48 protein-coding genes and 2 riboswitches (2 of these 50 running past the window's edge) are annotated in these 57,671 nt (G+C 59.5%); of the genes, 10 read left to right on the top strand and 38 right to left on the bottom strand.

Annotated features, from left to right (window positions below):
* Positions 1 to 166: the 3' end of an SDR family oxidoreductase gene (locus CFA77_RS05700; RefSeq protein ID WP_206992621.1), read on the top strand. The gene continues 644 nt to the left of window position 1, outside the view; only the last 166 of its 810 coding nucleotides appear in the window; its start codon lies off the left edge, out of view; its stop codon occupies positions 164 to 166.
* Positions 167 to 172: 6 nt separating this feature from the next.
* Here CFA77_RS05700 and CFA77_RS05695 read toward each other — a convergent pair whose 3' ends face one another.
* From CFA77_RS05695 to CFA77_RS05655, 9 genes are all read right to left on the bottom strand, one after another.
* Positions 173 to 1,252, bottom strand: coding sequence for a cell wall hydrolase (locus tag CFA77_RS05695; RefSeq protein WP_242517500.1), 1,080 nt, complete (start codon positions 1,250 to 1,252; stop codon positions 173 to 175).
* A 424-nt stretch (positions 1,253 to 1,676) separates the two neighbouring features.
* Positions 1,677 to 4,364 carry a pyruvate, phosphate dikinase gene (gene ppdK, locus CFA77_RS05690; protein ID WP_206992619.1) on the bottom strand — a complete coding sequence of 896 codons (2,688 nt, stop codon included), beginning with the start codon at positions 4,362 to 4,364 and terminating at the stop codon, positions 1,677 to 1,679.
* Between the two features lie 204 nt (positions 4,365 to 4,568).
* A complete protein-coding gene (gene glyS, locus CFA77_RS05685) occupies positions 4,569 to 6,683 on the bottom strand; it encodes a glycine--tRNA ligase subunit beta (protein WP_206992618.1) in 2,115 nt (704 codons plus the stop codon).
* Between the two features lie 85 nt (positions 6,684 to 6,768).
* On the bottom strand, positions 6,769 to 8,634 hold the full coding sequence (locus CFA77_RS05680; protein WP_206992617.1) for a caspase family protein: 1,866 nt from the start codon (positions 8,632 to 8,634) through the stop codon (positions 6,769 to 6,771).
* A 70-nt stretch (positions 8,635 to 8,704) separates the two neighbouring features.
* Entirely contained in the window at positions 8,705 to 9,601 is an 897-nt protein-coding gene (locus CFA77_RS05675) for a glycine--tRNA ligase subunit alpha (protein ID WP_206992616.1), read from the bottom strand.
* Between the two features lie 72 nt (positions 9,602 to 9,673).
* Positions 9,674 to 9,811, bottom strand: a complete 138-nt coding sequence (locus CFA77_RS05670) for a hypothetical protein (protein WP_156947859.1) — start codon at positions 9,809 to 9,811, stop codon at positions 9,674 to 9,676.
* 77 nt (positions 9,812 to 9,888) lie between these two features.
* Complete coding sequence (locus CFA77_RS05665) at positions 9,889 to 10,527, bottom strand: tRNA1(Val) (adenine(37)-N6)-methyltransferase (RefSeq protein WP_206992615.1); 639 nt, start codon at positions 10,525 to 10,527, stop codon at positions 9,889 to 9,891.
* An 89-nt stretch (positions 10,528 to 10,616) separates the two neighbouring features.
* Positions 10,617 to 10,823 carry a DUF2007 domain-containing protein gene (locus CFA77_RS05660; RefSeq protein ID WP_206992614.1) on the bottom strand — a complete coding sequence of 69 codons (207 nt, stop codon included), beginning with the start codon at positions 10,821 to 10,823 and terminating at the stop codon, positions 10,617 to 10,619.
* A complete protein-coding gene (locus CFA77_RS05655; RefSeq protein ID WP_034814019.1) occupies positions 10,820 to 11,308 on the bottom strand; it encodes a hypothetical protein in 489 nt (162 codons plus the stop codon). Before CFA77_RS05655 ends, CFA77_RS05660 begins: the two co-directional genes overlap by 4 nt.
* Before the next feature lie 167 nt (positions 11,309 to 11,475).
* On the opposite strand from CFA77_RS05655, the gene CFA77_RS05650 reads away from it, so the two are divergent.
* Complete coding sequence (locus tag CFA77_RS05650; RefSeq protein ID WP_034814020.1) at positions 11,476 to 12,507, top strand: polyprenyl synthetase family protein; 1,032 nt, start codon at positions 11,476 to 11,478, stop codon at positions 12,505 to 12,507.
* Here the strand turns inward: CFA77_RS05650 and CFA77_RS05645 are convergent.
* The 4 genes from CFA77_RS05645 to CFA77_RS05630 all read right to left on the bottom strand — a co-directional run bounded on the left by CFA77_RS05645 (position 12,501) and on the right by CFA77_RS05630 (position 17,464).
* Positions 12,501 to 13,562: a glycosyltransferase family 4 protein gene (locus tag CFA77_RS05645; protein WP_206992613.1), complete on the bottom strand. Its 1,062-nt coding sequence runs from the start codon at positions 13,560 to 13,562 to the stop codon at positions 12,501 to 12,503. The two genes, CFA77_RS05650 and CFA77_RS05645, sit on opposite strands and share 7 nt — an antisense overlap.
* Entirely contained in the window at positions 13,559 to 14,431 is an 873-nt protein-coding gene (locus tag CFA77_RS05640; RefSeq protein WP_206992612.1) for a 4-(cytidine 5'-diphospho)-2-C-methyl-D-erythritol kinase, read from the bottom strand. Before CFA77_RS05640 ends, CFA77_RS05645 begins: the two co-directional genes overlap by 4 nt.
* 18 nt (positions 14,432 to 14,449) lie before the next feature.
* Positions 14,450 to 16,138 carry a tetratricopeptide repeat protein gene (locus tag CFA77_RS05635; RefSeq protein WP_206992611.1) on the bottom strand — a complete coding sequence of 563 codons (1,689 nt, stop codon included), beginning with the start codon at positions 16,136 to 16,138 and terminating at the stop codon, positions 14,450 to 14,452.
* Between the two features lie 120 nt (positions 16,139 to 16,258).
* Entirely contained in the window at positions 16,259 to 17,464 is a 1,206-nt protein-coding gene (locus tag CFA77_RS05630; RefSeq protein WP_206992610.1) for an N-acetylmuramoyl-L-alanine amidase, read from the bottom strand.
* A gap of 412 nt (positions 17,465 to 17,876) precedes the next feature.
* Here CFA77_RS05630 and CFA77_RS05625 point away from each other — a divergent pair, with 412 nt between their 5' ends.
* Positions 17,877 to 20,438 carry an Rne/Rng family ribonuclease gene (locus CFA77_RS05625; RefSeq protein ID WP_206992609.1) on the top strand — a complete coding sequence of 854 codons (2,562 nt, stop codon included), beginning with the start codon at positions 17,877 to 17,879 and terminating at the stop codon, positions 20,436 to 20,438.
* Positions 20,439 to 20,530: 92 nt separating this feature from the next.
* Here CFA77_RS05625 and CFA77_RS05620 read toward each other — a convergent pair whose 3' ends face one another.
* The 8 genes from CFA77_RS05620 to CFA77_RS05585 all read right to left on the bottom strand — a co-directional run bounded on the left by CFA77_RS05620 (position 20,531) and on the right by CFA77_RS05585 (position 29,220).
* The gene (locus CFA77_RS05620) at positions 20,531 to 21,082 is read right to left on the bottom strand and encodes a hypothetical protein (RefSeq protein WP_206992608.1); all 552 of its coding nucleotides are present in this window, start codon (positions 21,080 to 21,082) and stop codon (positions 20,531 to 20,533) included.
* A gap of 158 nt (positions 21,083 to 21,240) precedes the next feature.
* Positions 21,241 to 23,475, bottom strand: a complete 2,235-nt coding sequence (locus tag CFA77_RS05615; RefSeq protein WP_206992607.1) for a 3-hydroxyacyl-CoA dehydrogenase NAD-binding domain-containing protein — start codon at positions 23,473 to 23,475, stop codon at positions 21,241 to 21,243.
* 29 nt (positions 23,476 to 23,504) lie between these two features.
* Complete coding sequence (locus CFA77_RS05610) at positions 23,505 to 24,710, bottom strand: acetyl-CoA C-acetyltransferase (RefSeq protein ID WP_206992606.1); 1,206 nt, start codon at positions 24,708 to 24,710, stop codon at positions 23,505 to 23,507.
* Positions 24,711 to 24,736: 26 nt separating this feature from the next.
* Complete coding sequence (locus CFA77_RS05605) at positions 24,737 to 25,165, bottom strand: PaaI family thioesterase (protein WP_034814381.1); 429 nt, start codon at positions 25,163 to 25,165, stop codon at positions 24,737 to 24,739.
* 33 nt (positions 25,166 to 25,198) lie between these two features.
* Complete coding sequence (locus CFA77_RS05600) at positions 25,199 to 25,483, bottom strand: hypothetical protein (protein ID WP_206992605.1); 285 nt, start codon at positions 25,481 to 25,483, stop codon at positions 25,199 to 25,201.
* Between the two features lies 1 nt (position 25,484).
* Positions 25,485 to 26,651 carry an acyl-CoA dehydrogenase family protein gene (locus CFA77_RS05595; RefSeq protein WP_206992604.1) on the bottom strand — a complete coding sequence of 389 codons (1,167 nt, stop codon included), beginning with the start codon at positions 26,649 to 26,651 and terminating at the stop codon, positions 25,485 to 25,487.
* Between the two features lie 186 nt (positions 26,652 to 26,837).
* On the bottom strand, positions 26,838 to 28,622 hold the full coding sequence (locus tag CFA77_RS05590) for an acyl-CoA dehydrogenase C-terminal domain-containing protein (RefSeq protein ID WP_206992603.1): 1,785 nt from the start codon (positions 28,620 to 28,622) through the stop codon (positions 26,838 to 26,840).
* A 115-nt stretch (positions 28,623 to 28,737) separates the two neighbouring features.
* Entirely contained in the window at positions 28,738 to 29,220 is a 483-nt protein-coding gene (locus CFA77_RS05585; RefSeq protein ID WP_233347663.1) for a MerR family DNA-binding transcriptional regulator, read from the bottom strand.
* 220 nt (positions 29,221 to 29,440) lie between these two features.
* Here CFA77_RS05585 and CFA77_RS05580 point away from each other — a divergent pair, with 220 nt between their 5' ends.
* A complete protein-coding gene (locus tag CFA77_RS05580) occupies positions 29,441 to 32,818 on the top strand; it encodes a peptidoglycan-binding protein (protein ID WP_206992602.1) in 3,378 nt (1,125 codons plus the stop codon).
* Positions 32,819 to 32,820: 2 nt separating this feature from the next.
* On the opposite strand, the gene CFA77_RS05575 is transcribed toward CFA77_RS05580, so the two are convergent.
* The 3 genes from CFA77_RS05575 to CFA77_RS05565 form a co-directional block, all read right to left on the bottom strand.
* The gene (locus CFA77_RS05575; protein WP_206992601.1) at positions 32,821 to 34,092 is read right to left on the bottom strand and encodes an amidohydrolase family protein; all 1,272 of its coding nucleotides are present in this window, start codon (positions 34,090 to 34,092) and stop codon (positions 32,821 to 32,823) included.
* Entirely contained in the window at positions 34,089 to 35,501 is a 1,413-nt protein-coding gene (locus tag CFA77_RS05570) for an amidohydrolase (protein ID WP_206992600.1), read from the bottom strand. The genes CFA77_RS05575 and CFA77_RS05570 overlap by 4 nt, the downstream gene beginning before the upstream one ends.
* A gap of 127 nt (positions 35,502 to 35,628) precedes the next feature.
* On the bottom strand, positions 35,629 to 35,979 hold the full coding sequence (locus tag CFA77_RS05565; protein WP_206992599.1) for a hypothetical protein: 351 nt from the start codon (positions 35,977 to 35,979) through the stop codon (positions 35,629 to 35,631).
* Positions 35,980 to 36,124: 145 nt separating this feature from the next.
* Here CFA77_RS05565 and CFA77_RS05560 point away from each other — a divergent pair, with 145 nt between their 5' ends.
* Positions 36,125 to 37,474, top strand: a complete 1,350-nt coding sequence (locus CFA77_RS05560) for an acyltransferase (RefSeq protein WP_206992598.1) — start codon at positions 36,125 to 36,127, stop codon at positions 37,472 to 37,474.
* A 3-nt stretch (positions 37,475 to 37,477) separates the two neighbouring features.
* Here CFA77_RS05560 and gcvPB read toward each other — a convergent pair whose 3' ends face one another.
* The 8 genes from gcvPB to CFA77_RS05520 all read right to left on the bottom strand — a co-directional run bounded on the left by gcvPB (position 37,478) and on the right by CFA77_RS05520 (position 46,280).
* The gene (gene gcvPB, locus CFA77_RS05555) at positions 37,478 to 39,049 is read right to left on the bottom strand and encodes an aminomethyl-transferring glycine dehydrogenase subunit GcvPB (RefSeq protein ID WP_242517499.1); all 1,572 of its coding nucleotides are present in this window, start codon (positions 39,047 to 39,049) and stop codon (positions 37,478 to 37,480) included.
* The gene (locus CFA77_RS05550; RefSeq protein WP_206992597.1) at positions 39,046 to 39,495 is read right to left on the bottom strand and encodes a hypothetical protein; all 450 of its coding nucleotides are present in this window, start codon (positions 39,493 to 39,495) and stop codon (positions 39,046 to 39,048) included. The genes gcvPB and CFA77_RS05550 overlap by 4 nt, the downstream gene beginning before the upstream one ends.
* A complete protein-coding gene (gcvPA, locus tag CFA77_RS05545; protein ID WP_206992596.1) occupies positions 39,495 to 40,838 on the bottom strand; it encodes an aminomethyl-transferring glycine dehydrogenase subunit GcvPA in 1,344 nt (447 codons plus the stop codon). Before gcvPA ends, CFA77_RS05550 begins: the two co-directional genes overlap by 1 nt.
* A gap of 20 nt (positions 40,839 to 40,858) precedes the next feature.
* Positions 40,859 to 41,230 carry a glycine cleavage system protein GcvH gene (gene gcvH / locus CFA77_RS05540; RefSeq protein ID WP_206992595.1) on the bottom strand — a complete coding sequence of 124 codons (372 nt, stop codon included), beginning with the start codon at positions 41,228 to 41,230 and terminating at the stop codon, positions 40,859 to 40,861.
* A 13-nt stretch (positions 41,231 to 41,243) separates the two neighbouring features.
* Positions 41,244 to 42,401 (bottom strand): glycine cleavage system aminomethyltransferase GcvT, encoded by a 1,158-nt coding sequence (gcvT, locus tag CFA77_RS05535; RefSeq protein WP_206992594.1) that lies wholly within the window; start codon positions 42,399 to 42,401, stop codon positions 41,244 to 41,246.
* 144 nt (positions 42,402 to 42,545) lie between these two features.
* Positions 42,546 to 42,637, bottom strand: a riboswitch (glycine riboswitch).
* A gap of 108 nt (positions 42,638 to 42,745) precedes the next feature.
* The gene (locus tag CFA77_RS05530) at positions 42,746 to 43,876 is read right to left on the bottom strand and encodes a DUF697 domain-containing protein (protein ID WP_206992593.1); all 1,131 of its coding nucleotides are present in this window, start codon (positions 43,874 to 43,876) and stop codon (positions 42,746 to 42,748) included.
* A 70-nt stretch (positions 43,877 to 43,946) separates the two neighbouring features.
* Positions 43,947 to 45,719, bottom strand: coding sequence for an arginine--tRNA ligase (gene argS, locus CFA77_RS05525; protein WP_206992592.1), 1,773 nt, complete (start codon positions 45,717 to 45,719; stop codon positions 43,947 to 43,949).
* Positions 45,720 to 45,722: 3 nt separating this feature from the next.
* Positions 45,723 to 46,280, bottom strand: coding sequence for a hypothetical protein (locus CFA77_RS05520; protein WP_242517498.1), 558 nt, complete (start codon positions 46,278 to 46,280; stop codon positions 45,723 to 45,725).
* 112 nt (positions 46,281 to 46,392) lie between these two features.
* On the opposite strand from CFA77_RS05520, the gene ispH reads away from it, so the two are divergent.
* The 3 genes from ispH to CFA77_RS05505 are packed head-to-tail and all read left to right on the top strand — an operon-like array spanning position 46,393 to position 49,001.
* Positions 46,393 to 47,346, top strand: a complete 954-nt coding sequence (ispH, locus tag CFA77_RS05515; protein ID WP_206992591.1) for a 4-hydroxy-3-methylbut-2-enyl diphosphate reductase — start codon at positions 46,393 to 46,395, stop codon at positions 47,344 to 47,346.
* Between the two features lie 57 nt (positions 47,347 to 47,403).
* Positions 47,404 to 48,345: a rhodanese-related sulfurtransferase gene (locus CFA77_RS05510; RefSeq protein WP_206992590.1), complete on the top strand. Its 942-nt coding sequence runs from the start codon at positions 47,404 to 47,406 to the stop codon at positions 48,343 to 48,345.
* On the top strand, positions 48,342 to 49,001 hold the full coding sequence (locus CFA77_RS05505) for a glutathione S-transferase (RefSeq protein ID WP_206992589.1): 660 nt from the start codon (positions 48,342 to 48,344) through the stop codon (positions 48,999 to 49,001). Before CFA77_RS05510 ends, CFA77_RS05505 begins: the two co-directional genes overlap by 4 nt.
* Positions 49,002 to 49,036: 35 nt before the next feature.
* On the opposite strand, the gene metA is transcribed toward CFA77_RS05505, so the two are convergent.
* From metA to recA, 3 genes are all read right to left on the bottom strand, one after another.
* Positions 49,037 to 49,981 (bottom strand): homoserine O-succinyltransferase, encoded by a 945-nt coding sequence (gene metA / locus CFA77_RS05500; protein WP_206992588.1) that lies wholly within the window; start codon positions 49,979 to 49,981, stop codon positions 49,037 to 49,039.
* A gap of 54 nt (positions 49,982 to 50,035) precedes the next feature.
* Positions 50,036 to 50,113: riboswitch (SAM riboswitch) on the bottom strand.
* A gap of 44 nt (positions 50,114 to 50,157) precedes the next feature.
* Positions 50,158 to 52,797, bottom strand: coding sequence for an alanine--tRNA ligase (gene alaS, locus CFA77_RS05495; protein WP_206992587.1), 2,640 nt, complete (start codon positions 52,795 to 52,797; stop codon positions 50,158 to 50,160).
* A 185-nt stretch (positions 52,798 to 52,982) separates the two neighbouring features.
* Positions 52,983 to 54,077, bottom strand: coding sequence for a recombinase RecA (gene recA, locus CFA77_RS05490; protein ID WP_206992586.1), 1,095 nt, complete (start codon positions 54,075 to 54,077; stop codon positions 52,983 to 52,985).
* A gap of 157 nt (positions 54,078 to 54,234) precedes the next feature.
* Between recA and CFA77_RS05485 the strand changes: the two genes are divergently transcribed.
* Positions 54,235 to 54,447, top strand: a complete 213-nt coding sequence (locus tag CFA77_RS05485) for a DUF2093 domain-containing protein (protein WP_206992585.1) — start codon at positions 54,235 to 54,237, stop codon at positions 54,445 to 54,447.
* Positions 54,447 to 55,412 carry a M23 family metallopeptidase gene (locus CFA77_RS05480; RefSeq protein ID WP_206992584.1) on the top strand — a complete coding sequence of 322 codons (966 nt, stop codon included), beginning with the start codon at positions 54,447 to 54,449 and terminating at the stop codon, positions 55,410 to 55,412. Before CFA77_RS05485 ends, CFA77_RS05480 begins: the two co-directional genes overlap by 1 nt.
* Before the next feature lie 317 nt (positions 55,413 to 55,729).
* On the opposite strand, the gene CFA77_RS05475 is transcribed toward CFA77_RS05480, so the two are convergent.
* The 3 genes from CFA77_RS05475 to CFA77_RS05465 form a co-directional block, all read right to left on the bottom strand.
* Positions 55,730 to 56,491 carry a hypothetical protein gene (locus CFA77_RS05475; RefSeq protein ID WP_206992583.1) on the bottom strand — a complete coding sequence of 254 codons (762 nt, stop codon included), beginning with the start codon at positions 56,489 to 56,491 and terminating at the stop codon, positions 55,730 to 55,732.
* A 201-nt stretch (positions 56,492 to 56,692) separates the two neighbouring features.
* A complete protein-coding gene (locus CFA77_RS05470; protein WP_206992582.1) occupies positions 56,693 to 57,178 on the bottom strand; it encodes a transposase in 486 nt (161 codons plus the stop codon).
* 44 nt (positions 57,179 to 57,222) lie between these two features.
* Positions 57,223 to 57,671 carry the 3' end of a quinone oxidoreductase gene (locus tag CFA77_RS05465; RefSeq protein ID WP_206992581.1) on the bottom strand. It continues 523 nt past the right edge of the window, so the window shows 449 of its 972 coding nt (coding positions 524-972); its start codon lies off the right edge, out of view; its stop codon occupies positions 57,223 to 57,225.

Below are 57,671 nucleotides of genomic sequence, written 5' to 3'. Positions count from 1 at the left end.
TGTGTATCCGGTTTCCATGGCTGCGGAACGCGCCTGGGACGCCGCTCATGGCAAAGATACACATTTCATGGTTGGCAAAGATGCTGAACGGGCACGTTTCATGGCGCGCTGGTTGCCAGGCGCTATCCAGAAGCGCGTGAAGGCGGGTGTGCCCCCACGCGACTGATGTTTCCTAGTTCATGGCGCCGGCGGCTGAAGCGGAGCTTCTTACCGCCGCCTGCGTCACCTGGGCTGCCGTATAGTCGGAGACCTCGGACGATTTACGCATCGTGTTGAACTTCGGGGCACCATTGGTGATCGTGCGCGTAGAGGTGGTCACAGAGGCCGGCGACAGAGTTGGTGCCGGGGCATTCATGGCCACTTTCTCAACCTTGGCGTCGTCGGTGGTCTTGATCACAGACGTCGCCGCAGCATTCACATCAGCCTCAGCCGCAGCCGTGATGACGCGCTCACGCTTGCGATTGTAGTTCTGGCGCACTTGGGCCCATTCGGCGCCGCGCGGGAACCGATAGAAGATGTGCAAACCAATCTTGTCGGTCTTGATGAGGCCAGCGCTCCAGATCGGGTCAACATAAGTGGCGTGATAATGCGTCGCGCCGCCTGTGCGTTCCTCGTTGAGGTTCATCAGCACGTGAGCTGCGACCTTCTGGGCAGTATCCCAATTACGACCGCGTGGCTCGCGGGTCATGGCACCGTCACAGGTGAAGGTGAACTGGCAACCGGTTGTGCGAGTCGCACCCTGGAATACGACGTCACAGACACTGTCAGGATAGCGATGGTCGCGAACCCGATTCGCGATGACTTCGGCAACGGCCATCTTGCCGCCCAGCGATTCTGTTCCGGCCTCATAATAGATAGCCTGGGACAGACACTGTGCCTCGTCGTTAATCTTTTCGGCGCGTTTGATGTGCTCCGGACGGAACGAAACCAGCGATGAAAGTGCAGCACCATCGCGGTCGCGCATCGCATAACGGCTCATTGAAGCGCCGGTATCGCGCTTGAGAGTGTACTCGACGGTACGGATCCAAGGCGTATCCAGCAGGCTTGGCGTCATCGGATCAGCGCGCACGGTGACGCCGCCGTCTTCAATAGAAGCCAAGCGTACCGCTTCCGCATGGAAATCAGCTTCGGCGCGCTTCTCCATCTGGAGTTCGCCAATCAGGGGAAGAGTTACAGTCGCAGCCACAGCGCAGACCGCAACGGTCGCCCCGCGAATGACAATATCTCTCTGCTCTTCGTTCGTCATAGCCATCCACCAACGCTTGAGCTGCTCTTGGAGCCCACGCATTGGCGATAGAGTCGCCCTTCGTGGTTGAAGAACCCTTAACATCACCGCTCCCCAATCCCCCGGCAGACGGTATATTCCGTCCTACGAACCCCGGGTGTTGTTGGTTTGACTAAAAATTATGAGACCGTTTCTGGCCCCGCTTCGAGTTGGATATCCATCTCTCCCGGTACCTAGCAAGAAGCTGGCCAGATACGTGAGTGACTTTTCTGTCAGGATAGATACGCCCCGGATTTTCGATTTAAACCGTTACATTAGGAGAAAGCGGCCAAGCCTCTGTAATACAGTGGAATATTTCTGCAAATTTCGTGAAATATTTCGCACTGCACAAAAATGGGTGTTGCCCGGAAGCAACACCCAAATCCTGCCGGTTTCTAGCGGACAATCGTCTTTATTTGGCTTTCAACGCCGCATGTGCCGCAGCGAGACGCGCGATTGGCACACGATACGGAGAGCACGACACGTAATCGAGTCCCGCCAACTGACAAAAGTTAATCGAAGCCGGGTCGCCGCCATGCTCACCGCAGATTCCAAGCTTGATTCCAGGACGTGATTTACGACCCCGCTCAGTAGCGATTTTGACCAATTCTCCTACGCCGACCTGGTCGAGCGTCACGAATGGGTCTTTTTCGTATATGCCTTTGTCCTCATAAATCTTGAGGAAACGGCCTGCATCATCGCGCGAAATGCCGAGTGTCGTCTGGGTCAAGTCATTCGTGCCGAACGAGAAGAACGCGGCGGATTGTGCAATCTCAGCAGCCTGAAGCGCCGCGCGTGGCAGCTCGATCATCGTGCCGACCATATAGTCCAGCGTGACACCCGTCTCGGAAAACACCGATTGGGCAACCTCGTCCACAACCGCTTTCAGGATTGCGAGCTCCTTGTGCGTGGCGACCAGTGGGATCATCACTTCCGGAACTGGCTTGCGACCCGTCTCCTTTGAAACATTAACGGCGGCTTCGAAAATCGCGCGCGCCTGCATCTCATAGATTTCGGGATAGGTGATGCCGAGACGGCAGCCGCGATGGCCCAGCATGGGATTGCTCTCATGCAGTTCTGCAGCCCGGCGGCGCAACTCATCCGCGCTAACGCCAGAAGCCTTGGCCACTTCGTCCATGTCCGCATCTGTGTGCGGCAGGAATTCGTGGAGCGGTGGGTCGAGCAGTCGGATTGTGGCTGGCCGATCTTCCAGAATGCGGAAGATTTCCTCGAAATCGCTCCGTTGCATCGGCAGGAGTTTGTCGAGCGCAGCGCGACGGCCACTTTCGCCATCCGCGAGGATCATCGCCCGCACTTCGGGGATACGCTCTTCTTCAAAGAACATGTGCTCAGTGCGGCAGAGGCCAACGCCTTCGGCGCCAAATTCAACCGCCGTACGCGTATCCAGAGGCGTTTCAGCATTGGCGCGCACTTTCAGCGTGCGCACCTTGTCGGCCCAGCTCATCAGCAAACCGAAATCACCCGACAGATCAGGTTGGCGCATTTCGACGGCGCCCATCATCACCTGACCGGTCGCCCCGTCCACAGTGATCACGTCGCCTTTCTTGATTTCACGGCCCATCACGCGGAACACGCCCGCCTTGGTATCGATCTGCAGGCCACCGGCGCCGCAGACACACGGCCGGCCCATGCCACGGGCCACAACGGCGGCGTGGCTGGTCATGCCGCCGCGTGCCGTAACAATGGCGCGGGAAGCATGCATGCCCTTGATGTCTTCCGGGCTGGTCTCGATGCGCACGAGGATCACGTCCTCGCCCTTTTCAGCCATGGCCCAGGCATCTTCTGACTCAAACACGACCTTCCCCACGGCCGCGCCGGGACTGGCGGGAAGGCCCATCACGATTACGTCGCGCTTGGCATCTTCAGAAATGGTTGGGTGAAGCAACTGGTCCAGCTGAGACGGTTCAAGGCGCAGGATGGCCTCCTCTTCCGTCACCAGGCCTTCGCGTGCCATGTCGACAGCGATCTTGAGCGCTGCGGCAGCGGTACGTTTGCCGTTACGGGTCTGCAGCATGTAGAGGCGGCCATCTTCGACCGTGAACTCGAGATCCTGCATATCCTTGTAGTGTTGCTCCAGCGTGTTCGCGACGTCGCGCAGCTGGGTATAGACTTCCGGCATCGACTCTTCGAGCGGCGCATCGGTCGAGCCCAGCGTATCTGCGCGCTCACGGGAGATCGGCGCGGGCGTACGGATGCCCGCCACCACGTCTTCGCCCTGAGCATTGATCAGATATTCGCCATAGAAGACCGGGTCACCATTCGACGGGTCGCGTGTGAACGCAACGCCTGTGGCAGACGTCTCGCCGAGATTACCGAACACCATGGCCTGGACGTTGACCGCCGTGCCCCATTCTTCAGGAATATCGTTCAGCTTGCGATAGGTGATCGCGCGATCGTTCATCCAGGAGCCGAACACCGCCGTGATGGCGCCCCAGAGCTGTTCCTTCGGATCATCCGGGAAAGGGCGACCAAGATTGTACTGAACCGCGTCCTTGTAGAGCGAGATGATCTGCTTCCAGTCATCGGCCGTCATCTCGGTATCGAGATCATAGCCTTGACGGTCTTTGTAGTCGTCCAGAATGTGCTCAAACTCGTCATGGCTGATGTTCAACACGACATTGGAATACATCTGGATGAAGCGGCGATAGGAATCATAGGCGAAGCGTTCGCCGGCCTTTTTGGCCAGTCCTGCGGCAGCTGATTCGTTCAGGCCGAGGTTCAGGACCGTGTCCATCATGCCCGGCATCGAAGCGCGCGCGCCTGAGCGTACGGATACGAGCAGTGGATTTTCAGGGTCGCCGAAGCCCTTGCCGGTTTCCTGCTCGACGGCTGCGAGCGCGGCATCAACCTGCGCTTCCAGAGCTGCCGGATACTGGCGCTCCAATTCGTAATAAGCAGTACAGACTGCAGTCGTCAGCGTGAATCCCGGTGGTACGGGCAAACCCAACTTCGCCATTTCAGCGAGGTTCGCGCCCTTGCCTCCGAGCAAATTCTTCATTGAGGCGTCGCCGTCTGCGCTCCCGCCTCCAAAAGCATACACCCAGGTTTCGTCTGCTGGCTTCAGTGCTGCTTCACCCATGAATTCTGCCTTCCGATACATATGTCGTGTCCCCCAAGTTAACGGGGGGCGAATTGCAATTCCTATGCTGCATTGCAGCGCCATTGGCCAGTGTCCGAAAGGGCACGCGGGGGGTGACAACGTTGTTCGTGACACATTGGCGCGTTCCCGTGCAGGCAGGCCGTTTCAGTCTGACACAAGGGCACGCGAGCGCCCTGACCTGCATCAGCCATCGATGCGGGAGAAATCCGCTACGCGGTGAAGTGTTCCACGGATTTTGGCGAGCAGTGCCAGACGATTCGCGCGCACGGCAGAATCCTCGTCATTGACCATGACCGCTTCGAAGAAGGCGTCCACCGGACCACGCAGTTTGGCAAGTTCGGCCATGGCCGCGGTGAAGTCCTCGGATTTGAGCGGTCCTTCAATGGCGGCCTCAACATCCGACAGGGCTTTCGCGAGGGCTTTTTCCTCGGCCGGCCCCTTGGTGATGAGGACGTCATCGACGGAGAGGTCAGCAGGCAGATCGCCCTTCTTCTCCTCGGCCTTCAGGATGTTCGCCGCGCGCTTGTAACCCGCCAGCAGGTTTGCCCCGTCTTCGGTATCAAGGAACGCGCCCAGAGCTTCGACGCGGCGCGTGATGAGCACGAGGTCATCTTCGCCGAGCGCGAAGACGGCGTCGATCAGGTCGTGGCGTTGGCCTTCATCCCGCAAATGCTGCTTCAAACGGTCCGCAAAGAACGAAAGCAGATCGAGCGAATCCAAAGAAAGCTTGGTTAGGCCGACAAACGGTCCATCCGAAATCTGCAGACCTTTCTGATTTTGGAATTCAAAATCTGACATACCAAGGATTCCTTGGAACCCAAGACGTAAATCATTGGCCAGAGTGATCCGAACGACACCTAGAGCTGCGCGGCGTAGCGCGAATGGGTCCTTTGATCCCGAAGGCTTCTCATCAATCGCCCAGAATCCAACCAGCGTATCCAGCTTGTCGGCGAGCGCAACGGCGATGCCCACCGGATCGGTTGGCACGGAGTCGCTCGGGCCTTGCGGCTTGTAATGATCGCGGATGGCATCGGCGACGGCCGCCGGTTCGCCAGCCTCCAGCGCATAATACCGCCCCATCACGCCCTGCAATTCCGGGAATTCGCCAACCATTTCCGACACGAGGTCGGCCTTAGCGAGACGCGCGGCGCGTTCGGCAAGGCCCGGATCGGCGCCAACTTTGGGGGCGAGTTCGTGGGCGAGCGCGGCGACGCGCTCCACCTTGTCACCAAGGCTACCAAGCTCGGCCTTGAAGGCGATGGTCGAGAGCTTCTCGGCCATGTCTTCCAGGGGCGTCGCCTTGTCCTTCTCCCAGAAGAACCGGCCATCATCGAGCCGCGCCGACAGGACGCGGGAATTGCCCTCGGCGAGCTTCTTGCCGCCATCAGCGGCCTCGATGTTCGCTACCACGATGAAGTTCGGCGCCAGCTTCCCGGTCTTCCTGTCATTAACGGCGAAATATTTCTGGTGTGTCCGCATGGATAGCTGGATCACTTCCGGCGGCAGCGCCAGGAAGGCCGGGTCCATGTCGCCGAGTACGACGACCGGCCATTCGGCGAGGCCAACGACCTCTTCGAGCAGGCCCTTGTCTTCAATCCATTCGAGGCCAGCCTCGGCGCAAACCTTCTCGATGCCGGCGAGGATCACCTCCCGCCGCGCATCGCGCGTCAGCTTCACATGGCCTGCGCCGCTAAGCTGACTCTCATAGTCCTTGCGAGAGGTAATCTTGAACGGCCCACGGCCATGCACGCGGTGGCCTTCGGTCTCGTCGCCACTGGAAATGCCATCCACTTCAAATGGCACCACTTTTCCGTCCAGCACACAGACAATCCGCTGCAACGGGCGCACCCAGCGCAGGTCACCCGTGCCCCAGCGCATGCTCTTGGGCCAATGGAAACCGCGAATGATGGCAGGCACAGCTTCGGCAATGATATCGGTCGCATCGCGGCCCGGCGTTTCGATCACAGCAACGTAGAAGTCGCCCTTCTTCGGATCGGAGCGCACTTCGGCCTGACTGATGTCGCTCAGCCCCGCGCCACGCAGGAAGCCCTCGACCGCCTTGTCCGGCGCGCCGACCTTCGGGCCTTTGCGCTCTTCCTTCACATCCGCAGAGCGCTCTGTCAGGCCATCCATGAACACCGTCAGGCGTCGCGGGCCAGAGGCCGTTTCCAGCTTCGACCAGTTCAGCCCCGCCTCGCCCAGCGCCTTTTCCAGTGCAGTACCGAGATCACTCTCAGCCTTCGCCTGCATGCGCGCGGGGATTTCCTCTGAAAAGAGTTCGAGAATCAGGTCTGCCATGAAGGGGTCCAGCCAGTAGTTACAAGCCTGCACGGCATACTAGCGCGGGCGGCAGGGTCAAGCACCGGACGTGCAGATGGGGCGCTTAGTCAGCCCCAAAAGTGAGCTGCCAGAGTTGCAATGCGCCGCCCTTCATGGACACGACCAGCTTCTTGCCATCCGGCGCAAACTCAATCCAGTTGGCGCCGAACATGCTCAGATCCTGCACCCCGGCAAGCAAGGCTCCGGTCTCGGCATCCCAGATCTTGCCGGACAAATCCATCGCACTGGTCGCCACGAATTCTCCGTCTGCACTGAAAGCGGCATTCCACAGCGGAGCATCATGGCCGGTCAGTTCGAGAACTTCACCGTCCGCGCTCCAAATACGGGCCGCCTTGTCCGCTGAGGCGACAAGAATGCGGTTTCCATCCTGGCTGAACGTGGCGTAAGTAGCCGGAACTTCTCCGGATTCGACCATGCGGAGCTGCTCGCCCGTCTCCGCATCCCAGACGCGGACCGTACCATCATTCGACGCTGTGACGATCCGGCTTGCATCAAAATTGAACCGTGCGGAACGGACTGCGCCGGAGTGCCCTGTCAGGCGCAACACCTCCTCGCCCGTTCGGGCGTCCCAGATACGTGCGGTTTCGTCATATGAGGCCGTAACCACCCGGTCCCCGAAGGGGCTGTATTCAGCATAGGAAACAACGCCCAGATGTCCATCAAGCACCAGCCGCGCCTCTTCGCCAAGCGCGCTCCAGATGCGCGCCGTGCCGTCTTCGGACGCCGTGATGAGGCGCTCTTCATTTGGGCTGAACCGCACAGTCAGGACCGGCGCGGTATGGCCTTTCAGTTCGGTCGACTGGCCATAAAGGCTTGGCGTCATGCCGACGATCCAGAGACGCGCCGTGTGATCGGCTGATGCACTTGCCACGTAGCGTCCGCTCAGGCTGTAGTCTACGCCATAGACTTCGTCCGTGTGACCGTCCAGATCTCCGAACCAGGATACAGATTTCAGCTGCAACCGCGTTCGGGCACAGGGCGGATTAGCGAGGTTCCGGCGCGCCACCTCGGCGAACTTCCCGTCGGGATATTGCTCCAGATGGCGAGCGTATTTGGTGCAAGGATCGACGGTCGTATAGCCCACGCTGGAGATTTCGACCCAATCCATCGTCTCCTGGTCCAGCACCGTCTTCAGGCGGCACTCCCCGGAAAAACAATAGTCGAGCGAAACGTCGGAATAGATTGCGGGGCGCTGCTCATGATTTATGGAGGAGGCCAGCATCGCGACCTCGCTGCGAGTTTCGTCCACGCTGCGCAACAAGGGATTGGCCGGATCGCTGAGGCGCGGCAACAGGCTGCGCGTGAAGACCGAATACGGGGACTCATCCTCCGGCCCCAGCCGGTCGAGCGCCTTCTGGCGGGTGCCTGCCGCATAGACCACGAGTGTGCCCGGCACGATCTCCAGCCGCGACAGTCCGCGCGTCACGCTGCGGGTTCCTGTATCGAAGGGATTGTCCCGGCAAGCATCCACGATGGCAAACAACAGGCCCGGTTTGCGCGCCTTGATCTCTGCGAGCACGTCAGTCGATAGCGACACAGTCTGGCGGCGCAGCGCGAATTCAGACGATTCCAGCGGCGCATCGGTCATGGCCAGAAAATTGTCGGCGCCATCCGACCAGCCGTGTCCGGAAAAGATGAAAGCGACCTCGTCGCCGGGCTCAATGGATTGAAGAAAACCGTCCAGTGCCTCGAGAAAGTCGATCGTGCCAGGATCTATCAGGCGCGTGACTTCAAAGCCCAGCTCGCCCCCAAACGCTTCGGAATAGCCCGTGGCGTCTCCGGTCGTCTTTTGCAGGTCTGGCAATTGCTTATAGTCGCCGACACCGACGATCAGGGCACGTTTGGTCTTCGCGTCCGCGCCAAGCGCAAGACAGAGACCGACAAGGCAAACGAGCATCCAACGTAACATGACGCGTCCTCCCACACCGGAAGAGACTATCCCCATGAAGCCGAATGACCAAATCAGTCAGAGGTTAAATCTAGGCGGAAACGTCTTCCTGCTTGGCCCATTGCGCAGCGGCGCCGCGGGCGAGGTCTCGGACGCGGGCGATATAGGCCTGACGCTCGGTCGGGCTGATGGCGCCGCGTGCGTCGATCAGGTTAAACGTGTGCGAGGCTTTGAGGGCGTAATCATAAGCTGGCAACGGCTTGCCTGCATCGCGCAGGGCATTCGACTGGTTCTCGCAATCGGCAAACCAGCGCTTCAGCATCTCGACATCGGAATGCTCGAAATTGAACGCTGATTGTTGTTTCTCGTTTTCGAGGAACACGTCGCCATAGGAGAGCGGCACTGCGCTGTCCGGATCGTTAAAGGGCAGATCATAGACATTGTCGACGCCGAACACATACATGGCGAGGCGTTCGAGCCCGTAGGTCAATTCGCCAGAGACCGGGAACACATCCAGTCCGCCAACCTGCTGGAAGTAGGTGTACTGGCTGACTTCCATCCCGTCGCACCAGACTTCCCAGCCAAGGCCCCAGGCGCCGACAGTCGGGTTCTCCCAGTCGTCTTCGACGAAGCGAATATCGTGAACAGTCGGGTCGATGCCAATGGCGTAGAGACTTTCCAGATAGAGGTCCTGCAAATCGTCGGGATTAGGCTTCAGGATGACCTGGAACTGGTAATAATGGCCGAGCCGGTTGGGATTTTCCCCATAACGCGCATCCTTCGGCCGCCGCGAGGGCTGGACATAGGCAGCACGCCAGTTCTTTGGCCCCAATGCCCGCAGCACAGTCGCCGGGTGCAAGGTGCCGGCGCCGACTTCCATGTCATAGGGCTGCAGGATCGCGCAGCCCTTATCGGCCCAATAGGCCTGAAGTGTCAGGATGAGGTCCTGAAAGGATTTCGGTTTGGCGTGCGCTTTGGGTGCGGTCATGGGGCAGATCCGAATATCGATTGGGTGTCGGGTTACAGCCGTGCGCAGGGCGAAGCAAGCACGGGAATGCGATCAGAATGACCCACGAGATTCATCATGATCATTTGACCCTGCCCCGCGCCCGGTGACCATGCGGTAAAACCCGCCATGCCCCAGCAAGGCCAGGACCAGACCAATGAACAGAAAGCCGAAGAACAACAGGCCGAACATGGCCAACTCCTTTTTCTATGCCCGTACCTCAATTCAGACCCTAGCCTGCAAATGTGGCAATTCCCAGAAAATCTGGATTACCAGTCGATCGCCCTGCCATGACGGATCGCATCCAGCGCTTCACTGGCCTCACCGTCGGCGGTGTGAGTGACGAGGGGCGCGAGCAAACGCACCTCTCCCCGTCTCAATCCCTTGCGTCCCCGCACCAAAACCCGGCGCGCATCTTCGCCATGTTTCGGCGCGATGGGCAGAACGGTAATCTCTCCCGTCAGGCGATCCAGCACAGCGAGAATTCGGGCGAGTTCGGCAGCGCGATGAATTATCACAATGGGCGCACGCGGCTTGGCCGCAAACGCCATCGCCTTGATCCAACCATCGAGGCTGAGGGATTCGAGATATGCTCCAGCTTTCTCCGCTCCCGGCGCGGAGATCCTTCCTGGCTCGAAATATGGCGGGTTTGCAAAAACCAGATCGAACCGATTTTCCTTGTCGCGTACCCATTCGGCGGCATTGCCAGTCTCGACACTCACTCGGTCTTTGAAATTGTTTGACGAGACAGATTGCCGTGCGAGGTCAGTCATGACCGCATCAATATCCACGCCTGTCACCTGCATCTGCGACAATCGAAATGCGGCCGTCATCAGCGCCCCACCGCATCCACAGCCTATTTCAAGGGCCGCGCCGCCGGACTTTTCGGGAAGGGCCGCGGCCAGCATCAGCGAGTCTGTGCTGGCTCTGAAGCCCTTTTCAGGTTGGAATAGGGTGACCCGCCCCTGGTAAAGGGTATCTTCTGTGATCTGCCCCACTAGCCGCGTTCGACTTCGACCAAGGCTGCCTCGGCAGCAGGCAACAATTCCTCCGGCACCATGACGCGCCTCGGAAACGCGCCGATATTGCCCTCGACAGCGGAGATATGCTGATCAGCGATGAAATATTCGATGCTCGCCTCCTGCAGCAGGTGCTCAACATAGCTCAGCTTGACGACATCATTGGTGCGAAAGACTTCCTTCATTCGGTCGCCGAACCGCGCAGATTGATATCCACTGAGCGGGCATCATAGACACTCGGCCGATCAGGTTTGTCGCCTTTGCCGGTGACGATTTCGAGGACTTCGGTAACCGACCCGCTATTGCCACCCCCTAGCGGAATGCCGATCCCTACGCCGACCCCGACGCTGCTGTGGCCGCGAGAGCCCGACGAACCGCCAATGGAGACGCTGGAACCACCGCTACGGCTGTCTTCACTACGTTCGGCAAAGCTGCTGGTTATCTCAAACCAGTCAGAGCCCTCCAGAAGCGTCAGTTCAGCTGCACGCAGCAAGGCCCGGTCACGCGCCTTCGACGGACTGGAGTCGGTGTAGGAGACCTGGTATCGGCCCGTTTCGATCTGCTGGCTGGAATAGCCCATCGCTCCGGACTTGGATGCGGGCCCGTAGGCCGCGTTCGACGTACATGCAGCGAGCAGGCCAGCGGCGAGCAGAATTGCATATGGCTTCATGTGGGAACCCTTCCTTGTTGGAATATTCTCAACGGCCCAATTGCCTGAATGTTTCGCACACACGGCGAGGATTCGCCACAACACTTCGCTGTGAGATGCGTCGGGGTGCCACGTCGCGCTTGATGCGAACCCATCCTACGACTATTTCCCATTTCGTCAGAGAAATGATGGGAGCCAGTGAAAACGTGACCCTTGCGCCAAAACCAAGAGGCAAAGAGGCAGTCGGTTCCATTGTGGATCGGATGCAAACGCTCGTGGCCAAGGACCTCGGTGAGGTCGAGACCTTGCTGGCGACCCGCGCAGCAAGCCCGATATCGGTCATTCCGGATCTGTCCGGTTACATTGTGTCGGCGGGCGGCAAGCGCCTGCGACCATTGATAACCCTCATTTCTGCACATGCCGTGGGCACGCCGAACAAGGCAACACATGCTCTTGCAGCGGCCGTGGAGTTCATCCACACCGCCACGCTGTTGCACGATGACGTGGTGGACGAAAGCGATCTGCGACGCGGGAAACCTGCTGCCAAGGCAATTTGGGGCAACAAGGCCTCCATCCTGGTGGGGGACTTCCTGTTTGCGCGCGCGTTCAACCTGCTGGTTGAAACCAACAGTCTCGAAATCCTGAACCGGCTCGCCACAGCATCCACGGTGATTGCCGAAGGCGAAGTTCGCCAGTTGGCCGCGATGCAGGCCCGGGATCTGCCAACCGAAGATTATCTGGCAATTATTGAGGCGAAGACCGGCGCGCTGTTCGAGGCCGCTGCCGAGACCGGCGCCATGTCGGTCGGTAGTGATGATCACGCTCATGCGCTTGCCACATACGGCAAGAATCTGGGTCTCGCCTTCCAGATCATCGATGACGTGCTGGACTATGGTGGCACCACGTCGGTAATTGGCAAATCAGTTGGCGATGACTTCCGCGAATGCAAAATTACACTGCCCGTCATCGTCGCGAAGCGACGCGGCTCAGATGAAGACCGTCTGTTCTGGGACCGAGCCATGAATTCCGAAACGCAGCAGGACGCCGATCTGGCTCACGCTGTTCATCTGATCCGGGCCACTGGGGCTGCAGACGCCACCGTTCAGGAGGCCGAGGCCTATGCTGCGCTGGCCAAGGGCGCGCTGAGAACGCTCGAAGAGTCCCCCTATCGCAGCGCACTCGAAGATCTGGCCGATTTCTGCGTAAGCCGGGCCTACTGAGTCCGCGAGCGTTCGAGCCACCAAAAGACTGATCCGATAGCGGCAAGGGCAACCAGTGCCGTCAATTGCAGAACCGGGAAATCATCGGCCTGGTCAGTGGACTCTGCTGCGCCAAACATGGTGACCACACCCATCACCGCGCAAATCAGTGTCATACTCCACCAGAAGGTCGCGACACTGAGGTGGCCCCAACCGCGGGCAATCAGCCGCTGATAGGCGTGATCGGTGTGCGCCTGAAGAAGATTGCGCCCCTTGAATGTGCGCCACGCTAGCGTCAGCAAGACGTCAATCAGAAACGGCAGGGCAAGCGTGAGCGCCAGAAGCGCGGCGCGAACGCCGTCCATGCCGTCGCCAAGGTGGTAGACGGCCATCAAGCCAAACAGTCCGCCGGCGCCTAGAGATCCGCAGTCTCCGGCATAGAGGCCGCCTCGCAAGTTCCACACAAGAAAGCCTAGCACAGCTCCGAACATGGCGAACTGGGCGATCATGGCAAATTCCCCGATCGGGTCGGGTACACAGCTACCAAAGCACAGCATCAGCACGGCAAAGAGCGGGAACAAAGCCACATGCATGATCGCAATCGATCCCAGCGCGAGGCCGTTGGCACCGTCCATGAAATTGACCGCATTCGTAATCACGATCAGCCAGACAATGACCGCAATACCAAGGAGCCATCCACCTGTCCCGCCCGACATGAAGAATGGTATGGCCGCAATGACAGCCCAACCGCACAGCAGCGCGAGCTTCAACAAGGCTGACAGGCCGAGCCAGTCATCGAGGAAGCCGATTGCCCAAGGCGTGACGGCTAGCGCAACTGCAAACAAAATCCTGCCCGCGGGCATCTGAGCCAATGACGAGGGTTCTGCCATGACCGCGAACGCACCCAGCGTAATCAGGATCGCGCCGAAGATACCGATCCCGCCCGTGCGAGGCACAGGCGCTGCCTGCTGTTTACGGCCACCATCCGGAGCATCGAGCAGCGGCAAATGACGCGCCAGGGTGCACAGGACGAAAGAAATCAACGCCGCTCCGGCAACGAGGTAGAAAATCGTCATCGCGCGTCCCCCAAGCTTGTTGCACGAATCCACCACTTGGGATGGGCGCACTCAAGATCCCTTGCCGCAGACTGCGCGTCTTCATCGGTTGCAAACAGCGCGAAACAGGTTCCGCCCGATCCACTCATTCTTACGAGACGACTTCCCGGCACCACATTGAGGACGTCAAGCACCTCCCCGATAGCTGGTACAAGGCGCACCGCTGGGGATTGAAGATCGTTACGTTGGTGCGCCATCCATGCGATCAACTCTTCCGGCGAACGCATTTCAGGCACGGCTTCGAGGGCGCTGAAAGCACTTATGCCCCCTTCTGCGTCAAAGGCCCGGAAAACCGGCCCGGTCGGGCAGTCGACCGCTGGATTCACCAGAACAGCTGGCAATCGAGGGAGGTTCTTTTGCGGGCGAACTTGTTCGCCTTCGCCCTGCATCAACGCCGTCCGCCCTTCCAGCGCAACAGGCACATCGCCGCCCAGCGGCACCGCGACCTGTCGGACAAGATCGCGCTCCAATGACCACAATTTCTGAAGAACGCGCAACGTCGCGCCGGCATCCGCCGAACCGCCGCCAATTCCCGCTGCCACGGGAAGATGCTTGTCAAGCGTCAGCGCAGCACCGTGCGATCTGCCCTCGGCCACGCACAGAGCTTGCGCTGCGCGCAGGACGAGATTGTCACCACCGACTTCCAAGCCGCTGGATCGTGGCCCCGTGACACTGAGGGTCAGAGTATCTGCGGACTCAGCAGATACCCGGTCGGCCGCTTCCGGCCCTGCGAACATGACGAGCGAATCGAGCGGATGACGGCCGTTTTTTTGTACGGTTCCGACATGCAGGAACAGGTTTACCTTGGCGGGCGCGAGAGATGTCGGCATGTCAGACTGCCACAGCGACTAGGGACGAACAGGCTTGGGAAGTTGCGCGCCTGCACCAGATTCAGCCTGTTTGACCAACGGCACGTTCGGACCGGCGACCAGCTTGGCCTCAATTCGGTCGCGTTCGCCATCCGCAGGATCGAGCGTCAACGAACGCCGCCACTGGAATCGCGCCTCAAGCTTGCGGCCGGTCTGCCAATAGGCGTCACCCAAATGATCGTTCAGAACAGGATCGCCAGGCTCAAGCTCGACTGCGCGTTCCAGATGCTGCGTAGCAGTCTCGTAATCCCCCAGCCGGTAGTGCGCCCAGCCAAGGCTGTCGATGATATAGCCTTCATTTGGCTCCATCTCCGCAGCCCGTCGGATCATATCCATGGCGAAGTCGAGGTGCTCACCCCGATCAACATAGGAATAGCCGACATAATTCAGCAGTGATGCGTCGTCCGGCTGCAGAGCCAAAGCCTTCAGCAAGTCGCGCTCACCTTCGGGCCAGTCGCCGAGCTCTCCACGTGATACACCGCGCGCATAGAACAATCGCCAGTCCTCACGCTTGTGGCTTGCATCATCGCGGATGATCTCTGTCAGCAAGGCCTCTGCCTGTTCCTGTCTCCCAACAGCGCGATAGAGGTCTGCAATCTGGATCTGCAAGCCCCTGTCCGGAGAATGGTCCAGGGCCTCGGCGGCAACGGCGAGGGCAGACTGACTGCGTCCACTGCGCTGCAGGGCCCAGGCGATCTGCCCCCGCGAAGTAGCATAGAAAGCCGACGTTTCAGGCACACGCGCCAGCACGCCAATGGCTTCGTCCCAGCGTTCCGCATTCGAGAGAGATTGTGCCCAGAGGGATCGCGCAACGTGAAGCTCCGGATCAAGTGCCAGCGCCAGCACGAAGTATACGGCTGAGACATCATCGCTTGTCTGGCTCATCAAAGCGGCCGCCGGAACATAGATGGCCAGCGCGGCCCCCTCATCCGGGGTCAGCCTCCGAACCTTGATCTTGTCGCCCGATGCAATCGCCTGGCTCAGGCGCGCAATAGAGGCGTTATGGCCAACTTGTTCGTCAAACGTATTCAGAATTTCCAACGCCCTGTCACGTTGGCCACGGGAGGCCAACAACTGGGCGTGTGCTTCCACACCAACGGCAAGGCGGGCGCTCGAATCCCACAGCGTGTCAAAAACCGACAGCGCGGCATCATCATTACCGGCCGACATCTCGATCAGCCCCATCATGTAGAGCGTTGCGCTGTCCAGCCGTGGATCGCCAGACAGGCCATCTTCGAGATACCGGACGGCTGCATCCGTCCCTTGTGTATCAACTACGCGCCAAGCCGACAGTCCGCGCGCAATCATGCGGTTGAACGGCCCGAAACGAGACTGCTCCAGCATTTGCTTCGCGTCATCTTCCCGACCGACCCGAAGAGCTTCCACAGCCAGGGTCAATCTAACGAGAGCGGCCTCGCTGCCGAGGGTGTTTGCCCGCTTCGCCACCCGCACGCCTTCGCGATAATCGCCAGACAGAAGCGACGCAAACAAGGCGCGATCAGCAATACCAGATTTCTCCGGTGCAGAATCAATCGCCAGAGCGTAATGCTCGGCCGCCTTTTGGGGATCATTGGTCATCGCCGCAAAGCGCGCGATCAGAAAATCGCTGTACGCCTCGGCTTCAGTCGGACGACCATTGTGGACGAGCGAAGAATCCAAATGGCTCAATCCACCACTTGAACACGACGCTGACAGCGCCAGAAGCGACGACGCCACAAGAAAACGCAACAATATCATAGGAGCCAACTTCTCAGTAACGGTGCGCCGCTGCAAGGGATTTCCCCCGCTCTAGCCCTGTCCCGCCAACAGAATATCCTGCTTGTCAAAAAAGCGGTCGATGCCGCGCTTGACCGCCGACATGGCATTGCGCAGGTCGCGGTCGGACTGCAGGCGCTTTGCGTCGGCCCGGTTCGTCACGAAGCCCATTTCCAGAAGCACCGCCGGAACATCCGGCGCCAGCAAAACATAGAAGCCTGCCTCGCGGTGTGTATTGCGCAGCACAGGGCCGGACTTCTCCAGTTCCGGCAGAAGCATTTCCGCAAATTCAGACGAGTGCGTCTTGGTTTCGCGCTTTACGAGATCTTCGAGGATGCCACTGACACGTTGCGGGGCGCCGTCCTCGAGCGGAATGCGCCAATTGTTGCGATTGGCTTCCTTGTCGATCCGGCGCTCACCACTCGCGCTGATCGTATAGACGGATGCGCCGGCAACGTCGCGACTCGCCGCAGCGTCCGCGTGTAGGGAAATGAACAGGTCAGCGCCCCAATCGCGCGCCATGCTGACGCGCACCTCATGGTCGACATAGACATCCGTGTCGCGTGTCAGCCGCACCGTATAGCGGGGGTCCGCCTGAAGGATATTCTTGAGTGCGAGTGCCGCCCGCAAGGTGATGTCCTTTTCCACACCGCCTGTAATCGCCATGGCACCCGGGTCCTTACCACCATGCCCCGCATCGATAACAACCGTGTAGGATTGGTTTGCGACGCGCTGGGACGCTGGCAACGGAGCATCAGGTCTCATTGATGCGAGTTCAATTGCGAGTTCTTCCTTGCGCTTTTTGGCCTGATAGGAGGCAAGCTTTCGCATATCTTTCTTCGCCACGCTGCTGAAGCGCGCGGCCGACACGGTCTGAAGGTCAACGATTACCCGGTAGGATGGCTCGTTGCCCGCAGGTGGCAGGGACAAGGTCCGCGCGACCATCAACGGGCGCTCAAGCGCAAAACTGAGCGTTCCCTCGGAGAGCGCCCAGGTGGCAACACCACCACCCCCATCACCCACAGCAGGGGTCACTGGCCCATCAACTGGCAGCACGAGGCTGCGAGCGTTTCCCGATTCGGCAAGGAAGGCGCGACCTTCCTGCTCGGAATCTGCCCACACGGTGATTCGAGTCGGCTCTCCATTGCCAACAACCTGCACCCGGCTGACATCGGCGGATGCGGCAAAACCCGCACCCAGACAGGCAATCACAAGGCAAACAAAGCGTAAAATAGTCATCAGGATCGCATGTATTCCAGATTCGAAGGTTTTCCCTACCAGACCGATTATTAACCCAGCATTGACCACAGGTTACGTATTACACAGCCTCAGCGCCCTTTTTGGTCTTTTCTTGACGGTCAAAATTGGGCAGTATCATCCGGTAGCCGCCAATCAGGCCTACCAAGCAAGTTTCCCAACGTCGCGACAGCGATCCCGGCTTCACCGAAAAGGCAAGCGGGCGCCGCGCTCCGGAAAGCAGAGAAGATGTACGCGGGTGCAGTAGTCAAAACCGATTTTCCTGTACTGCCCATGGGGCAGTCGGGTCGGCGTGACCGTATCCTCCCCCTAAATTTACAGACCGGCCCTGCGGCTGGCTTGAGGTGCGTTGACGCATCCAAAGCTGCTGCGCCGGCTCATAAGGTTCCTTTACATGAGCAAACTCATGCTAATCGACGCCTCGCACACGGAAGAGACCCGTGTTGCGATCGTCAACAATGGTCAGGTCGACGACTTTGACTTTGAAACAACTGGCAACGAACAACTCCGCGGAAACATCTACCTCGCAAAAGTAACGCGTGTAGAGCCGTCGCTTCAGGCGGCATTCGTTGAGTATGGCGGCAATCGCCACGGTTTCCTGGCCTTCAGCGAAATCCACCCCGACTATTACCAGCTGCCCGCGGAAGACCGCGAAGCCCTGCTGAAGGAAGCAGCCGAAGAGGCCGCTGCCCAGATCGAAGACGATGATGATGAAGATGGCGATGCAGTCGATATCGACGATGAAGACGACGTCGACAACGATGCAAGCGACGACGATTCTGACGAGTCGGAAGACTCCACCGATAATGAAAGCGGTGAAGCCAAGGCTGCCGCCGCACCCCGCCGGAAGAAATCAAGCCGCGCCTCGATCTCCAAGCGCTACAAGATCCAGGAAGTCATCCGCCGCCGCCAGGTGATGCTGGTCCAGGTCGTGAAGGAAGAACGTGGCAACAAGGGCGCCGCCCTGACCACCTATCTCTCCCTCGCTGGCCGCTACTCTGTCCTGATGCCGAACACGCCGCGCGGCGGTGGCATTTCCCGCAAAATCGTCAATGGCGCGGACCGCAAGCGCTTGAAATCCATCGTCTCCGAGCTGGATGTGCCGGACGGCATGGGCCTGATCGTGCGGACCGCAGGCGCCAAGCGCACCAAGGCCGAGATCAAGCGTGACTATGAATATCTTTCCAAGCTTTGGGAAAACATTGTCGAGAAGACACTGACATCCGAAGCTCCAATGCTGATCAATGCCGAGGGCGGTCTCGTCCACCGGGCAATGCGCGACATGTTCGACAAGGATATCGAGGAGGTCCTTGTTCATGGTGAAGAGGCCTATCGCGAAGCGAAGGATCTCGCCAAGCTCATCATGCCGAGCCAGTCCAAGAAGGTTCAGCAATGGAAAGAGGAAGACCCGCTTTTCGTGGCCGAAGCGGTCGAGCAGCAGCTCGATTCCATCTACTCCCCGACCGTCCAACTGAAATCCGGCGGCTATCTCGTCATCAACCAGACCGAAGCCCTGGTTGCGATCGATGTGAACTCCGGCAAGTCGACACGTGAGCGCAACATTGAGCAGACGGCTGTGCGGACGAACCTCGAGGCAGCTGAGGAAGCCTGCCGCCAGATGCGCCTGCGCGACCTGGCTGGTCTCATCGTGATCGATTTCATCGACATGGACGAGAACAAGAACAATCGCGCCGTCGAGAAAAAGCTGAAGGATCACCTCAAGGTGGACCGGGCCCGCGTCCAGCATGGTCGCATCTCGCAGTTCGGCCTGATGGAAATCTCACGCCAGCGTCGCCGTCAGGGCGTGCTGCAGGCAACCTCCGATCCGTGCGAAGCGTGTAACGGCACTGGCCGTCGCCGCTCTATCCCGTCGGCGGCACTTCAGCTGATCCGGGCCATCGAGGCCCGCGCCTCCATGGGCGGCCTGAAAGCCATTTCCGTGAAGGCTCCGACCGATGTCGCGCTCTACCTGCTAAACAACAAGCGCGAAGCGCTGGTCGAAGTCGAACAGGTGGCCGGCTTTGCTGTCTCGATTCACTCGTCAGAAGACATGCTGCCAGGCGATTTCGTGATCGATGCAGAGCGCGACCCGAACGGAAAGCCGAAGAAGCGCAAGCCACCACGCTCGCTCGCCAAGCCGAGCAAGCAAATCGTCAGTGATGACGAGGATGAAGATGACGAGAGCGAAGACGACACGTCCGAAGCCTCTGCTGATCAAGATGACGAATCCACAGGCACCCGCCGCAAGCGCCGTCGGCGCCGAGGCGGTCGTGGCCGCAAACAAGAGGCAGCTGAGTCGCAAGACGATGAATCCCGGCTCGACGGCGAGGACGCCGAGGATGACGGCGATGACACCGCCGAGGCCGCGTCAGACAGTGACGACGATTCAGAGGATGGCGCCCCTCGCAAGCGCCGCCGCCGAGGCCGTCGCGGAGGTCGTCGGCGGCGCCGGTCTTCAGACACCCGCAACGAGGCAGCCGATGGAGCGCCAACAGATGGCGGCGCCTATCTGGACGGCCTCGCTGCGAGTGCTCCGGAAATGCTGGACGATATTCCGCCGAGCGAAGCCAAAGTAGAGGAGCCGGTAACCGCAGAAGCTGAAACTGCTCCGGACGAACCGAAGACGGAAGAGACTTCTGGTGACAGTGAGGAAAAGCCGGCCAAGACGAAGCGTCCCCGCCGATCCCGCAGCAAAAAGAAGGAAGCCCCTGTGGCAGCCGACACCGGCGATGCACCAGAGACCAGCGATCCTGTTGAAGCTGAACCCACTCCAGCATCCGAGCCTGCTTCAGAGCCAGAGCCTGTTGCAGAAACGCCAGCCCCGGAGCCTCAGCCTGAAGTGGCGCCCGCCATGGTTGAACAGGCTGCGCCAGACCCCACTCCTGAGCCTGCCGCAAAGCCCTCCAAGAAGGCCGAGCCAAAACGCGCCGGCTGGTGGTCCCGCGCCAAGCGCTAGGCGGTCAGATTACTGACTAAATAAGAAGGCCGGAGCAACGATGCTCCGGCCCTCTACGTTTCAAGCTCATACAAAGTAGACGAACCAGAACTCTATTCCGCGACCAACCCTGCGAACTGGGGGTCAGCTACTGCCTTACCTATCAGCTCTTGCACGGCCGGCGTAAAAGCATCAATCACGTTCTGGCAAGCTTTGAGCGCCGAGTAGCTCGTTTTGAAGCTATAGTCCGTAGATACTTCATAGCCATCGGGCGCAGCTTCAGACGAAAGCTTGAGCCCAATCTTCCAGGATCCAGTCCCAAATGAGTTGAAATCCAACTGCGTGATTTCACCATCGATTGTTGTTCCGTTGGTCTGATCGTAAACCCCGGCGGCAAAGAGTTCGTCTCGCATCGCGCCCTCAATAAAGGCAACCGGCGCTTTTCCTGGAGCTACTTCCAAAGCGCCGAGCGCTCGGCAAGTCATATCGCCTTCAACGCCCTCTGCGGTAGTAAACGCCGCCAACTGGACCTTTTGCTCATCGTCCTCAAATGCGGATTGAAACGCCATGATGTTCGCAGTCGACGGCGTATACGGACGGCTGGACGTTGTTTCGCAAGCGCCCAACGTTAGAGCGGCCACAACAACCGCTACATATTTCAGCATAGAATTCTCCCCAAATTTCCCCGTGACCCAAGTTGATCACAGAACCACATTTCCCGCATTGGTTGCTTGGGTCAACAACAAAAAAGGCCGGTCTTGAAATAATCGCGACCGGCCTCCAACTGTTCGATTAAAGCGAAAAAATATTCACATTCGAGTATTTACGCCGCAGCTTTCTCAGCTTTGCCGGCTGGCGGGAAGCGATCGTAGAAGCCTTCGCCCTTGGATGCCATGTCGCGGAGCAGGTCGCCCGGCCGGAACCGGTCACCATACTTGTCCGCAAGCTTGTCGGCCTCGGCGACGAATTCCTTGATGCCCCACATCAGGTCGATATAGGAACAGCAACCGCCCGTATACGGTGCAAAGCCCCAAGCGAGGATGGAGCCAATGTCGGCATCGCGCGCATCGGTGATAACACCCTCTTCAAAGCAACGGGCAACCTCCACAGCCTGACGGATCAGGAAGCGGTTGGTCAGCTCTTTCTTCAGGTCTGGTGGGCATTCGTCCACCTTCACTTCCAGCTGCGTGTTCAGGTTTGGCCAGAGGCGTTCCGGCTTGCCCTTTTCGTTGTAGTCGTAGAAGCCCTTTCCGGCCTTGCGGCCCACACGCTCCTGGTCTTCGACGAGCCATGCAAGGAACTGCGTCCGGTCATCCGTCTGCAGATCGATACCAGCTGCCTCAGCGGTTGCCCGCGTCACTTTCAGCGCGGTGTCGAGACCGACCGAGTCGGAAACTTCCAGCGGGCCCATCGGCATGCCGGACTGTCGGCCGACATTCTCGATGATCGCTGGCTTGATGCCTTCTGCCAGCATTTCCATGCCCTCGCGCGTATAAGTGCCGAAGCAGCGGGACGTGTAGAAGCCGCGGCTATCATTGACAGCAATCGGCGTCTTGCGGATGGCGAGCACATAATCGACCGCCTTGGCGAGGGTCGCTTCGCTGGTCTTTTCACCGCTGATGATTTCGACAAGCCCCATGCGCTCGACCGGCGAGAAGAAGTGGATGCCGATAAAGTTCTCAGGGCGCTCCGATGCTTCAGCCAAGCCTGTAATCGGCAATGTGGATGTGTTTGATCCGAAGACAGCATCCTTGTCGAGAACAGCTTCAGCCATCTTGGTGATCTTGGCTTTCAGTTCGACATTCTCGAACACGGCCTCGATGACCAGGTCAGCGCCTTTGACATCATCATAATTGTCGGTCGTCGTGATCAGGTCGAGCAGTGCGTCGCCCTTCTCCTGTGTGGACTTGCCACGCGAGACGGCCTTTTCGACGAGACGGCGGGAATAGTCCTTACCCTTCTCGGCATTCTCTTTCGAGACATCGACGAGAACAGTCGGGATACCAGCCTTGGCCTGCACATAGGCAATGCCCGCGCCCATCAGGCCCGCACCGACGACAGCGATCTTCTTGAATTCGGTCTTCGGATGACCGGCCGGGCGGTTGCCGCCCTTGGACAGTTCCTGCATCGACAGGAACAGGGACCGGATCATGGCTTTCGCTTCCGGGCGCTGCTGGGTGTTGATGAAGTAGCGGGTCTCGATCCGGAGACCCGCATCGATCGGCACCTGAATGCCTTCATAGATGCAGGACAGGATGTTCTTCTGGGCCGGATAGTTGCCATAGGTCTTGGCCATCAGCATGGCATTGGACATGGTCGCGACCTGGCCCGCACCGGGGCTACGATGCACGACGCCGCCCGGAACCTTGAAGCCCTTTTCATCCCACGGCGCCTGCGCCTTCGGATTGGCCTTGACCCAGGCCTTCGCCTTGTCGACCGTTTCGGACGATGGGGCGAGTTCCTGAACGACACCCATGGCGAGCGCCTTCTCGGCATTGAAGCTTTCACCTTGCAGGATCAGTGGCAGAGCGGCCTGAACGCCGATCAGGCGTGGCAGGCGCTGGGTGCCGCCAGCGCCTGGCAGGAGGCCGATCTTGGCTTCCGGCAGGCCGAATTGCAGCTTCGGATTGTCATTCGCCGCAACGCGATAATGACAGGCCAGCGCCACTTCGAGACCGCCGCCGAGGGCGAGGCCATTCAGCGCAACGGCCACCGGCTTGCCGCAGGTTTCCAGTTCGCGCAGCGTCTTGTTGAGCGAAAAGCCGCGATCGAATTGCGCCTTTTTCAGCTCTGCTTCGGACATGTCCGCAGACGACTTTCCGGCGCCAGCGCTCTGGTTCATTTCACCAAGATCCGCCCCGGCGCAAAAGCCGCTCGGCTTGCCCGACGAGATCACCAGGCCCTTGATGGCGTCATTGGACGCGACTTCCTTGGAGATTGCGATGATATCAGCGACAGCTTTTGCCGTCAGCGTGTTCATGCTGCGGCCTGGCACATCAAAGACTGCGTGCGCAATGCCGTCACCATCGACGTCCCAACCGAATGTTTCGAGTTCCATATCGTGTATTCCGTTCGTCTGTATCTTGATTAAACGCGTTCGATGATCGTGGCGGTGCCCATGCCGGCGCCGACGCAGAGGGTGACAAGGGCGGTTTCCTTGCCGGAGCGCTCCAATTCGTCGACCATCGTGCCAAGGATCATGCCGCCGGTCGCGCCGAGCGGGTGGCCCATAGCGATGGCGCCGCCATTCACGTTCATCTTTTCATGCGGGATGTTGAGGTTCTGCATCATCAGCAGGACGACCGATGCGAAGGCTTCATTCAGTTCGTACAGGTCGATGTCACTGGCTTCCATGCCGGCCTTCTTAAGGACCTTCTGGGACACATAGGTCGGGCCGGTCAGCATGATGCCCGGCTCGGAACCGATGGACGCCATCGCGCGGATGCGTGCGCGCGGCTTGAGGCCGAACTTCTCGCCCATTTCCTTCGAGCCGAACAGGACCGCTGAAGCACCATCCACGATACCGGACGAGTTACCGGCATGGTGCACATGATTGATCGCTTCCAATTCAGGATAGCGCTGCTTGATGACTTCATCGAAGCCCATAGCGCCCATGCCAGCGAAGGAGGGGTTCAGTGCCGCGAGCGACTGCATGTCAGCGTCAGGGCGCATGTGTTCATCATGGGCCAGCTGGATGCCGCCCATCTGGTCTTTCACCGGAACGATGGATTTGGCAAAGCGGCCTTCTTTCCAAGCCGTTGCGGCGCGCTTCTGGCTCTCGACCGCAAACGCATCGACGTCATCGCGGGAGAAGCCATACTTGGTGGCGATCGTGTCAGCGCCAATGCCCTGTGGGGCAAAATAGGTCTTGAGGGCGACTTGCGGGTCGGAAGACCACGCGCCACCGGACGCGCCCATTGGCACGCGGCTCATGCTTTCAACACCGCCGCCGATGGCCATATCTGCCTCGCCGGTCATGACTTTGGACGCAGCCATGTTACAGGCCTCGAGGCCGGAGGCGCAGAAGCGGTCAACCTGAACGCCCGCGGTCGTTTCAGCATAATCAGCATTCAGAACGGCGACGCGCGCGATGTCTGCGCCCTGCTCGCCCACCGGGCTGACGCAGCCAAGAACAACATCGTCCACCTTGGACGTGTCGAGTTCATTCCGGTCACGGATGGCCTGCAGGACTTGGGTCGCAAGGCTGAGCGCGGTGATCTCGTGCAGTGATCCGCTTTTCTTGCCTTTACCGCGGGGCGTACGCACCGCGTCGTAGATATAGGCTTCAGTCATTGGAGAGGCTCCTTCTAAACATAAGATCAGGTTGCCGGTTTCAGTACCGGATTGAGGGTCAGGCTCGCGGTGGAACGGGCAGCTTCCTTGCCGCGGGAATCAAACAGTTCGGCTTCCGCGAACAACATGGCGCGGCCGACATTCCTTAGACGCGCTGTAACTTCGATGACGCCCTTGCGGACAGGTCGTAGAAAATGGGTATGCAAATCAACCGTCGAAGGGAGCTTCGTCTTGCCCGCCTTCATTCCGGCGAGCATGCCTATCGTATCATCCATCATGGCGACAAGATAGCCGCCCTGGATAACGCCTGCCGGATTGCAGAACTCCGGGCGGCCTTCAAAGCGCACCCGGGTTGTCAGCGCTTTCATGTCGAGCGCCAGGAGTTCAAAGCCAAGCGATGTCGAGGACGGGCTCGGCGTCGGAAAAACGTCGCGGATGAGATGGCTATCAGGCATGATCAGGACTTCGAACCTCGAACGTTTGGTCAATCACGGCCAAAACAACTCCGTCAATTGTCGGCGCACTTCTTTTATCACCTTCCGATCATTCACGACCCCTCTTATGCCCTTCGAAGCGAGTTCGCGCCATTCGCGCTCTGATCGCCACTTAACGTACATAAGAAGCCCCAAAAATATGGTTACGGCAAATGCAATCGCCACGTTGAATCCCCAGCCCATAATTGTTTCTCCTCGTTGCACTTTGATGAATGCTAAAATCAAGTTAGCAGGCACTAAGAGCAAAGTAAGGGTCAGACCAATTCGGCCAGTCTGCATACTATAACGTCCTCGCGATCAGCATTTTCATGACTTCATTGGCGCCGCCATAGATACGCTGAACGCGTGCATCTGCATACATCTGGGCGATAGGATATTCGTCCATGTAGCCGAACCCACCATGCAACTGCAGGCACTCATCAATGATCTTGCACTGGAGGTCAGAGATCCAGTACTTCGACATGGACGCGGTGGCGGCATCGAGCTCTTCCTTGAGCAGGCGCTCCGTACAATGATCGGCAAACACTTTGGCGACGGTCGCTTCGGTCTTGCATTCCGCCAGTTTGAACTGGGTGTTCTGGAAATCGAAAATCGTACCGCCGAACGCCTTGCGGCCCTTCACATATTCGACGGTCTCGTGAATTGCACGCTCAATCATGCCGACGCCCTGAAGGCCGATTATGTGGCGCTCCTGCGGCAGTTTCTGCATCAGCTGGATGAAGCCCTTGCCCTCGACTTCGCCAAGAAGGTTGGAAGCTGGCACACGCACTTCATCGAAGAACAGCTCCGATGTATCCGCAGCATGCTGGCCAACCTTTTCAAGGTTCCGGCCGCGGCGGAAGCCTTCCACCTTGTCTGTCTCGACAACGGCAATCGAAATGCCCTTGGCGCCCTGGGTCGGGTCCGTCTTCACGCAAACGAGGATCAGGTTTGCGGTCTGGCCATTCGAGATGAAGGTCTTCGAGCCATTGATGACGTATTCGTCGCCATCGCGCTTGGCGGTCGTTTTCATGCCCTGCAGGTCAGAGCCTGCACCGGGCTCCGTCATCGCAATGGCGGTTACGAGTTCGCCCGAACAAATGCCGGGCAGCCAACGCCGCTTTTGTTCTTCGGTGCCATAGGCGACGATATAGGGTGCAATAATCGCATTGTGCAGGGTTATGCCGAATCCGTCGACACCCTTCCACTGCTGTTGTTCGATGATGATGGCTTCATGACGGAAATCACCACCCGCGCCGCCATATTCTTCGGGCACGGATGCGCCGAGCAGGCCCATTTCGCCAGCCTTTTTCCAGATTTCCATCGGAACAATACCGTCCTTGCGCCACTGGGGCACATGCGGCACGCATTCCTTTTCGAAGAACTGGCCAACAGCGTCAGAGAAAATCTCGAGCTCTTCGTCCTGGCGCCAATTGGCCTTCGGGACATCTAGTGGGCTGGCCTGCATTCGTCTTCCTCCGCTTTGGGCGGCTTTTGCTTGCCGCTTACGTTCACGTAAACATGTAAGCGTCGCTCCGAGGAATTCCCAGCCCTCTCCCAACGTCAGAACGAGCGGAATCGCATAATTTTTTTGTGTGATAGCGCGTGAAACCCACTTATTTGGGCCACGCGCCATCAAAATCGGACTGGCGCGCTAAAACGCCTCCGCTGGCAAGGCCATCATCGACTTCGCGCCGGTCTTCACCTTGGCCAGGTGTGCAGCACCATCCGGCACCATCCGGTCCACAAAATAATAGCCGGTTGTGAGCTTCTCTTCATAGAAGGGATCGCCCGCCGCCTTCTTCTCCAGCGCAATCTTGGCCATTTTCGCCCACATGAATGCCAAGCCTGTGAGGCCAAACAGGTGCAGGTAATCGTGGCTGGAAGCGCCCGCATTGTTGAAATCGGTCATGCCATTTTGCATCAGCCAGGTTGTGGCCTCCTGCAACTGGGCCTTCAGTGTCGTCAGGCCCTCGATAAACGGGGCCATATCGGCATCGCCATCGGCTGAATTGATGAATTCGTCAACTTCACCAAAGAAGCTGAAGACAGCCCGGCCACCATTGGACGCCAGCTTGCGGCCAACGAGGTCGAGCGCCTGCACGCCATTGGTGCCTTCGTAAATAAGAGTGATACGGCAATCGCGGACGATCTGCTCCAGACCCCATTCACGCGTAAAGCCAGAGCCGCCGTGAAGTTGCAGCGCCTGATTGGCTTTCTCAAAGCCCATATGGGTCAGGTATGCTTTGATGACCGGCGTCAGAAGGGCCATATAGTCGCCCGCCTTTTCCCGCACTTTTTCATCTGGAGATTTGTGCTGAAGGTCACCCTGGAAGGCCGTCCAGTAAGTCAGCGCGCGCGCGCCTTCGAGGAATGCCTTCTGGTCCATCAACATGCGGCGCACGTCCGGATGAACGATGATCGGATCGGCAGGCTTTTCAGGTGCCTTTGGCCCGGTCAGGGAACGCCCCTGAAGACGGTCCTTCGCAAAATCGACTGCATTCTGATAGGCGACGACGGCTTGGGACAGACCCTGCAGGCCCACGCCGAGGCGCGCCTCATTCATCATGACGAACATCGTGCGCATGCCTTTATGCTCTTCGCCAACAAGAAAGCCTGTCGCGCCGTCATAATTCATGACGCAGGTCGCATTCCCGTGAATGCCCATTTTTTCTTCGAGGCCACCGCATGAACAGGCATTGCGCTCGCCCAGCGAGCCATCTTCGCCCACCATGTATTTCGGCACAACGAACAGGGAAACGCCTTTGATGCCTTCTGGCGCGCCTTCGATGCGGGCGAGCACGAGGTGGATGATGTTCTCAGTCAGATCCTGCTCGCCGCCGGAAATCCAGATCTTCTGGCCTGTGATCTTGTAGGAGCCATCGCCCTGCGGCACGGCTTTTGTTTTCATCAGGCCCAGATCCGTGCCGCAATGCGGCTCGGTGAGGTTCATCGTACCGGCCCATTCGGCCGACGCCATCTTCGGCCCGTACTTGGCCTTGAGTTCATCGGAGCCACCCGCCATCAGCGCCTGATAGGCACCGTGCGTCAGCCCCGGATACATCCCGAACGCCATGTTCGACGATGATACCATTTCAGTCCAAGCAATGTTTACAACGTGCGGAAGCCCCTGACCGCCCATGGACGGATCGGCCGACAACAAAGGCCAGCCGTTTTCAACGAGTTGTTTATAAGCTTCTGGAAAGCCATCCGGGGTTTTTACACTGGCGTCATCGCCGCGCACACACCCTTGCTGGTCGCCCACAGCGTTGAGCGGAAACAGGACTTCCTTGGCGAATTTGCCTCCCTCCTCGAGGATGGCATTCACCAGGTCCGGCGTGGCCTCTTCGAAACCCGGCAGGTTTGAATAGTTCTGGATCTGCAACAGGTCCTGCAGGATGAATTGCATGTCGCGGATCGGCGCGTCGTAACGTGGCATTTTGTATTTCCTGTCAATAAAGCACGAAAATCGCAGATATCTGCGGCGCGCTTGTACAAATTAGTTTGCCCCACCGTAGCATCTGCTGGGTGGGGCACAATTTGGTCGATGCAGATCAGACTTCGTCGAGCTGCCTGCGGGCAATTTCGTCATATGCCGCAAGCTGTCGCTTGTTCTCATCAGACGGGCCGGTATTCGCAATTTGCGTTTCCAGCCATGAGATGCCCTTGCGCAACTCCGTCAGGGCGGTGTCGATGTCGCCTCTCTGAATTTCCAGCTCCTTCACTTGCTTGCGGAACTTGTCGAGCGACATTCGCATCTGAGCGCGCTGTCCGTCATCGAGCACGTAAAGGTCTAGGATTTCACGGATATCGGCAAGCGGCAGGCCGAGACGCTTTAGCCTCACGATGATGGTGAGCCGCGCGCGATCCCGATTGGAATAGACCCGGGTCATGCCATCCCGAGCGGGATGGAGCATGTCCTTGTCCTCGTAGAAACGCAGCGCCCGCGGCGTAACGCCAAACTCGCGAGCAAGCTCGGAAATTGTGTAGGTGCGGGAATCCGCAGCGGAAATCTTGGAGAGCTTGTTGTTCATCATTCCGCAAATCTAGATCAAGGCTTACGCGAACGTCAACGTAAACTTTTTTGGCATTCTTCGTTTCCCCGCAGATTCCCTTGGTAGAGTTACCGGATTTGGAGGTTTTCTTTACCTTTAACCTGCCCTTAATCCGGCTCCTGTCATCACCGATGCTGAATCTGAATGATTTTGCCCGAAGCATTAACAATCGCGGGCAAAATGAGTGCTTAGGAGAGTGGGGATGAGCCAGACGGGGCCCTGGAGCGTCAAAGGAATTGACCAGCGCGCGCGCGACGCCGCTCGCGAGGCAGCGCATGCTGAAGGCATCACCTTGGGGGAGTATCTGAACCGGCTACTTATGTCGGTCGATGCCCCCAGGCCAAACGAAGTTGCGTATCCTTTCCAGAATCGCCGACCAACGGCAAACGCGGCGAACGACACGCTCGACACGTTGACGCGCCGCATTGAGGCAACAGAAGCGCGCTCCACACTTGCCATAACGGGTATGGACCACACGATCCTCGGCCTGGTGGCTCGCCTGGAAGAGGCCGAGCAAAATTCTGCTGCCGTAGCAGGCCATGTGGACAGCCTGATCGAAGAACTGAAGGACACACATTCCGCTTTGCAGGCAAAAGTGCAGAAGCTTGAAGCCGACGACACGACCCGCGAAAATCTCGAAGCGCTGAAATCACTCGAACAGGCGCTAGGCAAACTTGCCAGCCATGTCTTCGAAGAAAGCGAACTGGCTCAGAATGAGGCCCAAGCCATTCAGGGCCGGGTCGAGACAGGCTTCACCGAGCTGACCGACCGCGTTGAAAACATGGAAGTGAAGGTCGAACAGACCCTGTCCGATGCGGCCTCTCGCGTCGAGCGCGCCGTGGACCAAGCAGAGTTGCGCGCCGAGGGCACAGCCCGCGAGCTTGCCGATCGTCTATCCAATCTGGAAACGCATGTGAACTTGCGTCTGTCTGAGGTCGACAAGAGCGATGCACGTCTGGAAAGTGTCGAGACGAAGATTACGAAATCCCTGGCGACTGTCGAAACCACACTGGCTCAAACACAGGACCGGTTGAACCGAGCAGAAACCACCACGGATGCGGCCCTGCTCAGCCTTGAGTCCACATTCAACAATCTTGACGCCAAGATCGAGACCCTGTCGAAAACGGTCGAGCCTGATTTGGCGGACCGCCTTCGGGCAGAGTTTGAATCGCGCTTCGACGAAATCATGACGACTGTCCGCAGTACCGTCGACACGGCCCGCGCAGAACTGGCCGAAGAAATATCTCGTGCGGCCTCGGGCGCCAGTGAGGAAGCCGTTGCCGAACTTCAGACCGGTCTGAACGAAGTTCGCGAAAAACTGGTCGCAGGCGAAGATCGTCAGACTCAGGACATGAACAAGGTCTCGTCCGAGATCGGACGGATTGGTGACCTGGTCGGCACACGGATGGAAGAATTTGGCGCAAACCTCGACAAGCGGGTTAATGCAAGTGAGCAGCGTAGCGCCGAGGCAATTTCCCAGATTGGGGATCAGGTTGCGACCGTCGCCAACCGCCTGCAAGCGCGCCAGGACAAGGCCCTGCAGACCCTCGCTACCGAGATTGATGAGAACCGCAAGCGCGCAGACCTGAAGCTCTCCGAAGCGATATCAAGTGTCACCGATAAACTCGAGCAGGCGCAAACCCAGACCAGCGCATCCCTCTCGCCAATCCAGAAGGCGATGGCGTCACTCGCGACGCGATTGGAAATGCTCGAAGACACCGCTGCGCCCTCCAAGTCCGGTGCAGTCGAGCCAACTGATTTGGCAACCATGAATGCGCTGAACGAGACTGATCGCCTGCTCGAAGAATTCCAGGAAGAGGAAGACGCATCGTCTGATCTTCTCTCGGATGAATATGATGCAGTGTTTGAGCCCGGCCTGCCCGAGGACATTGCAGATGACGATACCAGCGACGCATTCCTCACAGACTGGACAGAAACAGAGGAAGTCGACGAAGTCGAGATAGAAGCTGGGACGAACGCCAAGTCAAATGCTTATGAAGAAGACTACGATCTCGTCGAGGACGAATTCGAAGTTGACGCAGATCCGGACAATGCAGAAGACGATTTCTACGACGCATTCGCCGATGCTGATGAAGCTCCTTCCCCAGTCGGATTTGATGCACTTGCCGAGCTTGAGGACTACGGGGACAATTCTGCCGAGCCACGTGAATCGGATATTTTCGAAGACGATGAATTCGACACGGAAGTCGATCCGGCCGGAGAAACATTCGCCGACCCTGAGTTTACAGAGGCGCTAGAAGACGAGCCTGAGGCCGCCTCGCCGGCTGCGAACTATATCGACATGGCTCGCCGCGCTGCGATTGCGGCGTCGTCGGGTCGCAAGGATTCTTCCCCATCGCTTGCACCTCCAAGTGATCAGGCTGACAAAGGCTTGCGCTTCGGAAACGGAAAGCTCCCACTCTATGCTGCGGCCTCAGCCGTTATCATCACGGGCGCCACTGTGGGCGGGTACCTTTATCTGCGCGGTAAGCAGGCCCCGACTTCGGTAACCGAACTGGCCGCGCCCGTCGATGGGGCGGCTGCGAGTCTAATTGAAACAGAATTGCCACCCGCAGAAGCCGCCGAGTCATCCGATGATGCCCTTCTGTTCGAAGATGATGTCGCGCCGCCAACTGACTTGGAGACTGCGGCCGCAGACAAGAGCGGCGAGGTTGCACCATCTGAAGAGCCATCCGACCCGATGGCTGAACTGATTGAACCAACGCCAATGATCGCGACCGCGCGTATTGAGCCGACCACGAGCTACCCGCCGATCCCGAAAGTCGACACGCTGGCAAATGCCGCAGCATCCGGGAACGGCATCGCGCAATTCCAACTAGCGCAACAGCAGCTTGCCGATGGCAACTTGAAAGGCGGCGCAGTCCTGATGCGGCAGGCCGCAGAGAAGGGCCTGCCAATTGCTCAGTACACGCTTTCAAAATTGCACGAAAAAGGTACGGGTGTACCGAAGGATCTGACACTGGCCCGGGAATGGACGGAACGGGCTGCGAACGGTGGCAACGTGAAAGCAATGCATGACCTTGCCGTCTTCATGGCTGAGGGCGAGGGCGGCGAGCAAACCTATGCCGGTGCCGTTGGATGGTTTCGAAAAGGCGCGGAGTTCGGCATTGTCGATAGCCAATACAATCTCGGCGTACTGTACGAGCAAGGCCTCGGCATCAGCCCAAATCTGACCGAAGCCCTTTACTGGTTCATGGTCGCTGCCAAGAATGGCGACGCAGGCGCACCGGCAAAAGTCATGGAAATTTCCAAGCGCGTCTCACCAGAAGCGGTGAACCATGCCCGTGTACAGTCTGAAGACTGGACCGCCTCCCGCGCCAACGCAGCAGCCAATGGCCGGTTCGGCGCGCAATCATGGAGCATCGGGAATGCGGCTCAAGTACGCGCGACACAGCAGGCCCTGACCGTACTTGGCTACAACATTGGCTCCGCCGATGGAGCCCTTGGGCCGGATACAGCGACCGCCATTCGCGACTATCAAACCGCTCAGTCTCTCAACGTGACAGGAACCATCACGCCGGAACTGATCGAAAGTCTGAACGCTCGCGCCAAGTCTTAGTGTTATGGCCGTGTAAAAGCGCGCGGCCGTTCACTCTCATCCAGGCTGAGATAACGGTCACGCAGTCGCGTTTGGCGGGACTCGAGTGACTGCTGCTCGCCGGCAATGATGACAGCGATGGGTGCAGACGCGACCTCCAAAGGATCCCCGTCCCAACCAACCACATCAGCGGGTGCGCCGGGCGCGAGGCGACCATACCCCGTCAGGCCGAACATGTCCGCCGGGGCGGTGGTCAACGCCGCCAAAGCATCATCGAAGCTCAGTCCGTTGGCGACTGCATTGCCGGCAAGCTGTGTCGCAAGCCGCGCCTGATGGCTGCTATCCCCAACATTGGCAATGGCAAATGTAACGCCTGCTGCGGCCAGTCGCGCTGCATTTTCAGATGTCGCTGCCAGTTTCTCAAACGAGCCCGGAAGATTGGAAAACGCATTGATGATCACCGGGATATCCATCTCGGCCAGCCGTGGCGCCACACGCCACGCTTCGTCCGCGCCGACAATCACGATCTTCAGTGACGGCTCCTCCTCGGCCAGATCCATCACGGCATTCAAGTCACTGGCACGACTCGCTTCAATCAAGATTAACTGCTGGCCCCGTGCGGCGGGCGACAGCGCTTGTGCATCAATCCGGTTCAGAACCGCGCCATCATTCTGCGTGATGTAGCGCGCTGGATAGCTGCGCGCATCATCCAGCGCCGCCCGCAGCAGCGTCATGGCAGACTGCCGCGAGCCGCCAGCAAGACCCGCGCCTGCTTCACCGAGCTTGATGAAGGTGAACGCCTTCTCATCCAGCTCCGTATCGAGATCACCGCTCGTATCAGCTACGAAACCCTGCCCGGCAAACAGCGCATTGCCGGTGTTGGGTACAACAACCAGGCGCGTAAAACCTTCGATCCGGGTGACATCAATCGCAGTGGCGTCGGGATTGAACCCATCGGCTGCATTCAGCGCGGCTGAAAACGGAGACATCGCCGCCGCCGTGTCATTCGTAGAATCTTCCGCGCCAACTTCAACCAGGCCTGTTCGGGCAAAGGAGGCGATCAGACCAGGCGTGACCCATTCAGCGGAAATCTCGGTGGCGCCACCTGGCACTTCAGTATCTGCCCCGCCGACCGTGACAATCCGGTCGTCCTCGATGACAACAACGCCGTTTTCGATCATACCTTGAGCGGTGCCGGTCCAGACCGTTTCACCGCGAATGACGAACGTATCGGCGTACGCGGGCGCCGCTGCGAGACCCAAGGCGGCAACGCTTGTAAGTAGTGTACGGATCATTTGCGATCTCCTTCACCAGGTTGGCCTATTTCAAAATCCATCACAGGATTGGTCTCAGGATGGTCGCGGTCAAACATCAGCGCGCCGTCAATAAAGACCTGGTCTGCCTTGGCGTAGACGCTGAACGGGTCATCGGACCAGACGACGACATCCGCCATCTTGCCGGGCTTCAGGCTGCCCGTACGATCGTCAATGCCCAATGACTTGGCCGGGTTCAGCGAAAGCCACGTCCAAGCGACCTCTTTCGGAATATCGATACCTGCCCTCAAACCATCAGACCATGCCTTGGCGGCTTCCTGGTTGAGACGTTGAATACCGACATCACTGTCCGAATGGACGATGGCACACGCGCCGGCCTTGTGGACCATCGGGATGTTCTCACGGACGCCATCATAGGCTTCCATCTTGAAGCCCCACCAATCGGCCCACATGGAAGAACACGCACCATATTCGGCCAGCTTGTCGGCAATCTTGTAGCTTTCAACGGCATGGTGAAAGGCGGTGACCTTGTAGCCAAACTCCTTCGACATATCCATGATTTGCGCCATCTCATCGGCGCGGTAGCAATGCATGTGCACGAGGATGTCGCCATTCAGCACACCCGCGAGCGTGTCCAGTTCGAGATCACGCGCAGGTGGTTCACCGCCTTCGTCCTCGTACTTCTCCCATTTGCGCTTGTATTCTGCAGCCTTGATCCAGGCTTGCCGGTACCCTGCCACATTGCCCATCCGAGAATAAGGGGCGCCACCAGGAAAACGCCCGCCGCCATAGCCATACACGCGCTTGGGATTCTCGCCGCAGGCCATCTTCAGCGTATAGGGCGCGTCCGGAAATTTCATGCCCTGAACGGTCCGGCTCGGCACGTTCTTGAGGATCACGCCGCGCCCGCCGAACAAGTTTGCGCTGCCCGGTAGCACCTGGAGCGAGGTGATGCCTCCGGCTATCGCCCGCGTGAAGCCTGGATCTTGCGGCCAGACACCGTGCTCCGACCACACTTCCGCTGTGACCGGCGCAGAAATTTCGTTGCCATCGCCGTGCGCGGTCACACCGGGCGAGGGATAGACGCCGAGATGGCTGTGATTGTCGATAATGCCCGGAGTCACCCAGCGACCTGTCGCATCAATGGTCTCGGCACCATCCGGGGCTTCGATATCGGCGCCTAGTGCGACGATCTTGCCATCCTGCAACAGCAGGCTGCCATCTTCGATCAGGTTACCTTCGCCATCGAGGATTGTGGCATTGGTGATCAGGACAGGCGCATTCGGATAGGGCGCATATGTGGAGGGATAGGGATTGCGGTCGAACGCGTCTTCCGACGACGCAGCCTTGTCGGCATCGTCGCCTCCACCGCACGCTGAAAGCAGGAGTGCCGCAGCGCAAACAGCTGCCAGCCCATAAAGTATTCGCATTTCATTTCGCCCCGTGTCCGCAGAAAGGTTTGGCGCATACTGCTGACATTTCTCCCGGCTTCAAGGCCTGAGCCGGAAACACGCGTGAAATTCTTGCCTGCCCGGCCGGATTTGCCGCAATTTGTTTCTACTGTTCCGGTTGAGACGGGTCTTTCTTGTCTCGGCCGAACACCAAGCGCATCAGCCAGTTTGGCGCAAACCGTTCGACCCGGGGATGCCTTGCCAACACGCTCTCCATCCACCGCCTGCCCCACATCGCGTTCCGCCCCAGCAGCACGACACCAAGAATGGCAATCGGCAAGCCAACAGGAATGATCGGCGTGACGAAAGCGATTGGAATGGCCACCACGATCATGATCAGACCGGTAAGCGCCAAAATCTGGCGGAACGCTACGTTCACACCATTGCGCAGCCCCGCCGCAGGCTTTGGGGAAGCTGCGGTCTGTTCCGTTTTCATGTGGGTTTCGTCATCGGCCATTAAGCTGAATATGGGAAAAGAAGCGGGCGCCGCCAGCGATATCGTCATGATGTGGTCAAAGTCTGGTGTCTGCGTTACCTGATTGCTACAGATTGCCCGCTCGTTCCGCGCGCAGGGCGGGATGAAGTGTTGCGTGAGGCCCGGAATGAAACTGCAGTCTGTTCAGGTCCTGCGTGGAGTGGCGGCCCTCCTGGTCGTTCTCTATCACACCAGAGCCCACGAAACTCGCGGCATCGCCCATAATGGTGGCGGCGAGTTGGCTTGGCTTGGCGGCATTGTGACGAATGGTTTCGCCGGGGTCGACCTGTTCTTCGTGATCTCCGGCTTCATCATGGTCGCCGTGACCTACGAATTGAAGCCCGGCATCCAGACAGCTCTGAACTTCGTGTTCCGTCGGCTGACCCGGGTCTATCCGGTCTGGTGGCTGTTTGCCGGTATCACCACAGTCGGTCTGCTCGGCTATTTCCAGTTGGGCAATATGGTCGAAACGTTGCAAGTCACGTCGCGTCCGGAGCCAGACTGGATCTATATCATCAAGTCCTTCCTGCTGATTCCACAGGAAAAGGAGCCGGTACTTGTGGTGGGGTGGACGCTGATCCATGAAGTCTATTTCTATCTCGCGTTCAGCCTCGTCTTGCTGCTTCGCAGATCCTGGTGGCCCTATGCGTTGCTTGGCTGGGGAGCTGCAGTCATCGCAGGATGGATGTCTGGACTGTCCGGCCCGATCGTTACCGATTTCCTGTCGCTGTTTTTCTCGCCCATGACCATGGAATTTCTGTTCGGCGCCGCCACAGCAATGCTCGTCGCGTCCGGAGTTGCGTGGCGAGGTGGGATCGTGATGCTGGTCGCCACGCTATGGATGGTGGCGTCCCTGTGCCTGCAGGGGCCCCAAACCGATTACACACTTCAATGGGGCCGCGTCATGATGTTCGGCTTGCCGAGTGCCGCGCTCATCTACGGACTCGTCACGCTGGAACTTGAAGATCGTTTGGCATGGCTTGTCCCGGCGGGTGTCGGCGCTTTGCTGACTATCGCGGTTTTCCAGCTCTACGGACTGGGAGAAACAGCCCCTCTATCCGTGCGGGTCAATGCCACTATTGTTGCAGTTCTGGTGGGCGGCTTGGGCACACTTGCTACATTTTGGACAGGTTGGCTGGCTGGTCAGACTAGACCTCGCAGCGTGCGCGCCCTGTTTCCAGCCTTGCGCAAAATACTCGCTGCGATGGTCCGGCTCGGTGACGCCTCTTATTCGCTCTACCTCGTGCACACGATCGTCATCGTGGCCCTACGGGTCCTGTTCGGACGCCTCGGAGACATTCCCGTTCTCGCGCCTGTTTTCCAGCTCGGCCATCCTGGCCTGCTCGACAATGTCGCGTTTGCGCTTGCCTGCGTGACCGGATCGATTATCGCCTCGCTGCTCAGCTACACCTATTTTGAACGGCCAATGGGCGCGCTCTTCCGAAAGTCACGCTCAACAGTGCAGAACGCTTCCTGATCCTTATTCCGCCGCGACGGAACTCGTTTCTGGCGGTGTCCACTTGAGCACAGGCTTGCGGGCGGCCTGCGTTTCGTCCAGGCGACGCATCGGGGCGAGATAGGGCGCGCCCTTCATCGTTTCATCGCCCTGTGCAGCACGCCGGGCAATCGCCTCCAGCGAGTCACAAAAGCGATCCAGCTCGGCTTTCGATTCTGACTCGGTCGGCTCAATCAGCATCGCCCCATGCACGACCAGAGGGAAGTACATGGTCATCGGATGATAGCCCTCATCGATGAGGGATTTCGCAATATCAATCGTCTCGATCCCGTCCGCCGTGAAGGCATCGGAGAACAATGCCTCATGCATGCAATAGCCATCGAAAGCTGGTGTCATGACGGATTTCAGGCGCGCCTGAATATAGTTGGCGTTCAGCACGGCATCTTCAGAGGCCTGCTTCAAGCCGTCTGCGCCGTGGCTGAGCATATAGGTCAGCGCCCGGACGAACATGCCCATCTGGCCATGAAAGGCCACCATGCGGCCAAAGCTCTCGCTCGCATCACCTTCCATGTCCTCCACGAGGCGGAAGACCCCGTCTTCATCCTTCACAACGAAGGGCACGGGCGCGTAAGGCGCGAGTGCATCTGACAACACAGTCGGGCCAGAGCCCGGTCCGCCGCCACCATGCGGGGTGGAGAAGGTCTTGTGGAGATTGATGTGCATCGCATCGACGCCAAGGTCACCGGGACGGACCCGGCCAACGATGGCGTTGAAGTTCGCACCGTCGCAATAGAAGTATCCGCCAGCCGCATGGATCAGGTCGGCGATCTCCTTGATGTCGGTCTCGAACAGGCCGCAGGTATTTGGATTGGTCAGCATAATGCCGGCAATGTCGTCGGATTTTTCGAGCTTCGCCTTCAACGAATCCATGTCGACGCGGCCGCGCGCATTGGCCTTGATCTCGTCCACGATGAAGCCGCACTGAACGGCGGTTGCCGGATTCGTTCCGTGGGCGGAGGCCGGCACAAGAACGCGCTTGCGGGTCTCGGCCTCGCCGCGCGCGACCAGCGCCTGACGGATTGCCATCATGCCGCAGAACTCGCCATGCGCCCCGGCTTTGGGGCTCATCGCAACCGCAGGCATGCCGGTTAGTGTCTTCAGCCAAGTGGCCAATTCGTCGATCAGTTCCAGTGCGCCCTGCACGGTTGCCTGCGGCTGCAGCGGGTGGATATCCGCAAAGCCGGGCAAGCGCGCGAGCTTCTCGTTGAGACGCGGATTGTGTTTCATCGTGCAGCTGCCGAGCGGGAACAGGCCAAGGTCGATGGCATAGTTCTTCTGGCTGAGGCGCATGTAATGGCGCACGGTCTGTGGCTCCGACAGACCCGGCAGGCCGGCCGGCTGGCTGCGCGCAACGCCGCCAAGGCGTCCGCTCCGGTTCTGCGGCGCGGGCAGGTCAACGCCGGTTGTCTCAGACGTCCCGATCTCGAAGATCAGGCCTTCAGCCTGCAACAGGCCCCGCGAGCCAGACATGGTCTCGATGGCAGCTACCGAAGCCGAAGTCGGCGCCGTCGGGCGGCCTTGCATGTTCATGGTCATATCGGTTTCACCTCGTCAAAATATTCACTGCGGGCCACGAGCACCGCCTCAGCTGTTCGCTCAGGTTCATCAGCAAGGTAGGGAAACCAGAAGCTTATGCCGACTTCCGGACTTACTATAACGTCTAAACTGCCGATGCTTGAGAAACCCTTGCTCTCGAAAAGACGACGAGCGTCCTCGCTGGTGCGTCCCGTGAGGAGGTAATTATCCCAAGTAATTCGCGCGCGATCATCGAATTCGACCGCCTCGACAGTGCCACTTCCGGTAAAATAAACAAACACTGTGCCGTCGTCGTGGCAATATTCATGAGCCGGAAAAGCTGAGCTTTGCGTCCGGAAGAACTGCCGCGCCTTAAAACCGAAGCACTGCTCAACCTCGCCCCGAGACATCCCGAACCGGATTGGGAGCGGCCCTACGCCGGGTTTAAATCTGCATTCAAGCGTCATCAAAGCACCTCAGTCAGCGCCGCGGCATAGGCGGCTATGTCTTCCGGTGTCGTGCATTCGGTGGCGGCGCAAATAATCACGTCACCCATATGCCCATCGGGGAAGAGGCGGCTGGCGCGGACGCCGCCGACCACACCGGCCTCATCCAGCATGGCCAGCACGGCTTCGGCGTCCATCGGCGTGCGGAAGGCAAACTCATTGAAGAAACGCGGTGTCAGGATTTCGATGCCGGGCACCGCCTCCAATGCCTCCGCAAGATCGCAGGCCGCCTCATGGTTCAGCAGGGCCAGCTGCTCCAGCCCCTTGCCGCCCAGCAGCGTCATATGCGCCGTGAAGGCCAGTGCGCACAGGCCGGAATTGGTACAGATATTGGAAGTCGCCTTGTCACGGCGGATGTGCTGTTCGCGGGTCGACAGCGTCAGCACGAACCCGCGATCACCGTTGGCGTCAACGGTCTCGCCGCACAGGCGCCCCGGCATCTGGCGCACCAGTTTCTGGGTACAGGCGAACAGGCCGACATAGGGCCCACCGAAATTGAGTCCGTTCCCGATGGACTGGCCCTCGCCCACGGCAATGTCCGCGCCCATCTCTCCTGGCGGCGTGACAAGGCCCAGCGAGACAGCTTCGGTGAAGACCGACACAAGCAGCGCGCCTTTTTCATGCGCGGCGTCGGCAGATTTCGAAAGATCGGTCACCGTCCCAAAAATGTTCGGGCTCTGGCCGATGACGCAGGCGGTCTGATCGTCTACCGCATCGGCCAGCGCATTCTCTCCATCCATAGTTGCGGGCAACTGGACCACTTCGAACCCTTGCGCCTCGCACACCATTTTGGTGGCGGCGGCATAGTGCGGGTGCAGCCCGCCCGACAGAATCACCTTCTTCCGGCGCGTCACCCGCGTCGCCATGATGGCCGCCTCGGCACAGGCTGTGGAGCCGTCATACATCGAGGCGTTTGCCACATCCATGGCGGTCATCGCCGCAACCTGGGTCTGGAATTCGAACAAGGTTTGCAGCGTGCCCTGCGCGATTTCTGGCTGGTAGGGCGTATACGTCGTCAGGAATTCAGAGCGCTGGATCACCATGTCGACCGTAGCCGGAACATGATGCTTGTAGGCGCCCGCCCCGACAAAGAACGGACCGGACGAGGCCGACCGGTTCTTGGCCGCGAGATTCGACATGTGGCGCTCGACGGCGAGCTCCCCCTGATGGTCCGGCAAGCCTTCAATCGTGCTGCCGAGGCGCGCAGCTTCAGGTACGTCCGTGAAGAATTCATCGACTGTTTTGGCGCCGATGGTCGCCAGCATTTCTGCACGGTCTTCCGGGGTCAGGGGGAGGTATCTCATATGTGCTACTCCATCAACGCCTACAGGCCGTCACAAAATGCCTTGTAGGCATCCGCATTCATCAGCGATCCAAGTTCGCCGGCATCGGTCAGTTTCAACTTGCAAAACCAGCCTTTGCCTTCAGGGTCTTCGTTGACCGTCTCAGGTGCGTCAGCGAGGGCGGCATTGCCCTCCACGACTTCACCGCCGACGGGGGCATATACATCCGAAGCCGCCTTGACGCTTTCGACCACCGCCATGTCGTCGCCCTTGGCGAAGCTGGCACCCGCTTCCGGCACTTCGACAAACACAACATCGCCGAGCTGCTCGGCGGCGTATTTGGTGATCCCAACCGTGGCGACATCGCCATCCACGGTGATCCATTCATGGTCTTCAGTATAGTAAGTTGTCATGCCCAATTCCCTCTCAGCGTTTGTAATTGTGTGCCACGAAAGGCAGCGCGCACACTTCTGCGGGACGCGCCTTGCCTCTCACCATCAGATCGATTTTCGTGCCAGGCTCAGCCAGGTCTGCTCGCACATAACCCATTGCGATGGGCGCATCGACACTAGGTCCAAAGCCACCGGACGTGACAATGCCAACTGCTTTGCCATCAACTTCGATCACGGTTCCCTCTCGGGCTGGCGCGCGCTCCAGCGGCTGGATACCAACACGAACTTCAGCCGGGCCGGCGGCGAGAGCCTTCATAATACGTTCCGCCCCCGGAAAGTCAGCGCGTTCACGGCGTTTCTTCTGGATCACCCAGGCAAGGTCTGCCTCGACCGGGTCGCGGGTCGTGTCCATGTCGTGGCCATAGAGGCAAAGCCCAGCCTCGAGACGCAGGGAATCCCGCGCGCCAAGACCGATCGGTTTCACCCGGTCGTCGGTCAGCATTTCCTTGACGAGCGGCAGGCCAGCCTCCGGCGAGACAAGCACTTCAAACCCGTCCTCGCCCGTATAGCCACAGCGCGACACGATGCAGCGCGATCCGTTCAGTTCGAATGGCATGTGTCGCATGAATTTCAGATCTTCGCAGCCCGGGAAGAAGTCGCTCATCACATCAGCGGCCTTCGGGCCTTGCAGGGCGAACAGGATACGGTCATCGGCGCGCGTCAATACGGCCTTGCCTTCAAATGTCCGCTCAAAGAGCGCCCAGTCAGCTTCCTTCACAGCGCCGTTCACGACAATGTAGAGCGAACCTTGCGCATCTTCCCCGATCGGGCGGGTGATGATGAGGTCATCCAGAATGCCGCCCTCTTCATTGAGCAGCACAGTCAGGCGCGCCTGGCCCTCCTTGAGACTTGCAATATCTGACGGCACCAGCGTCTCGACCAGCGCGGCGATCTCGGCATGCGCGTCATCACCGCCGCCAATGCCATCGGCCAGCGACAGGAAGCATGGCCCCATATGGGAAACATCAAACAGGCCCGCCTGCGTGCGCGTCCAGAGATGCTCGTCCTTGACGCCCATTGGATACTGAACCGGCATTTCATAGCCGGCGAACGGCACAAGCTTCGCGCCCAGCTCTTCGTGCAAGGCATGGAGCGGCGTGCGCTTCAAATTCTCTGTCGTCGTGTCGTCCATGACGCCCTTTCATAAGGAGACGGGGCAGCCTCAAGCTGCGCATCGTCGCCCCCGCTGTCCTGGGCGCCTGAGAGATTCCGCCCGGCATGCGGGCTTGCTCCTTCGGCGAGACGGCACCATCAGCCCGTCTCTTTCCAGCGTGTTGTCTCTCTCCCGGTCCTTTTGCCTGAGCGTTTCCGGGGCGGTTGCGCCTTCGGCGGCGGGGTTGGGTACCCGCTCTCTCCCGGGAGGAGTTCGTCTATACGAGTCGAACTAGCGCGGATTCTGATGGCCAGCAAGCGCAGAGTCAGCAATCGCCTGCCCGAACGCCGACACTGCCCGGCGAACAGGCAGGCCGGCGTGCATCAGACTTCCGTCGCCTTGCGCCCAAACCACCCCTGCACCATCGACCACGCATTTTTCGAGCCCGACATGGTCTGCTCTGCCGCCCAGGCCGCGCGCGAAGTAAGCCCGCCGCAACGCTTGAGCAGATCCGTCGCGACCGAGCCGGATTCCTTTTTCACGCGTGCAAGTGCTTCGGCAGAAATCGAGCGGGCCTGTCGCGCGGACCAGCCTTCAAAGGCCCGGCAGCGGCGCTTGGCGAGATACCCCATCTTCAGGGTCAGCATGGCGTTTACCGCTCCGTCCATGACCGGTCCGGCGATCAATCCGCCCATACGCCCCAACAGGCCGCCGATCACATCCCCCGTCATGTCGGTCACATCTTCCAACGCACGGCTGACCACGACGATGGCCGCCACGTCCCGAAGGATCAGTAATGTGCCGCCGAGATGTGGGCGGCCAAAATAGATCTGGGAAATCTTCGCGATCAAGTTCGCATTGCGCCACAGCACCACGAAAGCATCAACGGTGCCGTTCATGGAGAAAGCCGTGGCCACGCCGACGCCGACCGCTTCGGCATGGATCAGCTTGTCGACCTTGGCGTCGAGTTTCTTGAGATGGATTTCGATATGGCGCTTCTGGAAAGCTTCAAGGTCTGCTGCGACCGTGGCGGCCTCTGTCATGTCCGCCGCCGCGAACCGGGCCAGCAAAGCGCGCCCGGCCACCATGCCTTCCTCGATAGACGCCACGTCCTCGACCAGGAGCGGATTGCGCTTCAACATGGTGAGATATTTCAAATCGTATTTCAGGCGCTGCGACAGGAGCGATATGTCCGGGTTTTCAATGTCGAACGGCGTATGGGGCGGTTTCGCTGCGACGGGCATGGACAGGAATGACGCGAGGGGCCGCCCGACCAGCAAAAGCAACAATCCCGCCAGCAGCAGGATGAACGCGTACCCCAGCACCGGGTGCACATCGTCGAACAGGCGGTAGAACAGAAATCCCTGTCCGATCACGGTCAGGAAGGCGAGCATCAGCAGCGCCGCTCCAGACCATTTGATGACTTTCCAGGCTTTCGACCATTGGGATGCAAACTCCCATTGGTACGCGCTGTCTGAACTGGTCTCCACCGGGACTGGCATGGTCTTGGCCATATCGGAACTCCTCTACTGACTGATCTCTCCGAAGAGGATCAGCGAGGAGTTGGGCCAAGGCAATACGTAGCTACATGCGCTCCGGAATGCGAATGCCGAGAAGGTCGAGGCCAGTTTCGAGTTGCTTGAGCACGGCGGCTGACAGGGCAAGCCGGCTGGCGCGAAGGTCAGGGTCTACTTCGGACGCAATCGGCAGCGCAGCATAGAAGGCGCTGAACCCCTGCGCGAGATTGTAGACATGCTCGCAGAGGATGTGCGGCATACGCTTTTCACGCGCCTGCAGCAGCGTCGCCGCGAAGCCATCCAGTTGCAACACAAGCGCGCGTTCGGCGTCATGGCCGATCCGGATCTCGCCAGCCTTGTGGCCAGCCTCTTCTGCCTTGCGCAGGACCGATTTGATCCGCACGGCCGCATAGAGCAAATATGGCCCAGTCTTGCCCTCAAAGCTCGTGAAGCGGTCGAGATCAAAGACGTAGTTACTAGTCCGGGTGTTGTGCAGGTCCGAGAAGCGCAGTGCCGCCAGCGCCACCTTGGCGGCAACATCCCGGCGCTCGTCTTCCGACATGTCTTCCGGCAGCTTTCCGGCTTCCGCAATCTTCTTCTGGGCTTCTTCGAAGGCCATGGCGTTGAGGTCCGCCAGCCGAAGCACGCCGCCTTCGCGGGTCTTGAAAGGCTTGCCGTCGGGACCGTTCACCGTGCCGAAGCCGATGTGTTCCATATGGCCTTCATCGATCAGGCCCAGCATTTCGGCGGCGCGGAAGACCTGTTCGAAATGCAGCGCCTGACGTTGGTCCACGACATAGAGCATCAGTTCCGGAACTGGATCCATATGCTCCATCCGGTCCTCAATCGTCGCGAGGTCGGTGGTATGATAGCCCGTGCCGCCGCGGCTGTTGACCAGCATGATCGGCGGCATGTCCTTCTTGTCGCTCTCACGCTCGATGCGAACGATCACGGCGCCGTCGTCTTCTTCGGAAAGGCCGGCGTCCTTGAACTTCTCGACGAGACCCGGGATCAAGTGATCGACATCACTCTCGCCCTTCCACAGGTCGAAATGAACGTTCAGGAATTCATAGTCGATCTTGAGCGCAGCGACCGACACATCAATGAAATGTCGCAGCAGGGCGCGATAACCTGGTCGCCCGGCCTGGAGTTCGGCCACGGCCTTCTGGCTGCGCTCATTGCGCGCCGCATCCGCCTTGGCCTTGTTGCTGGCCGCCGGGTAGAGGCGTGCGAGGTCTTCGATCGTGACGGGTGGCTGTTCCGGATACGGGCCCTCATAGACGGCGTCGAAATAGATCAGATCGGGCTGCTCGTCATACAGTTCTGTCACGAGGTGGCCCATCTGGAGCCCCCAGTCGCCGAGATGGGTGTCGCCTGTTACCTTGTCGCCGAGAAAACGGAGTAGTCGCACCAATGTGTCGCCGATCACGGCGGAGCGCAGATGTCCGACATGCATCGGCTTGGCCACGTTCGGGCCACCAAAGTCGATCACAGTGACCTTGGGGTCAGCCGCCAGTTCGCCGCCCGCCATGTCGTCCGACAGGATGCCCGCAGCACGCGCCGACATCGCCTCGTCGGAGACGCGGATATTGATGAAGCCCGGCCCGGCGACTTCTGCCGACAGGACCATGGGATGATCTTTCAGTGTCGCCGCGATCTCACCGGCAATCTCGCGCGGGTTCTTGCCGGCCGACTTGGCCGCCCCCATTGCGCCGTTACACTGGAAGTCCGCGAATTCCGGCTTGTCAGAGCGGCGCACGGCGCCCCATTTCGACTCCAGCCCCATGGCTTCAAAGGCGGCGCTGGCGGCCACCGACAGATCATTGATCAGGCTGGCCATTGGTTACTGTCCGGCATCCATGCGGAAACGCTTGCCCGCGCGGTTGAATTCCAATTGCTCCTGGGTCAGTTCGAACCCCACGACGACTTCGAAGTTCGTGCCCGAAATCGACTCATCCACACGCGGAATTTCGATTGTGCCTATGACTTCGGTTTTTCCGGTCAGGTTCTGGCCCCGGAAATTGCCCTCGGTGTTGAAGTATTTCTTTGCCAGCACCTTGCCGTTCCGGCGCGTGACCGCGACGTAGTAAGGGTAAGTGTGAGCACTGGAATCCGCTGCGGGGCCTTTTCCGAACGCGAAATCGATCTCGACTTCAGCTTCCAGTGGATTGTCCTCAACATAACGGCAGAACAGCCGTACATCGATGATTTCACCCGTGAATTCGATATTGGAATACAGCTCGCCACCACCATCAAATTCGACATAGCGCGACGAATCATAGAGGGCACCGACGGGTGGGCACGGGCCGGCATTCTGGCGCGTGTCGAAACTGTCCGCGATCTTTCCGGCACCACAGCCAGTGAGAATGACCGCGGCGAGAAGTGGGGCATATTTGATCATGCGTCGGCGTGTCCTTCTTGGCCTGATGCAAAGGCCTGTCCATCTGTTGCTGCAGATGTGTTAAAGGCCCAGACGTCTCGGCGCAACGCCCGCAGGCAGGAAGTAGGATGAAATGAACGACAGGCAGCCTCTTGTGATCCGACTTGCGGCGCCGCGCGGCTTCTGCGCTGGCGTTGATCGGGCCATCCAGATCGTCGAGGAAGCGCTCGAAAAGTGGGGCGCGCCGGTCTATGTGCGCCACGAAATCGTCCACAATGCCCATGTGGTGAGCCGACTCGAGGATCTGGGCGCTATCTTTGTCGAAGAACTGGACGAATGTCCGGAAGATCGCCCGGTGATATTCTCCGCCCATGGCGTGCCGAAATCCGTGCCGGCCGAAGCCCAGCGCCGCAACATGATCTTTGTCGACGCTACCTGCCCACTCGTCTCCAAAGTGCATGTCGAGGCCGAGCGCCATCACCGGGAAGGCCGGGAAATTGTGCTGATCGGCCATGCCGGACACCCGGAAGTGATTGGCACGATGGGCCAGTTGCCGGGTGATACAATCACCCTGATCGAGACCGTTGAAGACGTGGCGAGCTTCGCGCCGAAGAATCCGGACAATGTCGCTTTCGTGACCCAGACAACCCTCTCTGTTGACGATACAGCAGACATCGTGGCGGCGCTGCAGGCGCGCTTTCCGGGCATTTCAAGCCCTCACAAGGAAGATATCTGCTACGCCACGACCAATCGTCAGGAAGCGGTGAAGTCGTTCGCGCCCGGCACAGATCTCGTTCTCGTGATCGGGGCGACCACAAGCTCGAATTCGGTTCGCCTGGTCGAAGTGGCCAAACGTGCGGGCGCCGCACGGGCAGAACTGGTCGCGAGCGCCGAGAATATCGACTGGGCCTGGTTTGAAGGTGTGAGCATACTTGGCCTGACGGCTGGAGCGAGCGCGCCGGAAGACCTGGTGCAGGGCGTGATCAATGCCTGTTCCGAGCGCTTCGATGTGTCGGTTGAAAAGGTCGAAACAGCGCGTGAAACGGTAACTTTCAAATTGCCGCGCATATTGTCCGAGCCGGCTTAGGCGTCTGCCTGCTGCCGGATATTCAAATCGCTGCAACATTCTGGCATAAGGTCGCGCATGACCTACACTGTTGCCGCCTTCTACAAATTCTTTTCCTTTCCGGACTTTGAAGCCCGCCGGGCTGCGCTGGCGGAGACACTGTGCGGCGCGGACGTAAAAGGCACGGTGCTGCTCGCCTCTGAGGGCGTGAATGGCACGATTGCCGGGACAGCCAACGGCGTCGAGGCGGCGCTGGCCACTTTGCGTGCCCTGCCGGGCGCGGCCGACCTTGAAGCCAAGTTCTCCGAAACCGACGAGATGCCTTTCCTGCGCCTCAAAGTGCGCCTGAAAAAGGAAATCGTGACCATGGGCATACAGGGCACAGACCCGAATGCGCTGGTCGGCACCTATGTCGAGCCAACCGAGTGGAACGACCTCATCAGCGACCCGGACACTGTGCTGATCGATACGCGCAATGATTATGAATATTCTATCGGCACGTTCGAAGGCGCAATCGATCCGGAGACAAAAACTTTCCGCGAATTTCCGGACTGGTTCCGCAAGTTCCGTGAGCGGCTGGAAGCCGAAGGACGCACGCCCAAAGTTGCCATGTTCTGCACCGGCGGCATCCGCTGTGAAAAGGCGACCAGCTTTGTAAAGGCCGAAGGCATTGACGACGTGTTCCACCTGAAAGGCGGCATTCTGAAATATCTCGAGACCGTGCCGGAGACCGACAGCAAATGGCGCGGCGAATGTTTCGTCTTCGACGAACGCGTGTCGGTGCGCCATGATCTCACCCCCGGCAGCTATGATATGTGCCATGCCTGCAAACGGCCGATCACGGATGAAGACAAGGCGGAGGCCGCCTATGTACCCGGCGTTTCCTGCCCGCACTGTATTGACGAAATGAGCGATGAACAGCGCGCACGTTTCGCCGAACGGCAGAAGCAAATCGACCTTGCCCGCAAACGAGGCCAGGAACATATGGGCCCGGAGGCGCGGCGGAGCGAAGACGCGTGAGCGCGCCAGGGCACATCCTCTATACGTTCCGGCGCTGTCCCTATGCGATGCGTGGACGAATGGGTCTGTCGATGGCAGGTCTGCCAGTCCATGTTCGTGAAGTGGTACTCCGCGACAAGCCCGCCGACATGCTGGCCGCCAGTCCCAAAGGCACGGTGCCGGTTCTGGTAACGACCTCTGGTGAGGTCGTGGACGAGAGCCTCGACGTGATGCGGTGGGCGCTGGCGCAGAATGACCCCGAGGGCTGGCTGGCGGCAGACCCGGAAACGACGGACATGTTGATCTCCCGCAATGATGGCGTGTTCAAACACGCGCTGGATCGCTATAAATACCCCAACCGGTACTCCGACGAAGATCTTGTCCCCGGCGCGGCGCGAGAGGCGGGGCTCGACATACTTCGGGACCTTAATTCAAGGCTGGAAGCACATGGCGGCCAGCTTGTGCGGCCAACGCGCAGCCTGGCCGATATGGCCATATTCCCCTTCGTCCGCCAGTATGCGCATACCGACATGGACTGGTTCCGGGCGCAGGATTTGCCTGCGCTACAGGTCTGGCTGGACGGTCACAAGCAGAGCGCCCTGTTCAAGAGTGTGATGGCGAAATATGCCCAGTGGGAACCGGGCAGTGACGAGCCATTATTGCCCGCTGCCGCCTGACCACCCAAAGCTTACCGCCTACTCACAAAAACCGGTTATCTGGTCTTGCTATCACCGGCACGATCCGTCCCGATATCTTCCAGATTATAGGGCGTGGTCTGGTACATCTGATTGATCCAGTTTCCAAACAGAAGAAACGCGTGGGATCGCCAGCGATTTTTCGGCTTGCGGCTGGGGTCGTCATCCGGGAAGTAATTGGCCGGCACAGCAATCTGCTTACCTGACGCCACATCTCGGCGATACTCATTCTCCAGAGAGGTTGAGTCATATTCGATGTGGTTGAAGATATAAAGCCGGTTGCCGCGCGCCTCATGCAACAGGCAGAGCCCGGTCTCGTCACTCTCCATCAGGACATTCAGACCACTGCCGGACGGAATATTTTCGCGGCGCACTTCGGTCCAGCGGGACACCGAGATCGAGAAATCATCCGAGAAGCCCGTGAGGAACGGAGATTCCGGTTTGCGGTTATGGTGACGATAGACACCAAACGCCTTCTCTTCGAGAGTATGCTTAGGCACGCCATGAAAATGATGCACGGCCGCCATGGCCCCCCAACAGATGAAGAAGCTGGAATGAACATGAGTCTCGGTCCAGTCGAGAATTTGCGTGAGTTCGTCCCAATAGGTGACGTCCTCGAACGGCAGGGTCTCAATCGGCGCACCGGTAATGATGAAGCCGTCAAACTTGCGATCCTTAACCTCATCCCAGGTATGGTAGAAGGAGATGAGGTGATCCTCCGGCGTGTTGCGCGCCACATGGCTGCCGATGCGCACCAGAGTCAACTCCACCTGCAGCGGCGTCGCGCCGACAAGGCGGGCGATCTGGGATTCCGTCTCGATCTTGTTCGGCATCAGATTGAGCAGCGCAATCCGCATCGGGCGAATATCCTGACGCGTTGCGATGGATTCATCGAGCACCTGCACGCCTTCACGTACGAGTAGGTCGCGCGCGGGCAAACCGTCAGGAATTCGAATGGGCATAGGCTCTACTCCGCTACCAGTTTCGGCCAGTCGGAATCTTGCTGTGAGCGTGTTCGGATTTCCCGCGCAGCCTTTTAGCAAGTTGTTTAACGTGGCTGCAAGCCGACCGACCAAATCACCACGGGGCCTCTACATAGGCGCCCCGTGGCGGGAGTCAATCGGTTCGCGTGAGGGGATCAGCCCGCAATCGCCGCGCGAACAGCGGCGAGCGCATCGTCGGCCTTGTCGGTATCAGGGCCGCCCGCCTGAGCCATGTCAGGCCGTCCGCCACCGCCCTTGCCACCAAGCGCCTCGCTGGCCGCCTTGACGAGATCGACCGCCGAATAAGTGTCGGTCAGGTCCTTGGTCACCCCAACGGCAACACCGGCCTTGCCATCGGCGACGCCGACAAAGGCCACGATGCCGGATCCGATCTGGGCCTTGGCCTCATCCACCAGCGTGCGCAACTCCTTGCCGCCCACACCTTCAGCAATGCGCGCCATCAGTTTCACGCCATTGATCTCTTCCGGCCCGGCCGGCGCGCCACCGCCGCCGCCCATGGCGAGCTTGCGCTTGACGTCGGCCAGTTCTTTTTCCAGCGACCTGCGCTCCTCGCCGAGCGCAGCCACTCGGCGCGGGACATCCTTGAGCGGAACTTTCAAGCTCTCGGCAAGGTCTACCGCAATCTGGGCGCGTCCCTTGAGATAGGCCAGCGCCTCGGCGCCTGTTGCCGCTTCGATTCGGCGCACGCCTGCCGACACACCACTCTCTGACATGATCACGAATACGCCGATATCCCCGGCACGCTCGACATGGGTACCGCCGCACAGTTCGACCGAATAGCGCCGTGCATCGCCGGTGCCCATGGACAGCACACGGACTTCGTCGCCATACTTCTCACCGAACAATGCAAGTGCCCCCGCTTCGATGGCCTTGTCAGGTGAAGTTACCTGAATGCCCGTCGGGTGGTTTTCGCGAATCTGGGCATTGACTTCATCCTCGACCGCTTCGAGTTCTGCTGGCGTCATCGGACCATTGTGCGAAAAGTCAAAACGAAAGCGATCAGCCTCGACCAATGAGCCCTTCTGCGTGACATGTTCGCCAAGCACATTGCGCAAGGCAGCATGCATGATGTGGGTTGCCGAATGGTTGGCCATGATGGCGCGGCGACGCGCGGCATCGACATGCAGGTTGGCCGTGTCGCCGAGCCTGACTTCGCCCGAGACGAGTTCCCCGATGTGAACGTGCAGGTCTCCCGCACGCTTCTGGACATCGCGCACGATGAAGCGCGCGCCGTTACCGAACACTATCTCACCATGGTCGCCGGCCTGACCGCCGGATTCTGCATAGAAAGGCGTTGTGTCGAAAACGAGTTCAGCCGGGCCGGCAGACAGTGCATCAACCCGTGCGCCGCCAGCAGCGATTGCGACCAGCTTGCCCTTGCCTTCGGTGCCATCATAGCCGGTGAAACTTGTGGCGCCAGCATCGTCGCGGACGCGGAACCAGATATCATCCGTTGCCTGATCTCCGGAGGAGAACCCTGCTGCGCGGCTATCCTGGCGCTGTTGCTCGAGCGCGGTTTCAAAACCATCAACATCGACGCTCATCTCCCGCCCGCGCAGGATGTCCTGCGTGAGGTCGAGGGGGAAACCATACGTGTCGGACAGTTTGAAGGCGACGTCGCCCGGCAGCGCATCGCCGGCCTTCATGTCCGCCGTTTCCTTGTCGAGCAGCGACAAGCCATTGCCCAAAGTGCGCTGGAAGCGAGCCTCTTCCTGTTCGAGGGCAGACTCAATGGCGGCTTTGGCGCGGCCAAGCTCCGGATAGGCCTTGCCCATTTCCGAGATCAGCGCCGGGGCAAGTTTGTACATCAGCGGTTCGCGCGCGCCGAGCAGGTGTCCGTGGCGCATCGCGCGGCGCATGATGCGGCGCAGGACGTATCCCCGGCCCTCATTCGACGGCAGGACGCCATCAGCAATCAGGAAGGCCGATGTGCGCAAATGGTCGGCGATGACGCGGAAGGAGGCAAGCTGGTCGCCTGCAGCCTTCGCACCATAGAGGTCTTCCTCGGCCGCGATCAGCGATTTGAAGAGATCGATGTCGTAATTATTGTGGACGCCCTGCAGGACGGCCGAAATCCGCTCCAAACCCATGCCGGTATCAATGGAGGGCTTGGGGAGATTTTTGCGCGAGCCATCGGCCTGCTGGTCGAACTGCATGAAAACGAGGTTCCAGATCTCGATAAAGCGGTCGCCGTCCTCATCTGGGCTGCCGGGAGGGCCTCCGGGAACGCTTTCGCCATGATCATAGAAGATTTCGGAACACGGGCCGCACGGACCGGTGTCACCCATGGACCAGAAATTGTCCGATGTGCCGATCCGGATGATCCGGGAATCCTCGAGGCCGGCGATCTTTTTCCAGAGCGCTGCGGCTTCATCGTCTTCGGCATAGACCGTGACGAGGAGTTTTTTCGGGTCGAGCGCGAATTCCTTGGTGCACAGCTCCCAACCGAATTCGATTGCGTCTTCCTTGAAATAGTCGCCGAAGGAAAAATTCCCGAGCATTTCGAAAAAGGTATGGTGGCGGGCCGTGTAGCCGACATTGTCGAGGTCATTGTGCTTGCCGCCGGCGCGAACGCATTTCTGAGATGTCGTCGCGCGCGGGCCGGGGGGCGTCTCGGCACCGGTAAAGATGTTCTTGAACGGCACCATACCGGCATTGACGAAGAGCAGGGTGGGATCGTTCTGCGGGATGAGCGGCGCAGATGCCTGACGCAGGTGCCCTCGCTTCTCGAAGAAGGAAAGAAAGGTCTCGCGAATCTCGTTTACGCCGGTCATGGGCAGCTCTGTGTCCTTGCGATCAGTGTTGCGGCCGAGTCAATCGACGCGCTTATTACACCGGCGATATAAAGGTCCCTTTGCGGCACGCCAAGCGGGGTGCGCCACAAAGGGACAGTTCTCTGGAGAGAGAGAGGGTACTTCTGGCCCTGAAATGCGTATTTCAGGGCCAGAAATCCTGTGGATCAGCCTTCTGCGGCGTCTGGCAGATCGTCATCCTGTTCGGATTCCATGCCGGCATTCAGCAATTCATCCGCCAGAAGGCCTGCATTGCGCCGGATCGCATCCTCGATCTCGTCGGCGATGGCCGGGTTTTCCTTCAGGAAGTTACGGGTCTTCTCGCGGCCCTGCCCCATGCGCTCTCCTTTGTAGGAGTACCAGGAGCCAGCCTTTTCAACGACTTCAGCCTTCACGCCAAGATCAATGAGTTCACCCGTCTTGGAAATGCCTTCGCCATAAAGAATGTCAAATTCGACTTGGCGGAAGGGCGGCGCAACCTTGTTCTTGACTACTTTGACGCGTGTCTGGTTGCCGATCACTTCGTCCCGGTCCTTGATCGCGCCAATGCGGCGGATGTCGAGCCGGACCGAGGCGTAGAATTTCAGGGCGTTCCCGCCGGTCGTGGTCTCCGGGCTGCCGAACATGACGCCGATCTTCATGCGGATCTGGTTGATGAAGATCACCATACATTTGGATTTGGAGATCGAGCCGGTCAGCTTGCGCAGCGCCTGACTCATCAGGCGGGCCTGCAGACCTGGCAAAGAGTCGCCCATCTCGCCTTCGAGTTCAGCGCGTGGCGTGAGGGCCGCCACCGAGTCAATGACCAGTAGATCAACCGCGCCAGAACGGACCAGCGTGTCAGCGATTTCGAGTGCTTGTTCACCCGTGTCCGGCTGGGAGATCAGAAGGTCATCAAGGTCCACACCGAGCTTGCCCGCATAGAGCGGATCCAGCGCGTGTTCGGCGTCGATGAAGGCACAGACGCCGCCATTCTTCTGGGCTTCTGCCACGCTGTGCAGGGCCAGCGTCGTCTTGCCCGAGCTTTCCGGACCATAGATTTCGATGATACGACCCTTGGGCAGGCCGCCAATACCGAGCGCAATGTCGAGACCGAGCGAACCGGTGGGCACCGCTTCGACATCCATCACCTTCTTGTCGCCAAGGCGCATGACCGAGCCCTTGCCGAAGGACCGCTCAATATTGCCCAAAGCTGTTTCAAGAGCTTTCTGCTTGTCCACGCCTGATTCCTTGTCCACGAGTTGTAGCGCCGCTTTGGCCATGAGTCGTCTCCTTAGGTCTACCATGGGGCCGCATTTGGCAAGGCCCCCGTTTGCCGTTGCTGAGTCGGATGTACCATATTTGTTCTGCGGAACAAAGAGGAAACTTTCTGCGCGCTACATCTTTTCTTTTGGTGCTGTTTCAGGCATGGTCGCGCATATGCTTGACCGATCCAGCCGCCCCGCCGGCGAAGCCCGCCTTCGCTATCTCGACGCCGACATCGAAATGATCGCGCCGGGAGACTATGTCACCTGCGCGGTGACCGGCCGGAAGATCCCGCTCCAGGCCCTGCGCTATTGGAGCGTGGACCTGCAGGAAGCCTACTGGGATGCCGAGGCGGCGAGCCAGCGCATGGTCAAGGCTGGTCACTGATGCGCCGCGCGCTGCTGACGGGACTGGCAACATTTGTGGTGGCGTGTGCAGCGGCAGAGTCTCCTGCGCCAACGCCTGCTGCGCCTGACATGGCACCTGTTCCTGCTGCGCCAGCCCCGGTGGCTGAGCCTGAAATTGATACAGAGACACCTGTTCAGGTCATCGCGCCGACATGTGACGGCGTTCTGGTACAGGGCGGGCTGGTGATTTGTTCAGCCGAACCGGGCAGTACGTTCACGGTCGCGGGAACAAAGCTGACTGTCAGCGAAATGGGCACGGCGCAGTCCGGGCTCAGCACGCGCGCGCCGAGTGTTGTCGGCTGGTCGCATGACAGCGGCGCATTCGGGGATCTCCAGATTGCCGAGCGCCAGGATGAATACCGCGAAATTTCGGGCTTTGACTGCGACAAGGTCGATGCCCGCTCGGCTGAACAGAAGGCACATGCCTCGCGCAGCTGGGTGAAGAAGCAGGACTCGTTTGCCAGCTTCAATCCCGGCCCCGGCGCGCTGAAAGGTTTTGTGAAACCGGCCGATGCGCCAACCTCGTCGCCTTTCGGGCCGACGCGGAAATATACCGGCGTCTCGAAAGTGACCGGCGAGCCGTGCGAGAGCACATCGGTGCATCGCGGCTATGACATGGCCGCGCCGGTGGGCACCGAAGTCCGCGCGCCCGCGCCGGGCGTGGTGATCCTGGCCGATCCGGATCTCTATTATGAAGGCGGCACCGTGTTCCTGGACCATGGCCATGGCCTGGTCTCGGTGTTCATGCATCTGTCAGCGGTCGATGTGGCGGCGGGCGATGAGGTCGACACGGGCGACTTGTTGGCCAAAACCGGCAATACCGGCCGCACGACCGGGCCGCACCTGCATTGGGCGGTAAAGTGGCGCAATCCCGAAGCGCGCAGCCGGGACGGCGATTTCTATATCGACCCGGCCCTGTTGCTGGAGTTACAGCCCGCGCCTTAATCCTAAATGATGAATCAAGGTTACCGCAGGCTTGCCCGCGCCTGCGCAATTGCGCCCTTTGCGGAAACGCGCCCTTCAGACCTGTGGCGCATAATTCACCCGTAGCGCGAACACACACCCCTCTCCCGGATTCGCGCTGCGCCCCCCGGGTCTGCGGAACCTGTAATATCTGCAGCACACCGAACCTGAATGGGCGGTACCCATCAATTGCACCCAGCCGCCCATGGCTCCGCTCGCCCTTAGCCCCTCCCAAGGCGCGGGTGGGCGGAGATTGCAGCCTCCCCCGATGTCCAGATTTTAACGAATGCCCGCCCCGGTCAGGCCGGGGCCAGCCCTGCTCCGGCGGGTCGCGCGGGCGGGTCCGTGGCCGTATCGGCCCAATGGCAGAACTGCCAGAAATCCCAGAGTTTTCGCTGCAGCGTGTCGCGCCTCAGCCGGTCTTTCACATAGCCCGGCGGGCGGCCCATGCGCAGCGGATGCATGCGCCCGCGCTTGCCGGCCTGAAACTCGGCCCGGCGACGCGCCTGCCACAGCGCCATGCGCCGCGCCTCGGCGGCGGGGTCAGCGCAACTTGTGGTGAGCCGCTCCAGCCGCGCCAGCAGCGGCGCGGGATCCAGCGTCTCGGGCGGGCCTTCGGGCTCTGGCGCGCGGGGCATGCCCAGCATCCAGATCGAGGGGCGAGGCCCGTATCTTGCCGGGGGCGTTTCAAGCGGCTCCAACGGCGGAAAATAGAGCGTCAGCGTGTCGAGCATGGCGAGCTTGCGCGCCGGGGCCTGCCGCGCGGGGCCGGTCTGGCTGGTCCGTAAAGTGTCCATAACTGGTCCAGATGAGTCCATAGCCGATGCGCGCGGCGCTGACGGGGTCCAGCTGACCTCCAGTTCCAGCGACATGAGATAGAGCATGCGCCGCACCAGAGATTCCAGGGCGCGCAGTGTACGGAGCGATGCATAATAGACCGCGCGCTGCACGGCGCCCTCGCCTGACGCGGAGAGCGCGCCGCGCAGCTCCGCCATCAGCCCGGCCACAAAAGGCCAGCCCGTTTCCAGTGCGCGTTTGATGAGGGAGTCCCGGTCGAACATGCCCGCAAGGATACGGGAGGTTTTGGAGGAGTGGGATAAGGTTTATTTTGTTCGTCTGGTTGACTAATGAAATTCTAAACTTGAGTTCAGCGTTGGCCGATGTCGACTTTGATGGTGTCGCGCCCCGGGGCATGGCGGGTCTTGACCCGCCCTACGGGTGTTTCGGTGTCTGTAGCCTGTAGGGCGGGTCAAGACCCGCCATTATCCAGGTCTCCATGCTTTTCCATAGTCGCGTTTGAAGCGGTGCCATGTCGAAAAGGGCCATTCGTCCGGATCGTCGACATAGCCGTGCTTCACCGGATTGTGGTGAATGTAATTCACGTGCGCCTCATAATCCTTTTCATCCCGGATCGCATGCTCCCAGAACCTCTGTTGCCAGATATTCCGTTCACCCTTCCGGCCCTCGCCCTTTATGGTCTCCGGCAGGCATTTGGTGAACCCTGCCTTGATGAGGCGTATGCGGGTTGAATAATCGTGGTCACCTTCCGGCAAGGTCATCATGAAATGTGTATGGTCTGGCAGCACGACCGCAGCAGGCGTCTCGAATGGGCGACGTGCGCGCACGTCTCGCCAGCTTTGGCGGAGCGACTCAATATTTGCTGTCAGCACATCCGAGGTACGGTTCTTGAGCGTGACCGTGAAGAAGAAGGTGCCACCCGGAATATAGAGACGTCTATAATCCGGCATGGCGTTTCTCCTTGGCGACTTTGTTTGGCGGGTCTTGACCCGCCCTACGGGACGAGCACCGTCGCGCCGGTCGTAGTCCCGCTCTCGATGGCTTCGTGGGCTTTTGCGGCTTCGGAGAGGGGGAAACGCTGGCCGATGTCGGCATGGATCGTGCCGGATTTCAGGGCGCTGAAGAGGAAGCTGGCGCCGCGGGCGAGGCTGTCCGCATCCGGAATGAAATGGAACAGGGTGGGCCGGGTCATGACCAGTGAGCCGCCCTGGGCCAGACGGCCGGGCGGGATCGGCTCAACCGGGCCGGAGGCGTTGCCATAAGTGACGAACCAGCCCGCAGGCCGGAGGCTGTTCAGGCTTTCCTCGGCGCTGATGCGGCCGACACTGTCATAGGCGACATCGACGCCGCGCCCGCCGGTCAATTCTTTCACCTTGTCGGCCACGCCCTCATAGCCAATGATCACGTCGGACGCGCCGAGCGCCCTTGCCTTTTCGGCCTTGG

Origin of the sequence: Hyphomonas sp. KY3, assembly GCF_017309975.1 — a bacterium.
GTDB lineage: Bacteria > Pseudomonadota > Alphaproteobacteria > Caulobacterales > Hyphomonadaceae > Hyphomonas.
This window is presented reverse-complemented; position numbering and strand designations above follow the sequence as displayed.

Coding starts and splice junctions, on each gene's coding strand:
- CFA77_RS05550 (WP_206992597.1), bottom strand. CDS start 39,495: ATGACGCTTGAATGCAGATTTAAACCCGGCGTAGGGCCGCTCCCAATC.
- CFA77_RS05590 (WP_206992603.1), bottom strand. CDS start 28,622: ATGCCACGTTACGACGCGCCGATCCGCGACATGCAATTCATCCTGCAG.
- gcvH (WP_206992595.1), bottom strand. CDS start 41,230: ATGACAACTTACTATACTGAAGACCATGAATGGATCACCGTGGATGGC.
- CFA77_RS05600 (WP_206992605.1), bottom strand. CDS start 25,483: ATGCAGACTGGCCGAATTGGTCTGACCCTTACTTTGCTCTTAGTGCCT.
- CFA77_RS05615 (WP_206992607.1), bottom strand. CDS start 23,475: ATGGAACTCGAAACATTCGGTTGGGACGTCGATGGTGACGGCATTGCG.
- CFA77_RS05580 (WP_206992602.1), top strand. CDS start 29,441: ATGAGCCAGACGGGGCCCTGGAGCGTCAAAGGAATTGACCAGCGCGCG.
- CFA77_RS05595 (WP_206992604.1), bottom strand. CDS start 26,651: ATGCAGGCCAGCCCACTAGATGTCCCGAAGGCCAATTGGCGCCAGGAC.
- CFA77_RS05655 (WP_034814019.1), bottom strand. CDS start 11,308: ATGAAGCCATATGCAATTCTGCTCGCCGCTGGCCTGCTCGCTGCATGT.
- CFA77_RS05480 (WP_206992584.1), top strand. CDS start 54,447: ATGCGCCGCGCGCTGCTGACGGGACTGGCAACATTTGTGGTGGCGTGT.
- CFA77_RS05630 (WP_206992610.1), bottom strand. CDS start 17,464: ATGACTATTTTACGCTTTGTTTGCCTTGTGATTGCCTGTCTGGGTGCG.
- CFA77_RS05670 (WP_156947859.1), bottom strand. CDS start 9,811: ATGTTCGGCCTGTTGTTCTTCGGCTTTCTGTTCATTGGTCTGGTCCTG.
- metA (WP_206992588.1), bottom strand. CDS start 49,981: ATGCCCATTCGAATTCCTGACGGTTTGCCCGCGCGCGACCTACTCGTA.
- CFA77_RS05610 (WP_206992606.1), bottom strand. CDS start 24,710: ATGACTGAAGCCTATATCTACGACGCGGTGCGTACGCCCCGCGGTAAA.
- CFA77_RS05680 (WP_206992617.1), bottom strand. CDS start 8,634: ATGTTACGTTGGATGCTCGTTTGCCTTGTCGGTCTCTGTCTTGCGCTT.
- CFA77_RS05570 (WP_206992600.1), bottom strand. CDS start 35,501: ATGCGAATACTTTATGGGCTGGCAGCTGTTTGCGCTGCGGCACTCCTG.
- CFA77_RS05565 (WP_206992599.1), bottom strand. CDS start 35,979: ATGGCCGATGACGAAACCCACATGAAAACGGAACAGACCGCAGCTTCC.
- CFA77_RS05620 (WP_206992608.1), bottom strand. CDS start 21,082: ATGCTGAAATATGTAGCGGTTGTTGTGGCCGCTCTAACGTTGGGCGCT.
- glyS (WP_206992618.1), bottom strand. CDS start 6,683: ATGGCAGACCTGATTCTCGAACTCTTTTCAGAGGAAATCCCCGCGCGC.
- CFA77_RS05645 (WP_206992613.1), bottom strand. CDS start 13,562: ATGACGATTTTCTACCTCGTTGCCGGAGCGGCGTTGATTTCTTTCGTC.
- alaS (WP_206992587.1), bottom strand. CDS start 52,797: ATGACCGGCGTAAACGAGATTCGCGAGACCTTTCTTTCCTTCTTCGAG.
- recA (WP_206992586.1), bottom strand. CDS start 54,077: ATGGCCAAAGCGGCGCTACAACTCGTGGACAAGGAATCAGGCGTGGAC.
- CFA77_RS05660 (WP_206992614.1), bottom strand. CDS start 10,823: ATGAAGGAAGTCTTTCGCACCAATGATGTCGTCAAGCTGAGCTATGTT.
- gcvPA (WP_206992596.1), bottom strand. CDS start 40,838: ATGAGATACCTCCCCCTGACCCCGGAAGACCGTGCAGAAATGCTGGCG.
- CFA77_RS05560 (WP_206992598.1), top strand. CDS start 36,125: ATGAAACTGCAGTCTGTTCAGGTCCTGCGTGGAGTGGCGGCCCTCCTG.
- CFA77_RS05470 (WP_206992582.1), bottom strand. CDS start 57,178: ATGCCGGATTATAGACGTCTCTATATTCCGGGTGGCACCTTCTTCTTC.
- CFA77_RS05695 (WP_242517500.1), bottom strand. CDS start 1,252: ATGGCTATGACGAACGAAGAGCAGAGAGATATTGTCATTCGCGGGGCG.
- argS (WP_206992592.1), bottom strand. CDS start 45,719: ATGGCCAGCCTGATCAATGATCTGTCGGTGGCCGCCAGCGCCGCCTTT.
- ispH (WP_206992591.1), top strand. CDS start 46,393: ATGAACGACAGGCAGCCTCTTGTGATCCGACTTGCGGCGCCGCGCGGC.
- CFA77_RS05520 (WP_242517498.1), bottom strand. CDS start 46,280: ATGATCAAATATGCCCCACTTCTCGCCGCGGTCATTCTCACTGGCTGT.
- CFA77_RS05510 (WP_206992590.1), top strand. CDS start 47,404: ATGACCTACACTGTTGCCGCCTTCTACAAATTCTTTTCCTTTCCGGAC.
- CFA77_RS05585 (WP_233347663.1), bottom strand. CDS start 29,220: ATGATGAACAACAAGCTCTCCAAGATTTCCGCTGCGGATTCCCGCACC.
- CFA77_RS05530 (WP_206992593.1), bottom strand. CDS start 43,876: ATGGCCAAGACCATGCCAGTCCCGGTGGAGACCAGTTCAGACAGCGCG.
- CFA77_RS05605 (WP_034814381.1), bottom strand. CDS start 25,165: ATGCCTGATAGCCATCTCATCCGCGACGTTTTTCCGACGCCGAGCCCG.
- CFA77_RS05575 (WP_206992601.1), bottom strand. CDS start 34,092: ATGATCCGTACACTACTTACAAGCGTTGCCGCCTTGGGTCTCGCAGCG.
- ppdK (WP_206992619.1), bottom strand. CDS start 4,364: ATGGGTGAAGCAGCACTGAAGCCAGCAGACGAAACCTGGGTGTATGCT.
- CFA77_RS05485 (WP_206992585.1), top strand. CDS start 54,235: ATGCTTGACCGATCCAGCCGCCCCGCCGGCGAAGCCCGCCTTCGCTAT.
- CFA77_RS05475 (WP_206992583.1), bottom strand. CDS start 56,491: ATGTTCGACCGGGACTCCCTCATCAAACGCGCACTGGAAACGGGCTGG.
- CFA77_RS05650 (WP_034814020.1), top strand. CDS start 11,476: ATGGGAGCCAGTGAAAACGTGACCCTTGCGCCAAAACCAAGAGGCAAA.
- CFA77_RS05675 (WP_206992616.1), bottom strand. CDS start 9,601: ATGACCGCACCCAAAGCGCACGCCAAACCGAAATCCTTTCAGGACCTC.
- gcvPB (WP_242517499.1), bottom strand. CDS start 39,049: ATGACCATGAACATGCAAGGCCGCCCGACGGCGCCGACTTCGGCTTCG.
- gcvT (WP_206992594.1), bottom strand. CDS start 42,401: ATGGACGACACGACGACAGAGAATTTGAAGCGCACGCCGCTCCATGCC.
- CFA77_RS05625 (WP_206992609.1), top strand. CDS start 17,877: ATGAGCAAACTCATGCTAATCGACGCCTCGCACACGGAAGAGACCCGT.
- CFA77_RS05640 (WP_206992612.1), bottom strand. CDS start 14,431: ATGCCGACATCTCTCGCGCCCGCCAAGGTAAACCTGTTCCTGCATGTC.
- CFA77_RS05665 (WP_206992615.1), bottom strand. CDS start 10,527: ATGCTGGCCGCGGCCCTTCCCGAAAAGTCCGGCGGCGCGGCCCTTGAA.